Genomic DNA, 57,671 nt, shown 5'->3' with positions numbered 1-57,671 from the left:
GTACAGGAACGTGTAGAACGGATTTTCCTCGCGCTTCTCGTTTGCGTACCATTGGTCGTAAGCCGCTACGATCTGCGCTTTGCGGACCGGATCCTGTTCCTGCAATATCAATTCGTAGACCGGGAACCAACCAAGCTCCTCGTCCGAGTAGTTGATGTACTGGGTCCAATCGCCGTGCAGCGTCCCGTTGATGTTGGAATCGTCTTCGCGGTCGCCCGTGTAGCCCGGCTTCTCATACGTAACGGGATTATTGTCGTTGATGCCGTAAGCATTGTTCGCCTGACGCACTAGCCTGCGCTCTTGATAGTCCAGCGCCATGTTGATGAAGCCCTTGCCGTTGACGAACGGCTCTTCCTTGCTGTAATCGCCGTCGTACACCAGATCGTAAGCTGCCTTAAACTTGGCCTGATCCTGCGGATACGCTTCTGCGGTCACGGTAATTGCCGTCTTCAGCATGGACATGATCTCGAGCGCGTTGAGCGGACCGTCCTCGTAACCGTAGGACAACGCGTCGTCGCCGTTCTCGTCCACGCCGATGTGCTGCGTCCACAACGCCTGCTTCTCCATGACGGACAAGCTGTCGTTAAAGTACTTGGACAGCCATCTCGACCATTGGGTCGACTTGCCCGTCGCGTCTTCGATGTAGTAGTGGTCGTCCTTCAGAATCAGGTTCGTCATCCGGTCGGCCGCCTCTGCGGTCAGGCGCTTGAACTCGGCCAGTTCGGGATCGGACGTATCGTCTACCAGATATTGATAAGCGGTGAAAAAGAGCGCGTAGTGGCCGTCGACTTCATCCGAAGAAGTGTCGGCTTTGTAGACGATCTGATTCTGGTCGATATAACCGTCGCTGCCGATGGCGCTGGCCGGGAACAGATCGTTGAAGAACTTCGGAATCTTCTCATATACCGGCACGGTCAGCTGGAACAGCGGCTTGTTGGAAGCCGTCGTCGTTTTGTCCTCCGCGGCGTTTGCATTGTTCGTCTTCGCGGTGATGACAGGCAGCACCTGATAGACATTTTCAGCGACGGAGGTCTTGATGTCGATACCCAGCTTTTGTCCTGCCGGACGAGTCGCGTTGAGCGCGTCGATCGCCTCTTGGCTCAGACCGAAGCCGTTGTAATTCATGACGTCCGAGCCGCCGGAAGGGAACAGCGTGTCGCCCTTCTTGCTCTCCGCGTCCTTGGTGACCCGCACGAGGCCGTAGCCGATCGGCGTCTTGCCGGCCTGCTGCATGCTCGGAATGATGGCGTTCGGATTGACGGCGTTGTCGCCGACGATCGTATGGAACCAAAGACCGTTTTGGCTCTGGAAGCCGTAGTCGGTGCCGTCCGTCGTTTTGGCGAGCCCTTCGTCGACCAACATGTAGGAGCGAGCGGGAAATCCGTTGCCGCGGCCGGACACATAGTCCAGCAGCAGAACTGCTTTGGAGGCGCGCAGCGCATCGGCTTTTGCGGCCGCGATATCCGCCTTCTGCTGCGTCGTCGGGCTCGAGCCCGCCTCGTCCTTCAGCGTACGGTAGCGGAAAATCTCGCCGATCGCGTACATCGTCGTCCACAAGCCGTCATTGTCGCTGGTCGCAGGCGAACCCGTAAAGGTTCCGGTTGCGGAGTTGTAATCGATGCTCGTGTTAGCGCCGTCCGAGAAAGTGAACGAGGCGCCCGAAGCCATGCCGCGGCGATCGTTGACGGCCTTAACAAGCTTCTCGTAGACGGCTGTCCGCTCCAGCAGCGTCATCTTGGGCATCGTGATGTGCGTGACGCCGCTCGCGGTCTTGGCCCATACGCCGCCGTCGCTGTCGGAAGCCAGCGCCAGCACATTGTCGTCTCCGCCATACAGATAACGCGGACCCGCGAAGTACTGAACGATGTCACGCGCGTCCGATTCCGTGAAGTCAACGCGCTGCAAGCCGGTCTTGGTGCCGATCCAATAGACGTTGTTCTTGTCCTTGAACGCGGCGGTGACGTCGCCGGTCACGGCGCCGGGCAGAAACGGAATGTCGGTGTCGGTCGTCCATGCGAGATCTGCCGGGATGGAGGCGTCGCCCGTTTTGTAGTAAGCAACGTTCTTGGTCGCCGCGGCTTGGAGCTGGACCGGCGTGAACTTCGCGCCGGGAAGCGCGACGTTCGCGCTTGCGGCCGGAACGGCGATTGCGGCGGCCAGCGTCGCGGTCAGCGCGCCGGTCGCCCATTTGCTGAGTTTGTTGTTCGCCATGGGGCACCTTCCTTATTGTTGGATGTGGGATACGCCGGTCGCGGTGATTGCGTAAACGCCCGTTCTGCCGTCCGAGATCAAGAGAAGCACTTTATCGTCCTTTAGATCGCCGCTTGCCAGCGTATAAGACTTCATATCGTTGTCTGTAAGGCGGACGCGCGTTACGCCGTCGTTCGTTCCGAGCCACAGCCACGTACGCGACGCGTCCAGCACCGAAGTGTTGACGCCCCGGAGCGAGGCGAAGATCGAAGGCTTGACGTCAAAGGAAGAATTGACGTAAGTCGTCGCATTCGTCAGATCCGGCACCTTGGTCGCCGAGTTGGCTACGCTTGGCTTGTAGGTCGGGTCCTGCAGGAACGCGATATACTGCTTGACCTGCACTTCTGCCGTCGTGCTGCCCAACTTGGAGGACGCTTCCTCGTAGCTGTACAGCTTCGTGCTCAGGTCGATTACGCCGCCGCCGCTGTTATTGCCAGTGCTGACCGTGCCGCCGCTCGTTTTCGTCTCGCCGGCGACCGTAGCGCTCTTCGCGTTCAGCGTCAGCACGCCCGGCGCCTTCGACAGCTCGACGCCTTCCGCGTTGATGACCGCCGTCGCGATCTTGCCTTCGCCCGTTACTTGTACAGGGCCGTCGGCCGTGAGCGTATCCAGGTCAAAATCGGATGCCAGCGCGATCTTCGCGTTCTTCAAGCCGGAGGCTGCCGTGAACTTCGAGATGTGTCCAGCAGCGCCCTCGAACGTCAGGCCCGATGCGAATGTCAGCTCCTTCGCATCGCCCTTCCAGTGAACCGTGTCAGTAGGCTTTGCCTTGATCACGACGACGCCGACAGGCTGGGTAGAACCGTTGTCCAACTCGCCGCCCGACGCGAACTCGACGTTAGCGATGTTCGTGTCGCCCTCGAGCTTGACCCGGATCTCGCCCGATGCCTTGTCCACGACAAGGCGCGCCGCCTTCGTATTTTTCAGCACGACCGTATGCGCGCCGCCGCCGAGCACGTAAATCGTGCCGCCGACGTTCGAACTTTCGATCGTCACTTCGCCGTCGCCGACGCCCGGCGCGATATATAGGCTGCCCGTCAGGTTCAAGCCCGTCAGCGTCGAACCCGCTTTGTTGACGGTCAGATTGCCGCCATTCACGCCGTCGTGCGCGGCTCCGTCGGCGATCAGCGTCCCCATCGCCCCGTTCAGCATCTTGACCGCTTCGGCGCGCGTCAGGCTCTTCTTGGGCTGGAAATCGCCCGCAGGCGTTCCCGATATGTAGCCGGCTTCCTGCAGCGCATGCACCGCGTCCTTCGCCCAGGCGGCGATCTGTCCTTCGTCGGCGAATGCGCCGGCGGACGTTGCCGCGCTTAGGTGCAGCGCCCGGCCCAGCATGACGGCCGCTTGCTCGCGGGTCACGTTGGCCAGCGGCGTCGCGTTGCCTGCGGCATCGCCCTGCATAATGCCTGCCGCCGCAACCTTCGCGATATCGGCCGCATACCAGGCCTGCGCCGGCACGTCCGCGAACGATGCCGCGCCGCCCGCTTCATATCCGTATATGCGGTTCAGCATCGCGGCCAGTTCAGCGCGCGTTACGGCTCCGTTCGGACGGACGAGTCCGTTCTGATCGCCTTTCAGCAGCCCGAGCTCCTGCCATGTCTGAATCTCGGCCGACGCCCAGGCCGGAATCGTCTCCGCGGACGTCGCGGCATACGCGCCTTGTCCGAGCGCCATCAGCGCCGATGCCGACAGCAGCGACACTGCTCCTTGCTTCCACCTTTTGCCCATTTGAGAGCCTCCTCGGTTGATCGTTTGGACTAGTCTGATGCTTCGAACCCCTTGCATTGCTCGCTTGCCTTGCTCCCCCGCTCGCTCCGACGCCGCGCCGCCGGCCGATCAGCCCCTCTCAGGCGCCAGCGCGCCGGCAGCCTCGAGATCAAGCACGACCGTCGCGTCCGGATGCAGCTGCAGCAGCGACGCCGGACAATCCGTGCCGATCGGCCCTTCGAGCGCCCGGGCGACGATTGCCGCCTTGGCCGCGCCCGTGGCGAGCAGCACGATCGATCTGGCTTGCAGGATTCGCCCTGCGCTCATCGTCAGCGCGTATTCGGGCACCTGCTCGTCTTCGCCGAAAAATCGCGCATTGGCTTGACGGGTCGATTCGTCCAGACGTACGACGTGCGTGCCGCCCGGCGCGGAAGCGAACCCCGGCTCGTTGAAGCCGATATGGCCGTTCAGCCCGATGCCGAGCAGTTGAAGATCCGCGGGACCGTAATAGCGATACAGCGCGTCGTATAGCCTGCAGGCGTCTTCGGCATTCGCGGCGTCGCCTTCCGGCAAGTGCGTCCGGTCCGGCGACAGGTTGACCCGGTCGAACAGATGCGTTCTCATATAAGCCGCATAGCTCTGCGGATGCGACGGCGGCACGCCCGCATATTCGTCCAGGTTAAAGGTTCGCGCCCTGCCGAAGTCCGCTTCGCCCAGGCGATGCGCCGCGACCAGCGCCCGGTAGACGCCGACCGGCGTCCCTCCGGTCGCCAGCCCGAGCACGCTGTCCGGCTTGCGCCGCAGCTGCTCCGCGAACAGGCCTGCGACATGTTGCTCCGCTTCGGCCGCGGACGGCAGTACCACGACTTGCACGCCGTGCACGAGCCGTCCGGCTTCCGCATCCGCCGCGTCCATCAAGTCCGTCGCGTCCGCCGCATTCACGGCCGGCCTCAAGGCACCAGCGCCGCGAACTGCGGCAGATAAGCCGCGTTCGCCTCCAGAATGTCGGCGAGCACCGCCTTCGCCAGCGCCGCGTCGCCGACGAGCGGATGAACCGTGAGCGCTTGCAGCGCGGCATGGCGGTCGCCGTGCACGGCTGCCTCGATCGTCAGCTCCTCATACGACTTGATGAGCTGCAGCAGCCCGCGAATTTGCGGAGACAGCGGCGCCGTCAGCTGCAGCGGATGCGCGCCGTCCGCCTTGATGACGCAGTTGACCTCGATCGAGGCGTCGTCGGGCAGGCAGGAGACGATGCCGCCGTTTCTCACGTTGACGACCTGGATGTCGCCCTTGTCCGTGTAGATCGACTTCATGAGCCGCACCGCGGCCTCCGAGTAGTAGGCGCCGCCCCTCTTCTCCAGCTGCTTCGGCTTCTCCGTCACCTCGGGGCGGCGGTAGATGTCGAACAACTCGGCTTCCACCGACTTGACCTCATCGGCGCGGGTCCTGCCCGTGCGTTCGAAGTCGGACGCCAGCTCGGCCAGCATTTCGTTCTTCATATAATAGTAGCGATGATACGAGCACGGCAGCGCGCCGAGCGAGGATATGAACGCCGCGTCCCACTCCAGGTCGGGTACGTTTTTCACCGTCAGCCCTTTGCCCGAGCCGAGCGTTTTCAGGAACGCATCCGTGACGTCCTCGCCGTCCAGCAGCACGCGTGTCGTCCAGTGCAAATGGTTGATGCCCGCCATCTCGATGAACACCCGCTCCGGCTCCACGCCGTACAGCGCCGCGATCTGCATCTTGGTGTCGATCGGGAGATTGCACAGCCCGACGGTCTTAATGCGCGAATGCTTCAGCACCGCCTCCGTGACGAGCCCCGCCGGATTGGTGAAGTTGACGAGAAAAGCTTCCGGCGCCAGCTCCTCCATGTCCCGGCAGATGTCCAGGATAACCGGGACGGTCCGCAGCGCCTTGGCGAAACCGCCGGCCCCCGTCGTCTCCTGGCCGATCAGGCCGTGCGACAGCGGGATTTTCTCGTCGAGCGATCTTGCCTCGAGCATGCCGACTCTCAGCTGCGTCGTGACGAAGTCCGCCCCGGCGATCGCCTCCCGGCGGTCGAGCGTCGTGCGCAGCGCGATCTCCTTGCCGCTGCGCTCAATCATGCGGCGGGCCAGATCCGCTACGATCGCCAGCTTTTCCGCGCCGGCGGCGATGTCCGACAGCACGAGCTCCCGGACCGGGAATTCGTCGTGATACCGCAAAATGCCGTCGATCAATTCAGGTGTGTAGGAGGATCCGCCTCCGATGACGGCCACCTTCAGATGTTGTCTGGTCATACGATTACGCTCCTTCATCTTGCTGACTTGCGTGGTAAGACATGGGACCCTCGCCGCTTTATTCCTTGACGCCGCCGGCCGACAGGCCGCTCACGATATAACGGTATAGCACGAGCGAGATGATCACCGGCGGCAGCGAGGCGACGATGCCGCCTGCCGTCATGAGGCCCCAATCGATGCTGTGCTTGCCGATGAATTCCCGTACGACGATCGGCAGCGTTTTGGAAGCGACGGTCTGGGTGAATGCATTGGCGTAGATAAATTCGTCCCAGCAGTTGAGGAACGTGAAGATCGCGGTCGCCGCGATGCCGGGCATCGCGAGCGGCACGAGAATGCGCGTCATCGTGCCGAGCTTGCCGCAGCCGTCGATATACGCGGCCTCCTCGAGCTCTCTGGACACGCCCTGCAGGTAGCCCGACAGCAGCCAGGCCGCATACGGCAGGGAGAAGGACAGATTGGCGGCGATGAGCGCCGCGTTCGTATCGAGCAGCGGCTGCGTATGCCAGCCGATGCCGGTGAACGGAATGCTGAAGTCGATGCCGTCCCGCATCATGACGTACAGCGGGACGATGATGCTGATCGAGGGCAGCAGCTGCATCGCCAGAATGATGAACAGCAGCGTGACGCGCAGCGGAAACTTGAGTCTGGCCAGCGCGTAGCCGCCCAGCGTACCGACGACGATCGTCAGCACCGTCGTGAGCGCACTCACGGTGAAGCTGTTGCGAAGCGCGTGGAAAAAGTCGCTGCCGACCGGACCTGCCAGCAGATGCCGGTAGTTGATCCAGGTAGGCGCGTGCGGCAGCAAATGTCCCGACAGCAGATCGCGGGTCAGGCTGAGCGAGCTGGTCAGCAGATAGACGAAGGGTCCCAGCGTGAACAGCGTCAGCAATACGATGCCGAGCCACAGATAGAACGGCGGCATCAGATCGCCGTCGCGCGGCCTGGTGAACCAGCGCCGGACGCCGGCGCCGTGGTTAGTCGATTCCATACGTTGCTCGGCTCCTTAAAGGTGGGAATCTTGGTTGCGCTTGAGCAGCACCATGTAGACGATGACGAGGATCAGGATCAGCAGCGTGGATACCCATGCCATCGCCGACGCCTTGCCAAGATAGAAGTAACGGAAGGCATAGTTGTAAGTAAGGTACGAGGTCGAGGTTTTGGCGTCGCCCGTAAATACCGTGAGGATGTCGTACACCCGGTATGCGCCGATAATCCGCAGGATGACCGCGACGATCGCCGTAGGCAGCAGCTGCGGCACGGTAATATGCCGAAGCTTTTTCCAGAAGCCCGCCCCGTCGATCACGGCCGCTTCGTACAGCGAATGCGGAATGCTCTGCAGCCCCGCCAGCAGCAGCAGCGTCATGAACGGCGTCATCTTCCAAATGTCCGCGATGGCCGAGAACGTGACGACCTTCGTCGAGCTGGACAGCCAGAGCGGGTTGGACGATTCCGGCAGCAGATGCAGGTTGTGCAGCACGACCGTCAGCGCGCCGTAGCCCGGCTGGTAGATCCAGTTCCACAGCAGGCCGCTGACGAGCGTCAGCATCGCCCACGGGATCATGATCATGCCCCTGAACATCAACCGGCCCTTGAACGCGTGGTTCAGCAGCAGCGCGGCGAAGAAACCGATCGCAAGCTCGGCCGCGACGGAGAAAACCGTGAAGTACACGGTGTTCCCCATCGACGTCCAGAAGTCTTGCAGCTTGAAGATGTCTGCATAGTTGCCCAAGCCCACGGGCTTCGGATCAGAACCGTCCATCAGGTTGTACTTGTAGAGACTCCATACCGACGATTGAAAGATCGGTACGATAAAGATTCGGAACAGAATGTAAATGGTCGGCACCAGCAGCACATAGGCCAGCAGCGCGTCTTGTCGCATGGCGGGCGTGTATTTCGCTCGTTTTCTCTTGGGTGCCGCGTTCGGCTCAGCCACTCCTGCTCCTCCTTGCTATTTGGCCGCGCGCTGTATCGCTTGGTCGATCTTGGTAGCCGCGTCGTCCAGCGCCTGCTGCGGCGTTTTGTTTTTCACGAGCGCGCTGTAAATCTCGTTGGATTGAATGTCGGCCCACTCGACGTAGCCCGGCGCGTTCGGGCGATTGGAGCCGTATTGGAACTGCTCGACGATCTGATTCAGCGTCTTCGTCGAATCGGCTGCGATCATGTCGGGATCTTCGTACAGGCTTTTCAGCGACGGATAGATGCCCATCTCCTTGAAGTTGTCGAGCTGGAAGCCCTTTTCCCCGATCCACTTGACGAACTCCAGCGCGGCCTGCTTGTTCTTGCTGCTCTGCATGATGCCGATGCCTTCGGAGCCGGATACGGCGGTGGACACGACGCTTCCTTCGCCCGGGATCAGGCCGACGTCGGTCTGACCGACTACCTGCGACATATCCGCGTTGTTCAGGTCCGGATACATGCCTTCCCAATTGATCATCATGGCGATCTTGCCGGCGGAGAAGGCGTTCTTCACGTCGTCTTCCGTCCATTGGAGGCTGGAAGGATCGACCGTCTTGTCGACGTGCAGCAGGTCCGTCATATACGTGAGCGCCTTTACGGCTTCATCGGAATTGACGTGCAGCTTGCCTTGGTCGTCCAGCAGTTGGCCGCCGAACGCCGCGACGATCGTGTCGAAGTCGATGTTGAGCGACTCCGCCTGCTTCCATGACCAGGCCGAGCCGTAGACGCCGTTTTTGGTCAGCTTCTTGGACATCTCGCGGAATTCGTCCCAGGTCTTCGGCGGCGCGTCGTAGCCTGCATCGGCGAGCAGCTTCTTGTTCCAGTACAGATGCTTGCTGCTGGAGTAATAAGGAATGGCGAGCACGTGGCCGTTGTAGATGACCGAATCGACCGAGGACTGCGTGTAGTTCGCGAGGGTCTCCTTGGGCATGACGTTCGTCAGGTCCGCCGCGATCTTGCCTTCGTAAAACTGGCCGCCCCAGATCGTATCCATCTCGATGATGTCGATGTCGGAGGAGCTGGACAGCGAGGCCGTCGTGATCTTGCCGAAGAGCGAGTTGTAATCGACGCCCATGAAGTTCACTTCGATGCCGGTCTCTTCGGTAAACTTTTTAGCCATCTCGGCGACGCGTCCGTCGGTGTCGACCATCAGTACGGTAATTTTCTTGCCCTTCTGCGAGCCGTCTCCAAGCTTGGACCAATCCATCTCCGCCGTAGCGCCGGCGGATGCCGACGACGAAGCGGATTGCGACGCGTCCGATTTGGCCGTCGGCGTCACGCCGCAGGCCGACAGCATCGCTGCGGATAAGAGGACCGGTGCGGCCCACTTGGGCCAGGAATGTTTGTTTAGCAAAACGTACGACCTCCCTATAGGAAACTCATTGTGGATGATACCGTTTACATACCTGATTCTGGTAAACGCTTTCTTTTTCCCGTAGCTGTACTGTCCGCTGGAGCGCCCCTCCTGATCGTGCACGCTGCGGCATCCGCCAAGCGCTGCGCAAGCAAACATCGGATGTTCTTCCAACCTTTGCTCAGTCAGTTAATTCGTACCTTCGTTATCCCCTCATCCCTCAATGGTAATAATGAATTAAGTACATGTTATTATTTGTTATTACCTTTGTCAATCATCTAAAATATTTTTGTGTGCATTGGACAGTTTGAGCTGAAAGCAAGCGTTATCTTTACAATGAAATCAACAAAAAAATAGCGAAAATACACGGATGACAGGATTCGATTCACAAATATGACGAATACATTTATAATGATGAATGTTGGCAGTTGCACTTAGTGGAGGTAATTTGTAATGACAAAGAAACAACATAATCCCCTTTACGCGATGCTGAAGGAGAAGCTGCTGCTTCAAATTCAATCCGAGGAGTACAAGGTAGGGGATCGATTGCCAACAGAGTCGGAGCTGTGCGATCAGTATCAAGTGAGCCGCACGACCGTACGATACGCACTCCAGGAGCTGGAGAGGGAAGGCATTCTCGAGCGGATCCAAGGGAGCGGGACGTTCGTCAAGCGCAAGGAGCTGCAGCTGCTCGCGACGCGCAGCTTTTCCGAGGATATCAGCGCGCAGGGCAAAAAGCCCAGCAACAAGGTGCTCGAAGCCGTCGTCGTGCCTGCGGACTCTCCGCTCGCCGGCGTGCTCGGCATTCCCCTCGAATCGCCGGTGACGAAGCTCGTGCGCCTTCGCTACGCCGACAACGAGCCTTTGATCTACGAGACCTCTTACATTCCCTGGAGTCTGGCACCGGGCCTTGCGCTCAATCATGATGAAGGCTCTTTATTCTCGCTCATCCAAAGCCGCTACCACCTGCAGATCCACCGTTCCGTCGAAAAGCTGAAGCCCGTGCTCGCGGACAAGCAAGCCGCGAAGCTGCTCAACATCCCTGAAGGCTCGCCCTGCTTCGAGGTGCAGACGATCACTTATTTGACAGACAACACGCCGCTCGAATACAACTACGGCATTTTCCGCGGGGACTTCCCGAACTTCACGATCGAGCGAATTTATTGAGGGTGCCGCTTTACCATATAGAGGCGGTGCGCGGATTTTGGCGCTTCGTCTCTTGCGGCTAAGCAAGCAGCAAGGCAGTCATTTTGTTTCCGATTGAGACTTCTTGCGGCCGGCGAGGTTGCGACGGGGCTACTTTGTTTCTGGTTGAGACTTCTTGCGGCAGGCGAGGTTGTGACGAGGCTACTTTGTTTCTGGTTGAGACTTCTTGCGGCAGGCGAGGTTGCAACGGGGCTTTTTTGTTTCCGGTTGAGACTTCATGTGGCAAGCGAGGTTACGACGGGGCTTTTTTGTTTCTGGTTGAGACTTCTTGCGGCAGGCGGGACCACGGCGTAAAGTCTGGCTCCAGGGCTGCATCTGGATGGGGACCAATCATCAAAACAAAAAATCCGCCATGATGGCGGATGCGAAATTCGTTATGGAGCGGAAAACGGGATTCGAACCCGCGACCTTCTCGTTGGCAACGAGATGCTCTACCACTGAGCTATTTCCGCATATGTAGTCAAAATAAAAAGCCTTGATGGCAAGGCCGATGCTTGCAAATGGTTTTTTTGGAGCGGGTGATGGGAATCGAACCCACGCCATCAGCTTGGAAGGCTGAGGTTCTACCATTGAACTACACCCGCAAAAAAAAGTGGTCGGGACGACACGATTCGAACATGCGACCCCCTGGTCCCAAACCAGGTGCTCTACCAAGCTGAGCTACGTCCCGACAGTATGAAGAAAAGTGGCGCGCCCTGAGAGATTCGAACTCCCGGCCTTCAGATTCGTAGTCTGACGCTCTATCCAGCTGAGCTAAGGGCGCATATGATGGAGCGGAAAACGGGATTCGAACCCGCGACCTTCTCGTTGGCAACGAGATGCTCTACCACTGAGCTATTTCCGCGTATGATGGTCAGTCCTAGGGCGAATGTCGTCGTTTTCTTCGTTAATGTTTTCCCCCAAAAGCGACTTTTTTATATTAGCAAATCCCCTAGAGAATTGCAAGCGGTAATTTAAAAAAGATGAAATTACTTTTCGGAAGCGGTTCGGAGCCTGATTTGGCTGCGAGCTGTCGTGCGATCTGCCGTGCGATCTGCCGTGCGATCTGCCGTGCGATCTGCCGTACGATCTGCCGTGCGAGCTGCCGATGAACGGCCGGGAACTTCCCCGGCTCGTCCATGGCAGCGTTCGACCGTACAAGGCCTATACGGAGCCCGTATAGATCTCCGTCTCATAATCGAAGGATACGCGGCCGTCCTGCTGATAACGGTCGAAGATGTCGCGCAGCTCGCGCATCATCGGCTCGTAGTTCGGGTCGCCCGGCACTGGGGTATACGAGGAGGAGCGCAGCCGCCCGCTCAGGCCGTCGAAGTCAAACAGCTGCCGGTTGGGGAACCGCGCCTCGCGCTTCGTGCCCGGCACGAAGAAGGCGGCCAACTGCTCCGGCGTAATATTGCGATGGTTCACCGTCGCATAATCGGTACCCAGACGCAGAAGCAGCGCCTCGTACGCCTCCAGGAACGGCAAGCCGCTCGTGAGCCGCGTATTCCAGATCAGCGCCGCCTTCCCTTCGGGCCGCAGCAGCCGATGGAACTCCCGCTTCGCCGCGGCCTGGTCGAACCAGTGGAACGCCTGGGCGGAAACGATAAAGTCCGCCGAAGCGTCCGGCAGCCCCGTCTGCTCCGCCGCGCCGTTCACCGCTTTAAAGCCCGAATACCCCTGCAGCGCCCGCTCCGCTTCCTCGCGCATCGCCCGGTTGGGCTCGACGGCCGTGACCGGCGTCCCCCGCTCTAGCAGCAGCCGCGAAAAAATCCCCGTGCCCGCGCCGATGTCGGCGACCGCGGAATCGCGCCCGAGGCCGACTTCCCCGTACAAGTAATCGATGGCGGCCGCCGGATAACTCGGCCTGTACTTCACGTACGTTTCCACGCGATCGGTAAAACGCTCTTTGTTCTCCATTCCCTTTCTGCCTCCTCGCTTCTTTTACTTTTCCCCGATTTCCTCCGCGCTCTCCCCTTGCCAGAGCTTGCGGAAGCTCTCGCTCGAAGCGAGCAGCTCCGTCGCCGTGCCCTGCGCCTCGATCCGTCCGTCGCTCAGCAGCACGATCCGGTCAGCTCGCGCCAGGGCGGCCTTGCGGTGGGAGACGACAAGGCAGGTCGCGCTGCCCTTCGCCTTGAACAGGCGCTCCCATAGCTGCCTCTCCGTGTCCACGTCGAGCGCGGAGGACAAGTCGTCGAAGACGTACAGCTGCGCGTCCCGCGCGAGCATGCGCGCCGCCGCGGTACGCTGCGCCTGGCCGCCGGACAGCTTCACGCCCCGCGGCCCCACCATCGTCTCCAGCCCGTCTCTGAGCCCGGCGATGTCCTCCTCCAGCACGGCGGCATGCAGCGCGCCCGCAAGCTCCTCCGGCGTCGACGGCGCGCCGAGCAGGATGTTGTCCCGCAAGGTAGCGCTGTACAGCCTTGGTATCTGGGCGGTATAGGCGCTCTGCGGCGGCACGAAAAAGTCGGCGGGCTTCGCGACCGGCTCGCCGTTCCACCGGATCGTGCCGCTCTCTGCCGGCAGCAGTCCGAGCAGCGCGCGCAGCAGCGTCGTCTTGCCCGAGCCGACCATGCCGGTAATGACGGTAAAGGATCCTCGGGGCAGCGTCAGATCGATATCTACGATGCCCCTTCCCGTCTCCGGATACCGGTAGGTCAAGCCGGACACGGCGAGCTCGCGCAGCGGCTCGGCCCGGACGACCGGCACGAGCGTCTCATCGTCCTCATGCTGCGCCGCTTCCTTCTTCCGCCCCTTCTCGTCGTACGCGCCTCTTCGCCCTTCCTTTTTACCGAGACCGATATAAGCCTTCCGCACGAGCAGCGCAGGCGACGCGCCGCGCAGCATCTCCTTGAGCCTGCCGAAGCTGACGTCCATCTGCTTGTAATAGGTCATGAAGTTGCCGACGTTGGAGATCAGCTGGGTCACGAAGGTCAAATAATAGACGAACAGCGAGAAGTCGCCGATCGTAAATTCGCCGCCTCTCATCTTGATACCCGCCAGCAGCAAAATGATGCCGGTTCCGAGGTTCACGGAGTTGTTGAATACAGACGACAGCGTCTCGGTCAGCAGCTTGTCCCTGATCATCGACTGCCGTCTGCTCTCGCCCAGCCGCGCGAACCGGTCGACGACCCGCTTCTCCGCGCCGGCTACCTGGATGGCCAGCACGCTGCCGAACATCTCGCTGATCGCGCCCGTCACCTGGGCGGTCGACTCCCGGCTAGCCGCACGATACTTGCGGATGCGCGTCGTGGCGATCTGGGCGGCCGTGACGACGAGAATAAGCGGCACGAAGACGAGCACGGTCAGCTGCGCGTCGATTGAGAGCAAGATCCAGCTGGCCGCGACCACGAATCCGACAAGACCGAGCGTGTCGACCGACCAGCTCGTGGCCTCCTCGGCCTGCTCGACGTCGTCCCTGAAGTTGCTGATTGCTTCGCCGGGCGAGCCGGGAATCGCGCGCGCGCCGGGTGCCCGCAGGACGTGAGCCAGCAGGTTGCGCCTTAGCAGGCTGGAGATGCGATAGCGGAACGCGACGTCCGTCAGAAACCCGCAATAAATCAGCGCGATGCGCGCCAGCGCCGCGGCGACGAGAAGCGCGGCGATCGCGCCGGCACCGTAGGGAAAAGGGTGCGTGCCTTCCAGATGATCGAAGAAGGCTTTGGTCAGCAGCCCCGGCAGCAGCGGCGCCATGTGGATCAGCGTCCATGCCAGCAGGTTCAGCAGGTACAAGCCCGGCCGGTACCCGAGCATCCGCCAGAAAAATCCGCTTGTCTTCATACGAGCACCTCCTCCATGCCGACGGCCAGCATCCGGCTGAAGCGGGAATCGGAATCTCCGGCGAGCGACGCGCGCCTGCCGTATTCGACGACCCTGCCCCGCTCCAGGATTGCGATATCGTCCGCCCGCTGGATCGTCGCCAGCCGGTGCGCGATGATGATGCAGGTCCGATCTTGCAGCAGCCGGTCTACGGCCGCCTCGATCCGGCTTTCCGTCAGCGGGTCCAGCCGCGACGAAGCCTCGTCCAGGATGACGAGCCGCGGATCGGTAAGGAATACGCGCGCAAACGCGAGCAGCTGCCCCTCGCCGGCAGACAAGCCCGCGCCACCCGACGACAAGTACGTATCCAATCCGTCCGGCATGCCAGCGAACCATCCGTCCAGTCCCAGCTCGGACAGTACGTCCATAATTCGACGATCGGGGATGCGATCGTCGAATAGCGTCAGGTTGTCCCTGACCGTGCCCGCTAGTATTTCGATATTTTGCGTCACCATCGCCACGTAGCCGCGCACCTCGCCGAGCTTGAATTCGCGCAGATCCGTGCCGGACAGCGTCACGGCGCCCTGCTGCGGATCGTAGAAGCGGAGCAGCAGGCGCGCGATCGTCGTCTTGCCGCTGCCCGTACGCCCCAGCAAGCCTAGCGTGCGGCCGCGCTCGAGCTTCAGATTCACATCGTGGAGAGTAGGCTCGCCGTCTTCTTCGTAGGCGAATGTCACGCCCCGCAGCTCGACAGAGGCAGGACCGGCGGGCAGCGATGCGCCGGGACCGTCCTGAACCGCAGATTGCGTCGCGAGCAGTTCGCCGACTCGAACCATGCTGGCGTCGGCTTTTTGCAGGTCCTCAAGCTGGGTCCGAATCTTCTCGATCGGCTTCGCCAGCAGCTCCGTATAGTAGAATACGAGATACGCCGATCCGATCGTCAGCTCGCCCCGCTTCCACAATATCGCGCAGACGACGAAGGCCGCCGCGTTGCCGAGCGCAAATACGAGAATCGTCGTGCTCCACATGAGAAAGTAGCCTAAAAACGCCCTCACGCGCATGGGCAGCATCCGGCGGGTCATGTCGTAGAAGCGGCTCATCGCAAAGCCTACGGCACCGTTGGCGCGCGTATCTTCGGTGCCCTCGAGCTGCTCGCCGATAAAGCCGTAATATTCGGCGTTGGCCTGCCGCCACCGCGTCCAGACGGGGACCGCGAACGCCCGGATGCGCTGGATCGCCCAGATGCTGCCGCCGACGAAGACGGCCATCACGATGCCGATCCAGAAGTTCTCGCGGAACAGCAAAATGAGGATTCCGAGCGTCAGCAGCCCGTTGCCCGCGAGATTGATCATAAAGCTGGAGAAAAATTGCGCGAGCGCGTTGACGTCTCCGTCCACGCGTTCGATCAGCGAACCCGACGTATGCTTCTTGTGAAACGACATGTCGAGCGAAAGGCAATGCGCCGCCAGATCGACGCGCAGCTTGTTGGTCGTCTTCCAGCCGAGATTCTCGCTGAAGTAGGACGCCGCGACGGACACCCCTTGCTGCAGCAGGGAGAAACCGATGAATAGTCCTCCGGCGTAATAGAGCGGCGTCAGACTGCCTTGTCCTTGCGCCGTATCGATAAAGTATCGAATAATTTGCGGATTGACGAGCTGCAAGGCGATCGACGACAGCAGCAGCGCGCCGAGCCCGATCAGCGCCCGCCATTCGGGCAGCAAATAGCCGCGCAGCATGACCCGGTATTTTCCGCCCGGCTTGTCGCCGGATATTTTGTTGCTCACTGCCTGACTCACCCTCCTTGAACCGCATGCCGTCTATTATACACGCCTTGGCGCGGGCACGGCAGACCGGCAAGCCAAGAAGAATAATCAGGGAAGTTTGAAGATATCGTCCCGACGGTCGGCATCTCGATTCGCGCATAACGCATAACGGTCGCTGATCCGCTAATTTGCGCGCAAGCGGCCAACGATGGCTCATCCGACTGCCGTTCTCGCAACTCGCCTACCGCCGGCTTATCCCACTACCGTTCCGGTAGGTTGGTTCCATCCCGGCCCTCGTCCTTCCTTCGCGGAAAAGCCTGCAAATATACATCTTTTTTTGCCCATATCGACCCCTTGAGCGTAAAAGATGCGAAAACGCAGGTATTTTTCGCCATCGGCCGGTTTTCCGGCGTGCGCTTCGAAAATGCCTGCACATTTGCAGGTATTTCATCAAGTGTAGCTGGGCGGTAGAGAATACATGTATATATGCAGGCTTTTCAACCCGCCAAGCTTTCAATAGACTCCGCTGCACCAAACGCGCGCCTGCCTGTCCGCAAATCGCTGCCTCCCGAGCCGGTATGGATAGCCAGGCCGTTTTTTAGAAACAGGCCGCACATGCATACTTTTTTAAGTGCCAAAAAAACCCGCAGCCCCAAAGGGCGTCGGACTTTGCCGGCCACTAGATTTATTCGTTAAGCGCCCGAACGTTAAGCGCCCGAACGTTAAGCATACCTAAACGTTAAGCATACCTAAACGTTAACCGCCTGAACGTTAAACCTAGCCGACGCCTACAGCTTGATCGCGGTCGACAGCAGACCCTGCACGTAATAGCGGTTCGTAAACGTGAACAGCAGGATGAGCGGCACCGACGCGACCAGATAGCCGCCGAACGTCACCGGCATGTTGGACGAGTACTGTCCGGTGAAGCTGATGAGCAGGCCTGCCGCGATCGTGAGCTTCTCGTGGTCGGCGATCGTGATCATCGGCCATAGATACTCGTTCCAGGCGCCGACGATCTGCATGATCGCAAGCGTTCCCATAATCGGGATGCAGAGCGGCAGCGCGATGCGGTAGTAAAGCTTGAAGTCGTGCGCGCCGTCCATCTGGGCCGCCTCGAAGTAATCCTTCGGAATGCTCTCGAAAAATGATCGCAGCAGGAAAATACCGAAGATCGGACCGCCCGTGACAAGCGGCAGAATGAGCGCCCAGTAGGAGTTGAGCAGGCCAAACGTCTTGTAGAGCATGTAGCCCGGCACGAGCGTAAGCGCCCCCGGTATCATCATGAGGGCCAGGACGAGCATATACAGCCATTCCTTGCCGAAAAACTTCATGCGCGCAAACGTAAAAGCCGACAGCGATGCAATCAGCAGCATGCCCGCCGTACCCACACCCGCTACGAACACCGTGTTGAGCAAATAGCGCCAGATGCTGCCGAACGCGCTGGACACGTTGCCGACGCGAAGCGGCAGCGTCGGATACCACCGGGTCGCGGTGAACGCCACGTCCGACTTGAACGCGCCCCACAGCGTGAAGCCGAGCGGATACAGCAGCATGGCTAGCAGCGCGACGAGCGCGGCGTTCAAGAACCATTGCGGCAGCCGTCTGTATTGAGTCATGCCTCTTCTCCCCGTTCCATTAATTCGTCTCCGTCTTCATGCCGCGGTACGCGACCAAGCTCAGGAGGAAGATCCCGGCGAACATGACCGTGCCGATCGTCGTCGCGTAGCCCATCCGGCCGGCGGTAAAGGCTTCGATGTACATGTAGTAGGCGGGGACATAGGTGCTGTAGCCCGGCCCGCCCGACGTCAGGACGATCTGAATGCCGAAGTCCTGCAAGCCTCCGATGATGCCGAAGATCAGAAAGAAGCGGACCTGGCCCATCAGATGCGGCAGATCGATATGCCAGATGCGCCGCAGCAGCCCCGCGCCGTCCAGCTCCGAGGACTCGATCACTTCGCTGGAGATGTTCATCAGACCGGCCATGTAGATCAGCACGCTGGTCCCCCCGATCCAGGGAAAGCCCATGAAGATGATGCTCGGAATGATCAGATCGGCGCTGCCGAGCCAGTCGATCACCCGGTCCGGCGCGATCAGCCCCGTTCCGCGCAGCAGCGAGACGAGCAGGCCGTTCGTCGGATCGTATATGTTTTTCCAGATCAGCAGTCCGACGACGCCCGGCGCCACGATCGGCAGCAGCACAAGCACCCGGTACGCCGACTGCAATCTTTTTTGTCTCACGTTAAAGATCATCTCGGCTGCGATCAGCGGCACGACGATGCCGATGATGAGACGCGGCACGAGAATGAGAAACGCCGTCGGGATCGAATCGAGGAACACGCGGTCCTTGAACAGCTCCCTGTAGTTGTCCAAACCAACGTAGACGGCCTTGCCCACGCTGTCCCAGTCGAAAAAGGAGTGGTAAATGCCGCTGACCGGCGGGTAATAGCAGAACAGAATCAACCCCAGAAACAGCGGGGACAAAAACAGATAAGCTTTGCGGCTGCTCCAGATTCTCGCCCAAAGCGTAGGGCCTGTTGCCATCGCGTGTCATTCCTTTCCTGCTTGAAGCTTGTCGGTCACTCGCCGAAAATGTCGTCCAGACTGTGATTGCTCTTGGCCGACCGTTCCGGCTGCACGAGCGGCACGGTCACGGTCGTCTTGGCGTTGATCTCGATAAAAACCGAGTTCGACTCGTCGATGACCTTGATCTGCACGTCTTTGGCCGGCTGCAAATCGGAAGCTTTGTACGGATAGTAGGTGTAAGTCGCCTCGCCCGCATCGTCGGTCACGACGCGGCTGGCGGACAGGATGCCTCCGCCCCTCGGCAGCGCGTAGAGCGAATGTCCCTTCATGGGCCGGCCGTCGCCGTCCGTGACCTTAAAGCGCAGCGCGACGGGCGATTGGCCGTCCGCCGGCGCCTGCTGCGGGTCCATCGAGAGCAGCGCGATGCGGTACTGCGTGGCGCGGTATCCATCATAACCGGCGAGCAGGGCGACGATAGCCGCTACAATCGCCGCGATAGTCCATTTTCTTCTCATGCCGCTCTCCATTCCACGCCGGCAGGGGGCCCGGGACGGTACGCGGGAGGGCAAGCCGATCGCCTGCCGCCCCGACTCCCGTCGCTTACCAGCCGGTCGTATCGATGTTCATTTTTTTGATATAGTCGTCCGCGCTCTTCTGCTGGATCTCGTTGCTCTTCGCGAAAAACTTGGCGTCGTCCGTCTCGCCTTTCACCCACATCTCGAACTGCTTGTTGAGCGCGATGCCCTGCTCGTCGGTGAAGGCGTTCGGCCAGCTGGCCTTCGGCATGATCGGGAACGCGTTGTTCATCCAGTCGTCGAGCAGCGGCGGAATCTCCGAGCCCTTGACCGCGCCGAGCGAGGCGCCTTGCTCCAATACCATCATCGAGATGTTCTCTGGGACGGTCAAATATTTGAGGAAGGCGACCGCCGCTTCCTTCAGATCCGGATTGTTCTTGACGATCGGCTTCAGGATGTTGAGCGACAGGTCCGGATCGGGCTGGTACGGTCCCTTCTCGGTGTATTGCACGTCGGCGACGTCCGGCGAAGTCGACTTCGTAATGGGCGGCGCGGGAATGACGCCGTAGTTGAACTTGCGCTGCTTGTTGCCGTTCTCCGCCTGGAGCGCCCACAGCCCTTCCTCGCGCATGGCGACCTTGCCGTCGTTCCAGGGCTGCGAGAAATCCGTGTTCTGCCAGCCTGCGGGCAGCAGTTCCGTGTACATACGCTTCAGTTGCCGGTACATCTCCTGTGCGTAATCGTGCTCCGCCGCATTGAACAATCCCGCCTTCGTCGCGCGCAGCGTCTCGAGCGTGTCGACCTGGCCGTCCTTGTCGTAGTCGGTCTTGTCCATGAGCGCCGCCGCAAAAAACGGACCGACGCTGAATTGCTGGTTCCACTGGCCGAGCTCGATCTGCTTGAAGTTGCCCCACTGGGCGAACGGCACATAGCCTTTTTCCTTCAGAATCTTGGCGTCCGCGAACATCTCCTCCCAGTCCTTGGGGGGACTGATGCCGAGCGACTCGAACAGATCCTTGTTATAGTAGTAGCCTGTAGCCGGTCCCGAGTACAGAACGATCGGTACGGCGACCGGCTGCTTGCTGTTATCGACAAGCGAACGGTGCTTCATCAGATAGTCGGGGAACAGGTCGCTCCACTTCGCGTTGCCCGCCACGTATTCGTCCGGCGTGGACAGCGCGTCGCCGAGCGGCTCGTACCAGTCGCGGTCCAGATAGTTGTTGCCCCATGTAAAGGTGATCGCCGGCGCGGTGCCCGCGGAGATCTGGGTCGTCAGCCATTCCGCGATCTCGTTTTGCAGCTTGCCGACCGGCTTCGTGCGCGCCCAGGCGATCTTCACGTTCGGGTGGAGCTTCATGAACGCGTCGGCGATCTTTTGCGTCGAAAGGAATACCGTCGGGTTTTCCGCCGTCGGCTCCGTATTGACCGTAGGCATCCAACCATGCAGGTCGACGGTCAATGTTACGGGACGCCCGCCTGCGATCTCCTTTGGACCTGCGTCCGTCCCTTCGGGCGAAGCGGTCGCCGAGCCGGTCGCCGTCTGCGATGCGGACGCGGTCTGCGATGCCGTCGCCGTCGCCTCGGAATTGCCCGCTCCGCCGGAGCACCCGCTCGCAACGAGCGCAGCCGCCGCCAGCATGAGTGTATGGGACTGCCATTTAAACTTAAGCAATGCCGTCACGCTCCTCTATCGGGGTAAAAGCCAATATTCGTTCCATGTACAGATCCATAAAAGCCTGTTGCTCGACGCCCGTGCTTACCCGCACATGCGAATCCGCGGCCGGCCGGTGCCAGTTCATGCCGGACAAGCTGATGCTCATCCCCCTCGTATAGGCGCCGCCGGTCTCGATGTCGACCACCCGCCGCTCCGTCCGGACGAGATCCTCCCGATATACGGCAGCCACCGCGAGCGGATCGTGCAGGTAAATGTGCGGCGAAGCCCAATGCTCCCGCATCCGCATGACAAGCTTGGCGGCGGGATCTGCGCTATCGCGGATCGCCGCCGTTTGCCGTTCGGACAAGAGGCACTTGAAGGTGACGTCGAGTCCGACGGCGACGATCGGGACGCCAGCGCCCAGCACGATCTGCGCCGCCTCCGGATCGCAAGAGAAATTGTATTCGGACACGTTCATGTCGTAGGCGCCGCCCATGACGACGATCTTGCCGATGCGGTCCGCGATCTCCGGCTTGACGCGCAGCGCCAGCGCGACGTTGGTCAGCGCGCCGAGCGTGACGAGCGCGATCGGCCGCTCGGCCTCGAGCGCGGTCCGAACGATAAATTCGGCTGCCGTCCAACGTGTGTCGACCGGCTCGCTCCGCATCTCCTCCAGATACTGGACCGGCGCCTCCTCGGGATCGACCGGCTTGCCGTAGATCTGTCTGCTGATCAGCGGCAGCGAGGCGCCGGGCACGACCGGAATATCGGATCTTCCGGTCGCCCGCAGCAGCGCGGATACCATTTGCGCGCGCTTTTGTGTTTGCTTATATACGGTTGTGATGCCGGCGATGTCGAGCTCCGGCGATTTGACGGCCAGCCATATCGCCAGCGCGTCGTCGATGTCGTCCCCGATATCGGTGTCGATAATGACGCGCTGCGCGCTCCCTGCTATCGTAGACAAAATGAATGCAACCTCCTTTAATTCACCGAACGCCGATTCTGGAAGCGCTTCACCATAATCGCGCGGTCGGCCTTTCCCGGGTCATGCCGACGCCCTTGCTACCGTCGCTGTTTCGGACGCAGCCTCCCCTTTTTGTAGCGCAGCCTCGCGAGAGCTGTTTTCCTTTCCTACCTGAATGTAACACAGCACTTCACGACCATCTATCCGGAAGTGGTTGAACATTATCGAAAAATGGTGATCATCCCGCGGACGGTGCAGACAAAAATGCCTTTTGCCACTATACTGTTGGTGAGATTGGCTTGCGGCAATCATTCATATATGGGGATGTCAGGAGGACGAGCATGTTCGCCGATCAGCTTGAATTCGCCTTCACCTACCACCACAAGGCGCACACCGAGATTACGGCTCACCATCACAACTGTTACGAGCTCGTGTACTACACGTCCGGCACCGGCTCCACGACGATCGGCGGCACGGAATACCGATACGCGCCCAACACCTTCAGCCTGATCAGGCCCCGCACCGCGCACAACGAAGTGCATGACGAGACGACAGAACTGTTGTGTATCGGCTTTTCGTTAAATGAGAGCGCTTCCATACAATTCGAAAACGGCGTCTATCCGGACCGCTCCTCGCTCCTCATGCAGATCGTCAACAAGCTCAAGCACGAGCTCTCGACCCAGCGGCTGCATTACCAGCACAAGCTGGAGCTACTGCTGAACGAGTTCATCATCGAGATCGAGCGGACACGGTCGTCCCGTTCGTTCGCCGATTTGCTGGAGTATATCGAGAACTATATCAACGAGAACTTCCACCAGGAAATCGACCTGCCGTCGCTCGCTAAAATCACCGGTTACAGCTACGATCATTTCCGCCACGTATTCAAGGACAAGACGGGAGAGTCGCCGCTCAGCTTTATCATCAACAAGCGCGTCGAGCACGCCAAGAAGCTGATGCTGTCTACCGACATGACGATGTGCGCCATCTCCCTCGATTGCGGCTTCTCCAACAGCTCGCAGTTCGCCAGCACGTTCCGCAAGCTTACCGGGCAGACGCCGAGCGCCTTCAAGCGCAATCACTTCATCCGGTCCGCGGCGGAATAAAAGGGATGACGGCCGATCGCCGCCATCCCTTTTTTCTTGCGTCCAAGCTCCTTTTTCCTCTTGTTGCCTATCATTCAAGCGCTTGATTTTCGAATTGATCTTCGAGCTTCATTCATAAACTTCATTTTCAAACTTCATTTTCAAACGTCACGACCAGCGCCTGCCGCTCTCCAATGGCAAGCTCTGCCTTCGCGTAGCCGTCGCTGGTCATTGACACGGCCAGCGGCTTCACCTCGCCGCCGTCGGGGTCCCACAGCCGTGCGCGCGAGCCTGCTGTACGGAACTGCACGGAGAGCGTCTTCGCTTCGTCCGCCGTATTGACGAGCAGATACGTCATGCCACCCTCGCCCCTACGCATGGCGCTCAACAGATCGGGATCCGCCCGCTCCAGCTTCAGATCGGGCGCAATCAGCGTCTTGAGCTTCGCGTCCAGCTCCTTCGCCGAACCGACGCGCTGCACGCCCGGTAACTTGGCCAGCCGTTCGTACAGACCGTCTGCCTCTTTCAGGCCGCTGTCGGTCCGGATATATTCCGGTCCGGCTCCGATTAGTACGAGCTTCACGCCCGCAGTCGCGAGCTCGGTCAGCTTGGCGGCGAGCGCTTCGTCGACGACGGTCGTCTCCGGCACGATCAGCGCCTTGTAACTTAGCCCGCCCCGCGCCGACAATGCGCCGTCTTCTGCGCGGCTGTCGGCGATGCCGTCCGCGTCGATATAATTATAGTCGAGCTGATGCTCCGTAAGCCGCAGCGCGGTCTGCTTGAAGCTGTCGCTGACCTTCACGGCGCGAGCGGCATAATCCGCCGGATTGAGCGACATCGGCGGCAGCGTCTCCGCCCATACGCTCTCAATGGGGTAGTACACCGCGACCTGCGGCGCCGTCTTGCCGGCGTCCATCATATAGCCGATACGCCCGATATAGTCGGCGAAGCGCTTGTTCTCCTCTTCGCTCATCCGGTCGTATTCATAGTAAGAGTTGAACCGATCGACGCCGAAGGCGAACTGAACGGCGACCGCCGCAAGACGCCCCTTGAAGTCGGCCTTGTCGCCATCGAACGCATCGGAAATCTCGCTCATCACATGCGGCTTGCCGTCTTCCTGCGCCGCGGAGCTGGCGAGCTTGGCCGTCGTCGCCGCCCATTCCTTGGCCAGCTTCGGATGCGCCGTGAGCAGATCGATGCCCGGCAGCTGCATATGCCGATAGATGTTCATCAGGTTACCCTCGTAGATGGCCTGGTGGTACATCTCCTCTTCCAGCAGCAGATGACCGGAACACGCGACACCGGTATTCCCGCAATACGCCTCGAGCGGCTCAAAGTAGCTCTCCAGGACGAGCTCGGACAACGTCCGGTAGTATTCACCGCGCACGCGCTTCGCTTCCTTGCCCTCGCCCGCTATCAGATATGGCAGGACGGGCAGCAGTTCGTAGCCGCGCCGCTTTTGGAACTCATCGGCCAGCTTGTTGCCCCAGTTCAAAGTCTTCAGCAGCGGCACCGCCGGATCCGGCGCGTCGAGGACGCTCGGCTGCCGGGGCGGCGTGCCGATATACGTCCCGGTCAATGCCGGTTCGTCGGTGAAGAAGGCTTCGATCCCTTTGCCGAAATAAGCCCCGAGCCGTTCGTAATACTGCTTATGCGTGACGTCGATAAAGGCTTCGGTCGCATCTTTCTCCAGCAGATTGATGTAGCGGCGCTGCTCGAACCAGTTGTTGACGGCATGCGTCCCTTCGTAAAACGGCTTTTGGACGAAGTAGAAGACGACCCAGCGGTCCGACGCCGGCGCTTGCCAATTCAAATTTCCTTGTCCGTCGACGGCAGAATGCAGATCGACTGCCGAGGCAGCATCGAAGCTCAGCTCCGTGCCCCGGTAAGCGGCCGCGTACCGGACTTCTCCATGTCCATAGGGATGCTCGATGACGACTTTCTCGCCGGCAGCGGCCTCCTTGACGACGACGGCCAGCCCTTGCGCCTCCAGCTCGGGATGCTCGCTCAGCACTTGACCGCCCGCCGTGCCGCTCGGATACCCTTTTTCGTCGTAGATCCATACGCGCAGCCCAAGCTTGTCGATTGCATAGGCGACGTTTTGCTTCAGAATCTCCCAGAACTCCTCGTTTTTCAAATAACCGCTGTAGTCGACGTTGGTCACCATGCCGCCATAGCCCAGGTCGCTCAGCTTCTTGATAATGCCAGTGTGCAGATGATCGTGAATCATGAGCAGCGGGCGATACCGGACGTCCGGATCGGCAAACTGCGCTTCGTCGAAGGCGGCCGGCTTCGGCCCTCCCCCGAATGCGGCCCCCGTATCGGCTCCCTCCTCAATGCCCCCGGAACCCTCTGAAGCCGTCTCTTCTCCTCCCGTCGCCGCCGGGGATGCCGATGCCTCCTCCTTTTGATCACGCCCCTGCGCCTGCTCCTTCCCTTGCACGGTCTCCACCCTCGTATCGCTTCCTTTCTCTTGTTCCGTGAAAAAAAGGAAGCAGCCCAGCGCCGCTGCTCCGATCAAAGTCGCTGCGGCTGCATTCCTGATGCGTTTGTTCAATTTTCTCTCTCCCTCTGCGAGCCTCTTCTTGTTCGTCCCCTTGTACGCTATTGCACGGCGACGCCATCGACGAACGCCGTATTGTCCCCCGTCGTCGCTCCTTTGAACTTGATGACGTGCGTACCCGCTGTCGAATAGAAGGCGCGTGTCTCAAAGGCAGCGAAGGTGCCTGTGGATAGAGAGAACGTGCCGATTTTTCTGTTGTCGAAAAAGACATCGAACGTCTGCCGCCCTCCGAAGTTCGTCCGCATCGCCGCTTTGAAGCCGACGGTGTGCATGCCCGCATTCAAAGAGACGCTTTGCTCGAATGCCGCATCATGCTGGATAAACGCCGTCTGCAAGCCATCCGGCGCAGCTTGCGCGCCGAAGTCGGAGCCGTTGCGCTGCACGCCCGTATAGTTCGCGAACGTCCAGCCGCTTGTAATCGGCCCATACGTGTAATTCGCGGTGACCGGCGCTTCGAATCCGGCATTCGTCACCGTGATGCCGCCAGACGTATTGGTAAGCGAGATCCGGTCGATATTCATCGTGCCGGTATTGGCGAACGGATCCAGGCGCAGCTGCTTGATCGTCCCGCTCCAGCCGCTGACGGTACCCAGATCGACCACGTAGTCCGCATAGCCTGTCATGTTGGGCGCGATCGCGAATGTCTTGGATTTCGCCGCCGTGAAGACGGTGTCGGCATTCGTCTTGAAGAACACCTCTGCTTGCGTGGCGCTGGTATTGTTTTTCAGACGAATCTTGAAGTAGCGGTTGGAGGAAGACAAGCCTAAGCCTTCGGCCGAGATCATGTAAGGATCTCCGCCCGTCGAGGTCAGCGTCAGGATGCCGCCGGATACGTTGCCCGCCAGTTCGCTGGCCATGACCCATTGCTGGTAGTCGGCCGTCGAGGACGCGACGCCAAAGTCCCAATCCTGCGCGCCGTAAGTGGCGTTGCCCGTATACGTAAGCGTGGCCGGCTGCGCATTAAACGTGCCCGCGGACGGCTTGAAGTTGACAAACTGGTTGTTTTGCACCGTTCCCGTCGAATTGCCCAGGATACGAACCGCGTAGTTCTCGTCTGCGACGGCCGGATTTTTGGCGTAGTTCGCGATCGTATTGTTTTCCATCGTCATATTGGTGTTGACGCCCGCATTGTTGAAAATAAATACGCCTTCGGCGTCGGTGTCGTGAATGTAATAGTTTTTGAGCGTAATATGATCGTTGGCGCCTTCATAGTCGAAGCCCACGCCGTCGTAGGCGGCCGTGTTCCTGCGGATGTCGGCCAGCTCCCCGCCGTCGAAGGTCAGGTTTCGGCACACCTGAACGACGATGCCGCCGACGCCGAACGGATTGTACGCCGTCCCTAACCTGTTTACGCGCAGATTCGACATCGTCCCGCCGTCGATCCAATGGAAATCGAAGCCCCACATGCCGCCGTTTTCCGTATACAGATTCGACATGACGACGTTTTTGATGGCCGGCGCGTTCACCTCGTGCATGTAGCCGATGCCGACCCGCCCGAAGAAGTTGGCCGTATCGCAGTCGTAAAAGCTGGAGTTGGTCAGCGAAAAGCCGTCCAGCGCCGTGCGTTTCATGCTAAAATCCGTCGCATCTCCCGGCACGCCGCCCGGCCAGGGCTGCAGGCCGCGCACGTCCACGCCGGCGGAGACGTGATTGTAGGTTTCAGGCGCGCTATTGTACGTATGGTTCATATGCCGGAAGATCATGTTGTCGATGGCGATATGGCTCTTGTCGTACACGCCGTTGTACGTCAGCATAATGCCCGTCATCGCGTTTTGCAGCTCCAGACCTGAGATATTCCAGCCGCCGAGACCGTTCAGCGAAATGCAGATCGCATCGACGATACCCGGCGCTATCACCGGCTTGGCTCCCGTCCCGTAGGCGGACAGGGTGATCGGCGAGGCGGCTGTGCCTTCCCCATGCAGCGTCAGCGTTTGTCCGGTCCACGTATCTCCCGTCTTCAGCAGGATTTGGTCCCCCGGACTGAACGTTGCGGCGGACACCTTGGCGAGCGTCTTCCAAGGCGCCGCCGAACTCGTGCCGCTGTTCGCATCGCTCCCTGCGGAATCGCTTACATAATACGTCGCGGCTGCCGCTTCGCCGCTGCGTACGGCGAACAGCAACAGCAGCACGAAGGCGGCACAGCCCAGCAGGTAGACCGTTTTCTTTCCCATCATCCCAGCTCCTCTTGTCATAGAATGGTTGCAAATGGGTCGATCGACTTTAAAAATAGCATGGTATCTCGGCTGCTTCTATCCGGATGTGGTCGAATGCTATTCACTTTTGGGCGGGAAGACGGCGTGGCCGGGCGGGCTGCAGGCGTTATATAGGCATGAAAATAAAAAACGCCGCATCCGCGGGCAGCGGAGCGGCGTCAAGCATGCTTACACGTCTTTATGCGTCAACGCCCAGAGCGAGGGCTCGCTGACGGACAGGGAGGTCGCTCCCGCGTTCAGCGCCGCGGCAGCCTCGGCGGCATTGTCGATCAAACCGCTCGCGACGACGGGAATGTCGGGGAGCGCGTCCGCGAAGGCGCCGATTATTTTGGGGATCGCGCCGGGCATGATCTCGACCGCATCGGGCCGAAGCGATTCCGCCAGCGACAAGCCGGCGGACAGCGCGCGCGAATCGATGACGAACAAGTGCAGTATCGCGTACAATCCGATTCGCTTCGCCTCTTTAATGAGGTGGGCCTTAGGAGTGACGACGCCGTCCGCGCCGATCCAGTCGCGCAGAAGGATCAAGCTTTCCTTGTCGGTGCTCGACAGTCCCCGCACGAGGTCCAGATGGACGAACACGCCTTTGCCCCGCGATCTCGCAGCCTTGGCAAGACGCACCGCCGCGTCTACGGTACCGTCCATGACGAACAGGTTGGCGGCACCGCTTGCCAACGCCTGCTCGCCGGCTTCCTCGGAGCGGACTGCGGCGATCGCCGGACTTTGCGCCAACCGGTGCAGCAGCGTCATTCGTTACGCCGCCTTTCCTTCGGATCGTCCGACTCGCTCGCAGGCAGCAGCCGAATGACCCGATATCCACCGTCGAAGCCCGCGGCCGTCACGTACTGACGCGAACCTTGGCCGAAGGCGTCTTCGTGCGCGAAGTGAACATGACCGCAGAAGATGCCGATCAGATTTGCTTCCGGATTGTTCAGCAGCAGCTCGTAAAAGGCGAGCGTCGCCTCTCCAGGCGGTTCGACCTGCCATTGCCTCCTTAGATCGGCATCCCATCCCTGCGCAGCCATCATGATGGGGGATCCCCAGACGCGAACGACGTCGGGCAGCAGCGAAGGCACATAAATGGGGATATGCATGAACAGAAGTGTCGGCATCCCCCGCGACAGCGCTAGTTCAAAGGCGGCCAACTGCGCTTCCGAGATTTGATAAGTGCTGTTGTCGACAGCGGCCAGCAGAATGCCGCCGATCTCCATCGTACGGAAGGCCGGGTCTCCCTCCGTGAACCTGGCAAACTTGGCGTATTGTTTGGCGCGAGTCGCCTCTCCCCAAGGCAAACCCGGATATTCCCAATCGTGATTGCCTGGCGTGTACAGATAGGGCGCTTGCAGACCAGACAGTCGCTTTTCCAAAAAAGCCAAGTTCCCTGCGGTCGCTCCGTTCACGATATCCCCCGTCAGAACGACGCCGTCGGCCTGCAGGTCCTTCGCATAAGCGAGCGCCCTGTCGAATCGGTTCTGCGTATCCAAAGCGTCGAAGTTGTAAAGCCGAATCGACTCCGCCAACGTCTCTACGCCTTCCGTCAGATCGGATGCGTTCATATGGCTATCTGTCACGTGCAGCAGGGTGATCGGCGCCGGCAATCCCTCTATTCGAATAATCGTTTGCCTGTCGCTGTTCGTACGTATGTGCTCATACCTCATGTATTTCCCCTCCATGCCGCAGCTCTTTTTCAATTTCAGCCAAGCTTCGTATGACCTTATCCGCCAAAGGACGTCCTTCCGCTGGTATTTCTGCCTTTTCTGTATCCGCAGAATTTGGAGTTAACCATACGGTGTACAATCCAGCCCGTTTGCCGCCCGTGATATCGGTATCGTAGTTGTCGCCGACCATCACTGCACGATCGCCCTCTCCACCGCAAAGCTGTAGCGCATAACGGAATAAATACGGCTCGGGCTTACCTACGTACGCAGCCTTCTTTTTTGAAGCTGACTCGACCGCTGCCGCGAGCGCACCCGTTTCCGGAACCGGATAGCCTCCTTCTCCCGGATGACAGGCGTCCGCATTTGCGGCGATGAGCATGGCCCCCGCAGAGACTGACTGCGCGAGCCATTCCAGCTTTTCATAGGTGAATGCCGGATCGAGCCCGATGACCGCCGCGTCCACCGCACCCCTTTCGCCCGAGTCCAGCACATGGTGCCCGGCTTCCCGAAGCGCCGCCACGAACGCATCGCTCCCCGCCGCCGCCAGCTTCAGACAGCCATGCAGCTCCCTGATGAAGCGTCCCGTATACTCGGTCGCCGTCACGATGTCGCGGGACGAAGCCTGAATGCCCATACCGTTCAGCTTGCGGGCGATTTCCTCTGCCGTATGTCTCGAATTGTTGGTTACAAACTGAATCGGTTTGCCTGCGGATCTGAGCGTATTCATCACTTCCCGCGCGCCCGGCATCGGTTCCCTGCCGCGGTAGAGCGTCCCGTCCAGATCGAACAACCAGGTATGCATGTCGAATAGCGCTCTCGTTTCTATTCCGCCTGGCATGCGCGTTTCCCTCCTCCGGTTTTTCGGCAACAAAAAAACTCCACACGGCAAACGAAGCGGATTCGCACCGCTATCGTCTGCCGTCTGGAGTTATCGCTTGTCCTTGGCCCCAAATCGACGAGGACAGTATATCACGCTGCGCGGATCGTCGGCAATAGTGTCTGCCAGCGTTTTCATTTGCCGTTGTTCCTACTACGAATTGGAGGTAAACTTTGACTATGAGCTTAGATAACGAGAGGAGCATGACATTGGCCCCGCACTATTCGATCGCCTATCACACCGGCAATATCGATGAGAAAGATTGGACGGACGTTCAACCTGCTCATATAAGCAACTATTTGTGGGAAACGGATGGGGACGCGCCTTACCGTCCGGAGACGAATGCACAGCTCTGCTGGACGGAGGATGCGCTTCACGGGAGATTCGTATGCTACGAGGAATCCCCCGTCATCCGCCACTCCGGCGCCAATGCGCCGGTTTACCGCGACAGCTGCGTCGAGTTTTTCCTGCAGCCGGCGCCCGAGACGGACGCGCGATATTTGAATTTCGAATTCAACGCAGCAGGCACGCTGCTGCTTGGCCTTGGCGTAGATCGTGAAGATCGGGACATGTCGCATGGATTAGAACCCGAACGCTTCTCCATCGTCGCCGAACGCGGACTCGCGGACGATGCAGGGCGCATCTATTGGACGCTATCCTTCCGCATTCCGTTTGATTGGTTGACTGAGGTGTTCCCCGGATTTTCCCCAGCAACGGGCAATACGTTTAAGGGCAACTTCTACAAATGCGGAGACGAGACGCCGGTCCCGCATTTTATAGCCTGGTCTCCGGTCGGCGTTCCGACGCCGGACTTTCATCTTAGCGAATATTTCGGCACGCTTGTCTTCAACGGCGCTAACGTTTGACGGCGGCAACGATTTCGGATAATGACAATAAAGATCAATCTTGTTAAAGACGTCATCCCATGCCACGCTCGCCCGCCGGAATCGAATTCCGCGCGGGCTCTTCCGGTTTCCGTACGCAGGCTTATATTTAATAGAAAAAAGCGGAAGGAAACGGGCCGTCTCGAACGTTACGGGCTGAACGGGCAGGCGGCGCAAGCCGTTGTATGCCGATTGCGTTGCATGTACACTAGGAGTCAGCGAACCGAGCAGTCGCCGCGACGCTTGCCGCGGAAGGCGACGGCGGGTTTTCATGCGTCTCGCGGCATGAGGCGCGGCGCTTCAACGATGGGTCGAGGGAGGAATAGACGATGCGCGATTGGAAACGGCATGCCGCGGCGCTCGGCGTCCTGCTGCTGCTGGCCGGATGCCGGGAATCGGGAAATTCGGCCGGCGGCGGCCTACCTGCCTCCGCTGCCGCTACCGAAGAATTCGCTGCCAACAACGCTGCCGCCGGCCTGCGCTCGGACCCTTCCGGCGCCGAGCCGGCAAGGACGGTCTACGACCCGCCGATCGTCGTGACGGTCGTGCGCGATCTCGGCGGGGAGACGACCTTCGCGCAGGGCGAGTCGATCAACGACAATGCCTGGACCCGCTTCATCCGCGAACGGCTCGGCATCGTCGTCCATACCGCGTGGACGGCCGGCTCCGAGCAGACGATCCGCCGGCTCAACGTCGCCGTCGCCTCGAACCAGCTGCCGGACTACTTCTCCGCGACTGCCGCGCAGCTGCGGCAATTGGCCGCCGCCGGCCAGCTCGCCGAGCTCGGCGAGCTGGTGGAGCGCTACGGCTCCGAGCGGACGAAGGCCCGCATCGCCGGCATGGAAGGCGGCGTACAGGCGGCCACGTTCGACGGTCGCCTGCTCGCCGTGCCTGCCGGCTTGTCCGTACGCGACTATGCCCCCGTGCTCTGGATCCGGGACGATTGGCTTCGCCGGCTGGGGCTGCAGGCGCCCGCGACGATGAACGACGTGCTGGCGATCGCGGCGGCATTCGCCGACAAGGACCCCGACGGCAACGGAAAAGACGATACGTACGGACTCGGCCTGCACAAGGGGCTGTTCGGCGCGAACGAGGGCTACGGCTTCGCTACGATCGAAGGCTTTTTCAACGGATTCGGCGCCTATCCTTTCTCCTGGGTGGCTGGCGACAACGGACGTCTGGCCTACGGCGGCACGCAGCCGGCGACGAGAGAAGCGCTGCTCGCGCTGCAGCGTCTGTATCGCGAGGGGCGGATCGATCCCGACTTCGCGATCAAGGACGAGGCGGGCGTTGCCGACCTGGCGGACGAGGGCCGGCTGGGCATGGCCTACGGCGCGATGTGGAGCGCCCTGAATCCGCTCTATCGCAGCCGCGTGGCGGAGCCGGCCGCGGACTGGCAGGCGTACCCGATCGCGGGTGCCGCCGGTCCCGCGGACGCGCAGACGCCGGCCACCGCCGTCACCAACTATTATGTAGCCAGCCGGAACGCCGATCATCCGGAAGCGCTCATCCGGATGCTGAACCTGTATGCGGAGCTCGACGATCCCGCGATGCCTCAACCCTTATACGACAGCCTCAGCAATCAGGGCGTGCGCGAGATATGGAAGTACTTTCCTTTCAACGGCTTCGTCGATCCCGACAAAAACCTGCTCACGCGCCGCAGCGTCGCGGCTGCGCTGTCAGGCGGCTCCACCGACGGAATGACACGGGAGCAGCTGGCGACCTACGCGCATGTGCTCGCCGATCGGCAGGGCGGCACGGCCGCCGATTGGGCGTATTCGCGCATCTTCGGTGAAGGCGGATCGATGGCGATCATCGACGGCTACATCGGCGCGGACAAGCTGCGGCCGAGCTTGCACGGCGATTTTCGGAGCGCCGAAGACGTCGAGCTATTCGGCCTGCTGCAGCGGATGGAAGTCGAGACCTACACCCGTATTGTGCAGGGAGAATCCATTCTTCTGTACGACGACTGGCTCGAACGCTGGCGGACGATGGGCGGCGAGCGGCTGACCGCCGCGGCCGAAGCCTCCCGTCAGCAGCAGTCCTCCGTTCCGCGCTGAATCGCGTCGCTGACGTGATCGGGATCATGAAGCGCCTGCATCGCAATCAAGCGCAATCAAGCGCAATCAATCGAAACCTATTCGAATGAACACAATCGGCATTCATCCAACATCAATCGCCCTGGACGGGCATAGGAGGCGCATTCGCATGCGTATCGTCGTTATCGGAGGCAGCGGTCATGTAGGGAGCTATATGATTCCGCAGCTGGTTCGTCTCGGCCATGAAGTCGTCAACGTCAGCAGAGGCATGCGCGAACCTTACCGGGCAGATCCGGCGTGGCGGGAGGTCGAGGGCATCGCGGCGGATCGCAGCGCCGAGGAGGCCGCCGGCAGCTTCGGCCGGCGAATTCGGGACCTTCGGCCGGACGCGGTCGTCGACATGATCTGCTACACGGCGGAGAGCGGCCGGCAGATCGTCGAGGCGCTCGCGGGCGAGGTGCAGCATTATTTATCGTGCGGCACGCTGTGGGTGCATGGCCACAGCACGGTCGTGCCCGCGACCGAGGAGCTGCCCCGCAGGCCGTTCGGCGAGTACGGCATCCGCAAGGCGGAGCTGGAGCGCTACTTGCTGGACGTATCCGGGCGGACGGGATTTCCCGCGACTATCCTGCATCCCGGCCATATCGTCGGCCCGGGCTGGGAGCCGCTCAATCCGGCGGGACATTTCCATCTTCGCGTCTTCGAAGCGCTGGCATCGGGCGGCGAGGTGCTCCTCCCGAATCTCGGGATGGAGACGGTGCATCACGTACACGCGGAGGATGTCGCCCAGTCGTTCGTGAAGGCGCTGCAGCGCAGAAGCGAATCGGTGGGCAACAGCTTCCACGTCGTCTCGGGCGCGGCGCTCACGCTGCGCGGCTATGCGGAGGCGGTCGCTTCCTGGTTCGGCTGCGAGCCCGTGCTGCGCTTCGTGCCGTTCGAAGCGCTGCGGGCGTCGCTCTCGACGGACGAGGCGCGCGCCGTATGGGACCATATCGCGCATAGCCCCAACGCGAGCATCGGCAAGGCGCGGCGCCTGCTCGGCTACGAGCCTCGGTATACGTCGCTGGAGGCGGTGCGCGAGTCGCTCGATTGGCTCATCGCGCGCGACCGCGTCGCCTTGCCTTCGTCGGCGAACTAAGCGAATGATCTCGCTCAGTTCCGGCATGCGGCGCGGCACGGCAGCCCGCATGCCCATCCGCCTGCGTCCCGTCCGGACGGGTATGCGGCCGGCGGGAGCGCCCGCCTGATGCGCGCGGAGAAGACCGCCTCCCTCCGTCTGCTGCCCCGTCTGCTGCTCGTATTCCTGCTCGTGCTCAGTCCGCTGTATATCATCGGCGTGCAGATCAACCGGAGCGGCTCGACGAACATGGAGCGGGAGATCGCCAAGTCCCTCACATCGCGCGCCGAGTTGTACATGGAGATGCTTGACGGCGACTTCGAGAGCATCCAGATGTCGCTCCAGGACTTCGTCAACGCCGAGGATGCCATCCAGCTCGCCCTGGCTTCGGACATGCTGTCCGCCAGCGACCGGACCGCATCCATCCAGCGAATCAAAGAACGGCTCGACGTCCTTCTGCGGGCGAACGGCATCGCCGAGGAAGCGACGCTCTCGATACCCGACCTGCGCCACACGATCTCCTCCAATCGCGGGGGCGTCGCGCCGCTGGACGAAGACATGCTGCAGGCGCTCGCAGCGGCGGACGCCTCGCCGCTCGCCGTGCGCGACGGGCGCCTATACCTGACGCTGCGATATCCGGCGGCTGCAAGCGGCGCCCGCCCGCTGTTCGTGGCGGCGGCGGAGATCTCGCGCGATCGTCTGGCCGAGCTGCTCGCCCGCTTCGCCGGCGGCAGCGGCGCGGCGCTGCTGACAGCCCGGCGAAGCGATTGGTCCGTCTCGGCCTCGGGCGGCTCGTCCGGACCTGCCGTCTCCGACCCCGCCGCGCTGCTGGCGGCGGTGCCGGAAGCGGGCATCGCCGACGCGAAGATCGGCGGCGAGCGCTACATGGCCGTCCGCCAGGAGTCCCGCTTGTTCGACATCAGCCTCGCCATGCTCGCGCCGGAGCGGGACGTCAATCCCGCGCTTCGCACGCACAAGCGCTGGCTGGCCGTCCTGTCTGCGGCGTCCGTGCTCGTCGTGCTGGCCTTCGCCTACAGCTTGTACAGGATGATACACCGCCCGCTTCTGTCGCTGCTGACCTCGTTTCGCAGAATGGAGCAGGGCGCGCTGGAGCAGAACGTCGTCTATCGGCGCAGGGACGAATTCGGCTACTTGTACGAACAGTTCAACGCCATGTCCAAGCGACTGAACGTGCTCGTGCACGAGGTGTACGAGCAGCAGTACCGGCTGCAGCTGTCCGAGCTTCGGCACCTGCAATCGCAGATCAACCCTCATTTTTTGTACAACACTTACTTCATTCTCTACCGGATGGCCGAGCTGGAGGAGCACGACAACGTGATGAGACTCACCCGCCATCTCGGAGATTACTTCCAATACATCACCCGCGACGGCTCCGACGAGGTCGAGCTGGGCAGGGAAGCCGCCCATGCCCGCACCTACGCGGACATTCAGAGCATGCGCTTCGGCAGCCGGATATCCGTCCGCTTCGACGACACGCCGCCGGATATCGAGCGGATGCCGTTGCCCCGCCTCCTGCTGCAGCCGATCATCGAGAACGCCTACAAGTACGCGCTTGAGCCGCGGATGCGGGACGGCAGGCTGCATGTCGCTTTCCTATCGGACGCGTACGGGGTGACGATTGCCGTCGACGACAACGGCGAAGGTCTGGACGAGGAAGACCTCGTACGGCTGCAGGCCCGACTGGGATCGCCGGATGCGACGGAGAGCACCGGTATGATCAACGTGCACCGCCGATTGCAAATCAAGTACGGGACGGATGCCGGTCTGCGGCTGCGAAGGAGCTCGCTCGGAGGCCTGCGGGTGGAGATCGTCGTACCAAAGCTTGACCGAGGAGATGAGCCCCATGATATCACTGCTGATCGTGGACGATGAACCGTATACGGCCGACGGGCTGCGCGGCATGCTCGCCGAGCGCGAAGAACTGGGCCTGGAGCTGTACGTCGCCTACTCCGCCGAGGAAGCCCTGCAGCGTCTTCGGCGCATGCGGGTGGACATCGTGCTGAGCGATATCCGGATGCCCGGCATGAGCGGGCTCGAGCTGCACGAGTGGCTCCGGTCCCGCTGGCCGCGCAGCAAGGTGATCTTCTTGACCGGCTACGGCGATATAGCCAACGTACAGCAGGCGCTGCGCGGCGGCAGCGTCGACTACATCCTGAAGACCGAGGGCGACGAAGCGATCGTCGCAGCAGTACGGGGCGCGATCGCGAGGCTCGAGGAGGAGCTCCGCGGCGAGCGGATCATGATGCGCGCCCAGGCGCAGATGCGGGAGGAGCTCGCGCTGCTGCGCCGCGAATGGTTCGCGCGGACGGCCGAGGCGGGCGGTCCCCTGACGGCCCGGGACCGGGCGCGTTTCACCGAGCTGGAGCTGCCATTGTCGCCGGACGCGCCGGTCCAGCTTGTCCTGGGACGCGTGGACCGTTGGGACGAAGCCGCCGGACCGTCGGATCGGCGGCTGATGATTAACGCGATCCAAAATATCGCCGGCGAATACTTAAGCCCGGTCTCGCTGCTGGCCTTGCCGATCGGGGACTCCCGATTCGTCTGGCTGATCCAGCCGGGAACCGGCGCTTGGGCGGAGACGCTGATCTTCGTCAACGGCATGCTCGACCGGGTGCAGCAGACGATCGGCCAGCTGCTCAAGCTGCCGGTCTCACTCGTCACGACGGGTACCGCATGCGGCTGGGAGCGGCTGCCCGACGACTACCGTACGGTCAAGCAGATGATGCTGATGGGCTACGGCGACGAGCAGGAAATGCTGATGACCGGCTGCGGCGACAAGCATCCCGCCGCCTCCGAGGGGCGCAGCGACGGACTGTCGCCGGCGCTGGCCGCCGAGCTCGAGCTGGCCCTCGATTCCGGCTTGGCCGACGACTTCGCCGCCCGGCTGGACGAGATTTTCGCCGTGCTGCCGGCCCGGTACGCCCTGTTCGCCCAGGCGTACTACGCGGCGGCGATACTGCTGCTCGGCCAGATCGACAGGCTGGGCGAAGAGGGCGCCGGGTTCGACGACGTTGCGGAGCGCCTGACGGAGCTCGGCCGGCACGCCTCCAGGGAGGAGGCGGTCCAATGCCTCAAGGACACCGCCCGCCTGCTCGCCGCCAGACGGACGGCGCTGCTCGGGGAGCGGACGCATCGCGTCATCCGTATGCTGAACCAGCATATCGCGGAGCATCTGGACAGCGACCTGTCGCTGGAGGCGCTGGCGGGCGTCGTCTATCTGAATCCCTCCTATCTGTCGACGCTCTACAAGCAGAGCACCGGCAATAACTTGTCCGACTATATCGCCGAGATGCGCATGGACAAGGCGCGGGCGCTGCTCGCCCAGCCCCAGCTGCGGATTCACGAGATCGCCCCGCGCGTGGGCTTCGGCGCCGCCGCCTACTTCACCCGCTTTTTCAAAAAGCATGCGGGTCTGACGCCGCAGGAATATCGCAGCCAGCTGCCTCAGGAGTGATCGCGGACAGGATTTGTAGAAGAAAGACAAGGAATCTAGAAGAAGTGAAATATACGACAAAACCGGCGCCGGGGTATACTCGATGTGCCAAGACGGACGGGGATGGACGACGAGAAGTCGGCCGTCCTTTTTTTGCATCGACCGTCAATATCGGAGCAACGGAGGTTCGCATCTATGCGCGCAGAACAAGCACCCCACTCTCGGACATCGGCTGCCCAGCAGCGATTGAAAATCAGCGATAACGGACGGTACCTCGTCCATGAGGACGGCACGCCGTTTTTCTGGCTGGCGGATACGGCCTGGGAGCTTTTCCACAAGCTCGACCGTGAAGAGGCCACCCATTACTTGGAGACGCGCGCGGCCCAGGGGTTCAACGTCGTGCAGGCGGTCGCGCTAGCCGAATTCGAGGGCGCGACGTCGGACAACCGCTACGGGCGGCGCCCGCTTCACGCCAACGAGGAGGGCCGCGTCGATCCGACGCGGCCGGACACCGACGGCGACTATTCATACTGGGATCATGTCGACGCCGTCATCGCCGAAGCCGCCCGGCTGGGCATCTACGTCGCGCTGCTGCCGACCTGGGGGGATAAGATCAACCTGGGCTGGGGCAAAGGACCGGAGATGTTCGATCCGGACAACGCGCGCGTATACGGCCGCTGGCTGGGCGAGCGCTACAGACGGACGCCGAACATCGTCTGGGTGCTCGGCGGCGACCGCAATCTCGACACGCGCCGCCACTTCCAGACGGTGCTCGCGCTGGCCGAGGGCGTGCGCGAAGGCGACGGCGGCAGCCATCTGGCCACCTATCACCCGACCGCGCCGTTCTCCTCGAGCCGCCAGCTCCACGACGAAGCCTGGCTTGACTTCAACATGATTCAGTCGGGCCATTTCAAAATCAACGGAGACAACTGGCAGCTCGTGCGGGACGACTATGCCCGCCTGCCGGTCAAGCCGACGCTCGACGGCGAGCCCTGCTACGAGGATCTGCCGGTCAACTTCGATCCGGCCAACGGCTATTTCGACGAAGCCGACGTGCGCAGAGCCGCCTATTATGCCGTGCTGTCCGGCGCCTTCGGCCATACGTACGGCCATCATTCGGTCTGGTCGATGTGCGACGGCTGCTATGCGTCCACCTCGTTCGACGAGCCCGGCGCCTTTTACATCATGCATTGGCGCGCGGCGCTCGAGCGCCCGGGCGCCCGCCAGATGCGGCATCTGAAGGACCTGATCGAGTCCCGGCCTTATCTCTCGCTCGCGCCCGCCCAGGAGCTGCTGGCGTCCAACCTGACCGGCGCGAGCTACCGCGTCGCGGCGATGGGCGACGGCTACGCTTATATCTACTGTCCGAGCGGCCTCTATGTCGAAGCGGACGGAGACGCGATCCCCGCCGCGCGCGTCGAGGCTTCGTGGTACGATCCCCGCACCGGCGCGCGGACGTCCGCAGGCATTCGTGACGCATCGGGCAAGCTGCGCTACGACGCGCCGAGCAGCGGCAGAGGCTGCGACTGGGTGCTGACGCTGGAGTGGGCCGACTGACGACGGGAGGCTGACGCGATGCATACGATACTGGTCGTCGACGACGAGATGATCGTCTGCCAGGGCATCAAGGACTACCTGGAGCGCCATCAGCCCGGCATCGGGCAGGTGCTCACGGCGCTGAACGGATACGAGGCGCTCGATTATCTGCGAATGGAGAGCGTCGATCTCGTCCTCACCGACATTCAGATGGACGGCATGAACGGTATCGAGCTGATGGAGTCGATCCTGTCCGAGCAGCCCGATATTCCCGTCGTCGTCATCTCCGCCCACGACGAGTTCGAATACGCCCAGCGGTGCATTCGGCTCGGCGCGCGCGATTACCTGATCAAGCCGGTCAAGCTGGACTTACTGACGGAAATCGTGACGCGGGAGCTCGGCGAGCGCCATACCCGGTACAAGCGGCTGCTCGAGGACTCGCTCAAGCTGCGGTTCTCGCTTGCCGGCATGGCGCTGCTGCGGACGTACATGCTGAACGAGCTGCTCGGCGGCGACGCGGGACATTCCGACGACGCCCCGTTCGTCATGGATCAGATCGGCGTCGAGCTGGTCGGACCCGCGTTCGCCGTCATGGCGGTCGACCTGCGCTGGAGCCGCGGCGGACCCGGCGGACGGGCGCCCGTCACGCTGCGCGACCGCAATCTGCTGAAGTACGCGGCCGTCAACATCGCGGAGGAGACGCTGTCGGACTGGCGCGCCATCGCCTTCTACGGACAGGGCGGCCGGATCATGGCGATTCTGCAGCTGGAGGAGACGGGACCTGACCGGCGCGCCGATACGGCTTCCCGTCTTAACATGATCGGTCACGCGCTCGCCGCCAATCTCGGCGACTATCTCCAGCTTGACTGCGCCATCGGCATCAGCGCGCCGCGCCGCGGGCTCGACAGCCTCGCGGCGTGCGGCGACGAGGCGCTGAGCGCGCTCAAGTGGCATGGCCTTTACGAGCGCCAGCGCGTTTTTTACGCGGAGGACTTCTCCGTAAAGGACGCGCAGCTGAAGGTGAACTGGCAGGCGCGGTCCGACGAGCTGCTCGAGTGGATGAAGGTGGGCCAGCGCAGCGAGGAAGCCGAGCTGCGTGCGGCGGCGTTCGTCGACGAGATCGCGGCCGTATTCGAACGCGAAGACGCCACGGCGGGCATTCCGCTTAGTATCGCCTACCGCGTTTACTCGACGCTGCTTGAGATGAAGGATACGGTCGGAGACCGCTATACGACGCTCAATCCGCTCGTTTATTTTCAGTTTCCGATGCCCGCTCCCGAGCTGCGGCGGCGTCTGGCCGACTTCCTGACGGAGGCGGCGGACCTGATCAAGCACTCGATGAGCGATCACGACGACGCGGTCGTCCGCGGTGCGCAAGCCTTTATCCGCTCTCATTATCGGAGCAAGGGGCTTAAGATTCAGGATATTGCCGGACACGTGCATCTGAGCGCCAACTATTTGAGCCATCTGTTCAAGCAGATTACTGGCGAGACCGTGTGGGAGTTCGTCACCCGGCTGCGCATGGAGGAAGCGCGGCATCTGCTGCTGAACACGGCAAAAAAGCGCTACGACATCGCCGATTCGGTCGGCTACGAATCGCCCGAGCACTTCAGCAGAGTGTTCAAGCGCTACTACGGCGAGAGTCCGAATGCCCTAAGAGCGTGACGCCCGGCGCCTGTCCGAATGCGAAACACGCGAAGAGACGATACGCCACGATGAGGAGGAATACGGCATGATTCGTCTGCGCAAGCCGCAGCGGCTGATGAGCAAGGCGATCTTGTTCGTGGCGGCGCTCATGGTGCTCCCGATGCTGCTCATCTCCTGGTACGCGAACGAGCGCGCGTCGCTTGCGATTCAGCAGCAGACCGGCAAGGCATTTCTCGAGCTGAACCGGCAAAACCTCGCCACGATGGACCGGCTGATGGATGCCGTCGATCAGAATCTCGTCGCCATGCTCCGCACCAGTCTGATCCAGAGCTGGGACGGCCGCGCGAAGCGAACCTCCGGCGAACGGGTGGGACAGTACGTCGAGACGGAAAAGCTGCTGGAAAATTACTCCGGCGAGGTGCAGTATTCCTTTTTTGCGTTGACCCAAAATCCGGACGATTACGACTTTGCCCCCTATACGGACCTTTCGGACTCCGGCGTGTTTCTGCCGGAAGGACAGCGGACGCTGCCCTGGCTGCAGCAGACGCTGGACAAGCGCGGCGGGTCCGCCATGCAGATTATCGACCGCTTCGGCTATGCGCAGCTCCCCTCCCTCACGCTCTCCTATTCGCGCGGCGTCTCCGATCTGACCGGCGGCGGACGCCTCATCGGCGTGCTCGTCGCGACCGACATCGACGGCGCGCTCGTCAAGCAGATGAACGCCTTCGCGCTGCCCCAGGGCGCCAACTCGACGCTGACGGATGCCGAAGGGCGCGTGCTGAGCGGGCGGACGGCTGCGACAGGCACCCAGTACCGGCTCCCAGACGACGGGCAGGAGCTGCTGCCGCGCGTACGCATCGCCGGCGACAGCATGTACGTGTACCAGGACAGCGACGCGTACGGCTATCGGTTGATCTACGACATCCCGCTGGCGTCGCTTGTCGGCAGCCATCAGGCGGTGCAATCGATCATTCTCGTCTCGGCCGCCTGCTACGTGCTTATCGTCCTGCTCGTGCTCTTCTACTTCGTCCGCTCGGTGCTGCGGCCGATGTCGCAGCTCGCGCGGCTGGCCCGCTCCTTCGAGCCGGGCCGCCCGATCGCGGACGAGTTCGCGGAGCAGGCGCGCAGCGACGAGATCGGCCTGCTGTACCGCTCGTTCCATGCGATGACCGGACGCATCAACCAGCTGATCGAGGAGCGGTACGGCATGGAGCTCAAGCAAAAGGAATCCGAGCTGATGCTCATGCACTCCCAGATTACCCCCCATCTGCTCTACAACACCCTGGACTCCATCTATTGGTACGGCATTCAGGGCGGGGTGCCCGAGGTCGCCGAGATGGTGCGCGATCTGTCGACCGTGCTTCGGATCGGGCTGAGCCGGGGCAAGGAAATGATCACGGTCCGCGAGGAGCTAAGTCACGCAGTCGCCTACCTGCAGCTGCAGGACAAGCGATACCGACACTCCTTTCAATACGCGATCCGCGCGGACGACGAAACGATGGATTGCATGCTGCCGAAGGTAATCATCCAGCCGCTCGTGGAAAATGCGATTTTGCACGGCGTAGGCAAGATGGAAGGCGAGGGCGAAGTCGAAGTGCTCGTCCGGCTGGACGGCGGAGATCTGCTGATCGCCGTTCAGGACAACGGCTTCCGGCCGGTCGATCTGCCCAAGATCGAAGCGCTGCTCGCGGGCACGGCCGGCGCGGACGGCGGCTTCGGCATCCGCAGCGTCCACCGGCGCGTCACGCTGCGCTTCGGATCGGATTACGGCCTGCGCTACGAAGCGCGCGAATCCGGCGGCACGAGAGCCGAACTCCGCCTGCCGCGGCTGCTCAAGAACGGAGACGGACAGCCGGGCGGCCACGGCGCGAACCGATAGCGGCGATCGTATAGACGGACGAACGCGCGGACGCTGGCGGCAGCGCCCCGATCCCGGCGGGCGCGATCACGAATTGTGGAGGATCCGTCATCACATTCGGAGAAGCCGTCATGGGCGTGCGTCCCGGCCGAACGTACAATGAAAAGATACGATAGCCAGTCTGTTCATCGGGAGGAATCACGCACAAATGACTTACAACCGTCTCGCCAAGCGGTTCCGGGACCACTTCTGGGGGATCGCGTTCCTGCTGCCCGCCGTCGCCGTCTTCTGCCTGTTCCTATGGACGCCGATCGCCAAGGGGATCTTATACAGCTTCATGCAGATCGATTTCGTGAAGGGCAACCATTTCGTCGGATTGGACAATTACAAAGCCGTGCTCGACAACAGCGTCGTCGGCATCGCCGTGCGCAATACGATCTTCTACATGCTGCTCGGCGTCGTCATCGGCTTTTGGGTGCCCAGTATCGTCTCGATCGCCGTATCCGAGCTCAGGTGGTGCCAGGGCTTCATGCGCCTGATCGTCTATTTGCCCAACATCGTGCCGGCCGTCGTCCTATACGGCATGTGGCAGTATTTGTACGACCCGCTCGGCCCCTTGAATCAAATTCTGGGTTGGTTCGGCGCCCACCAAGTGATGTGGCTGACCGACAAGAGCGTCGCGATGCTCTCCATCGTATTGGCCGAAACCTGGCAGGGCTTCGGCAGCGCCGCGCTGATCTATCTGGCAGGCATCGTCAGCATCCCGAAGGATCTGTACGAAGCGGCGGAGATCGACGGCGCGGGCATTTTGCAGCGTATTCGCTACATTACGATTCCCGGCATTCGCCATCTGTACGTCCTGCTGTTCATCCTGCAGCTTATCGGCACGTCCCAGGGCTTCCAGACGCATGTCGCGCTGACGGGCGGGGGTCCGAACAATACGACGCTGACCTATATGTACCAGATCACCAACGAGGCGTTTATCCGCTTCGACTTTGGCCGGGCCGCTGCCATGGGCGTGCTGATGTTCGTCGCGTTGACCGCGTTGTCCGTCCTTCTTTACTCGTTCCAGGGAAGGAGCAAAGCAGTATGAGCAAAGCGGCGCACGAACGTACCATTCTATCCTCCTATGACCTGAGGAAGCCGTCCGTCAAGATCGGATACGGACTGATGCTTCTGGCGCTGGCGGCGATCGCCTTTACGATGCTGTATCCGTTCGGAACGACGATCTTCTCGTCGCTGAAGACGAGGCAGGAGATCTTCGTCTTTCCGCCGACCTTCCTGCCGAAGCACTGGACGTTCGCCAACTATTCGGAAGGCTTCCAGTACGTCGATCTTGGCAGATCGTTTTTGAACACGCTCGTGATCTATGTCGGCATGGCGACGATCCCGCTGCTGATTATGGGTTTGGCGGCCTTCAGCCTGTCCCAGATGAAGATCCCGCTCCGCAAGACGACGACCCTGTTTTTCATGAGCACGCTGATGATTCCCTCCGCGACGTATTTGATCCCGAGCTTTCTGAATTTGCAGAGCCTCGGCCTGATCGATTCGTACTGGGCGCTGTGGCTGCCCGCGGCCGCCAATGCCTTTAACATCGTGCTGCTCAAAAGCTTTTTCGACGGCATTCACAAAGAGCTGTTCGAAGCGGCGCGCATCGACGGCGCATCGGAGATTCGCGTCTTCCTGCGGCTGGCCGTGCCGATGTCGCTGCCCGTTTTCTCGACGCTGCTGATCTTCGCCTTCACCCAGACGTGGAACGACTGGTATTGGCCTTCGCTCATCATCACGACGCCGGAGAAGCTGCCGATCGCGCCGGTCGTTTACCGCAACATTACCCAATCGGTCAACATCCCGCTGAACGTCAAGTTCAGCGTGCTGACCGTCGTGATGATTCCGCCGCTCGTGTTCTTTCTGATCTTCCAAAAGAACATCATGCACGGTCTCAATTTGTCCGGCGTCAAAGGCTGAGCGCCTTCCGGAGATCCGGTGGATCCGTCATCATCCCCCGTGGATTCGTCATCGTATGCGGATTCCCGGATCGCTATGCTTAAGGAGCCAAGACAATTTCCATCCAGGGGAAGGGGTTAGCGTCACTATGAAAAAAAATCAAAAAGCAAACGCCGCCACCGGGCTGCTGCTCGGACTGGCACTGGTTGCAACCGCTTGCGGAGGCAACGGCAACAATAATGAGGCATCGCCGAGCGCGAGCGACTCGGCAGGCGCTTCGCCTTCCGCATCCGCTTCCTCGTCCGCAAGCGCTTCCGCGGCACCGACCCAGGCGCCGGACGTGACGTTGACCGTGCAGTATCCGACGGCCGACAATCCGGTGTGGGTAAGCGTAGCGGACGATCAGATCAAGCGCTTCAGCGAGAAGTTCCCGAACGTGACGATTAAAAAGAATACGTGGCAGTACAACCCGAACGAGATCGGCGTCAAGATGGCCGCCCACCAGGCGCCTTCCTTCTTCCAGACGGCCGCGACCGAAGGCAGAACGCTGGTCGAGCATAGCTGGGCCGCCGATCTGACCCCTTACCTGGAAGGCTACGCGCAGTTGGACCAGATCAACAAGTCCCTGCTCGAGCCGTTCACGTTCGACGGCAAGATCTATGCGCTGCCTTCGGACGCCTACATGATGACCGTCACGCTGAACAAGAAGCTGTTCGAGGCAAAAAACGTGGCGATTCCATCGCCCGACTGGACCTGGAACGAATTTTACGAGGCGGCCAAGGCGACTGCCGATCCGGCCAAGGGCATCGCAGGTTTCGCCATCATGGCCAAGGGCAACGAAGGCGGCTGGCAATGGACGAACCTGTTGTATCAAGCGGGCGGCGAAGCGCAAAAGGTCGAGGGCGGCAAGGTCGTGTCGACCTTCAACTCGGATGCCGGCGTCAAGGCGATGGACTTCCTGAAAAAGCTGCGCTGGGAAGCGAATGCGCTGCCGCAGAACTGGGCGCTTAACTACGGCGACACGTACAACCTGTTTAAGCAAGGACGCGCGGCCATCGTGCTCGGCAATGCCGTCGAGGACGCTGTCAACAACGGCGGTATGAACAAAGACGATCTGGTCGTTCTGCCGATGCCTGCAGCCGAAGCCGGCGGCGAGCATGTCGGCATCATGGGCGGCAACTTCTTCATCGTCAATCCGCAGGAAACGCCGGACGTGCAGAAGGCCGCATTCGATTACATCACGAACGATTACTTCACGGACAGCGGCGTCGAATCGCTCCGCATGGACCTGGAGAGCCGCAAATCCAAAAATCAGATTCGGGTGCCAAACGTCGCCAACTATTACACGCAGGATTCCGAATACGGCAAAAAGATGCAGGCGGTATACGACGCTTATCCGGAGACGGTTTATAAATACGACGACCGTGTCTACGAGCTGGCGAAAGGCAAGACGGAGCCGTCCTACAACGGCCAGGATTACTACGCGGCGCTCACGAACGTCATGCAAGAAGTGCTGACCGACAAAAACGCCGACGTCAAAAAGCTGCTCGACGCAGCCGCAACGAAGTTCGACAGCGACTTCCTCTCCAAGATTACGCTCGAATAGAAAATGGCAAGTCAGCGGCCGCGTTCCCGATCGGGAGCGCGGCCGTCTTGCTGCGCGCTGAAGCGGCAAGGCTTTGCTTTGTCCTGCTCTGTTCTTCCTTTTAAATTGTATCCATAAGCTACCTTGGCGACGCCATTCGTCATAGGCGCCCCTGTCTCGCGAGATCGTCATTCAATCTCCTCTATTCCTGTCTCGCACGATCGTCCGTTTCAGCGTTCCTCGCTTCCCGTCTCGCGCGATTACCGGTCAGTTTCCTCGCTTATGGACTTTAAGACTACTCGGTCCTTGCCTTCGCCACTGCGGATCGGCCCCGCTTCCTTCGCCTTCACCCTCGTCTCCCCTATGCACAGCCTCCTGCTGGCCGCCGCTCGGACGGCTCCATTCATTCGGATCAACTCCGATCCATGCTGCTTATTCCGGTTTGATCGGGCTTCCCATGATAAAAAGCCGAGCGTCGCCTTTCGGGTCGACGTTCGGCTTTTCGCTTGCAGGTGGGATTAACTCATGGCCTTCAGAATTTGATAGATGAATTGTGCCGCCTCTTGTCGGCTCAGGTTGGATTTGGGATTCATCAGATACTTGCCGTTGACCGGCGTTCCCTGCAGCAATCCTTGCTCGCGCAGCGCCTCCACGCTTGGCGCAGCATAGCTTGCGATAGCGCTGCTGTCCGCAAAATACCCTGAATCGCCGGCGGACGACGTCTGAAGGCGTCCGGCAGCCTCGAGCGCCCGTGCTGCGATCACGGCAGCGTCTTCGCGAGTGATTGCAGCTTGCGGACGGAAGGAATCGCCGTTCGTTCCCTTCACAATTCCCAGCGCATGCGCAGCGCCTACCGCCTCATAATAGTAGCTTGCGGAGGATACGTCTTTAAAGCCGCCATTCCCCTCCGCCTGAAGCTCCAGCGCGTGCATGATCATTTTGACAAAATCGGCTCTGGTTACGTTCGCCGTCGGTGTGAACGCATCCGTCGACGTGCCGTCCACGATTCCCTTGGCCGCAAGCACTTCGACGGCATGCCTTGCCCAGGAATTGGCCATATCCTTAAAGGTCCTGTCGACGTAAGCGACCGCGTAAACGCTAAAGTGCGTCGTGCGGAAGATCAAAGTCCCGGTTGCCGCATCGTAGCGTGCGCTCGGCATCAGCGTTGCGTTGCCTGCCGCATCCACATAGACGGCGGCCAGCTTCTCCACCGACGCAGATTCCGCGGATGTCGGAACATACGGCAACGATACGGTTACGGGTCTGCCGGTATCCTTCCATTCGAACGGCTGACCGTCGGCCGTTGCGTGAAGCTCGATAATCGGGCGATCTCCCACGATTGCGCGCGCGCTTGGACTAAGCGCGTCCGCATTGATCGCTCCGAGCACGAGCCCATAGCTGCCCGCTTTTGCATGGTCTGCGCGCGCGAACAGGTCCCCGGGCAGTTGGATGGTGCCGGCCGGCGTTTTAATCTCGATCACCGTACGGCTGTCGAGCGCATTCATCACTTCCGGCGGCAATTCCACGCCGTAACGGGAGCTGCCCTCGATCTTTTGCAGCTCGATCGTCGTCTTGATCGTACCGTCCGCTTGCTTGACGGCCCCCTTCAAAGCCGCTTGCAGCTCGGCCGTGCCCACCCGGGCCGTTGCCGTGCCGCTCGCAGTATCCAGAACCGGCTGCTTGGCCAGCTTGCCTCCCTCAACTGCCGGCGTCGGCGTCGGGGTCGTTACGACAGGCCCCGGCGACGTAGACGGTTGCGGCGAGGTGGACGGCTCCGGCGACGTGGACGGTTCCGGCGTTGTCGACGGTGCGGGCGCCAGCACCAGGTCGCCGAAGTAGCTCGGATCCTTGGCGCCGCCGATCCCGCTCATGTATTCGATCCACCCGCGGCGTCCCGCGCCGTCGTCATCGTTAATCAATAGCGAGAAGCCGAAGCGCGCTCCTGTCTCGATGCTCGTGCCGTCCTGCACCAGCTCGCTCCACGGAATCGCGAGCTCGTAGACGGTATGCTTCGTATCATCGTTGCGCGCCGCCTTCGAGACAATCCCGGTCAGATTGCCGGTCGTCTTGCCGGCGGGCGCCGTCCAGCGCCAGGCCTGCGTGGATCCGTCGGCCAGCAGAGCGACGCCGATCTCGTGGTACCCGATACTACCGATGCCCGCAGCTCTCGCCGGGTCGAATGCGAATTGGATGCTGTCGCCGGCCCAGATGCCGTCCGCGGTTCGAGTTTGGCTATGGATGTTGTCCGTACCGTCGACGGCCAGGTACAGATGCTCGTCATCCCACTTGAGATACGCTTTGCCGCTCAGATCCGACAAGCCGCCCCAATCGTTTATCGCTTGAACCTGTTCAGCTTGATCCAGCCCGATCTCCATCGCGCCGTCCCACTCGCCGTTCGTCAATACGCCGTCGACGGTCGGCGCAGTCTCGACTTTCTCCGCCGCCAGAAAGCTGATCGGAAAGACCGACTCGCTCGTATATCCGCCGGAGAGCTCGACTTTCACTTTGACTTGGTTAAGCTTCGCGTTCACCGATAGGACCGGAATCGTTTCCGTCCCCGTCTCGCCCGGCGCGATGCCATTGAAGCTGACGGAACCCGCCAGTTCGGCCGGCTCCAGGACGGTCAGCGTGCCCTCCAGCTCCGTCGCGCTTGTGTGATTCGAGACCTGCGCCTGCAGCGACCACTTCGTCCAATCGCCTGCCTTTAGCGGTTTTGGCTCGAGCTTCAAGGAGACCGGTCCGACGACCGTCGGCGTCACTTGAATCTGCCCTACCGTACTGCCGCCCGACTGCACCTGGATTCGAACGGCAAAACTCTGCTCTCGTTCGTTGGCAGGCACGTTCACCTTCAGCGAGATCGGATCGGTACCGGTTCCGAAGGACGTGGCGCCTTCCAGCTTCCATCCGAGCGGCAGCTGCGCCTGCAGCTCGCCGGATAGCGAAGCGGTCGATGCCGAACGGTTCAGCGCGATCGTCAGCGTCTCGCCCGCGGCGACGACAGGTGCCGGCTGCTTCGCGGAAAAGCCCGGTGTCGCAGACAACAAGCTCGTTACGACGCCCTCGATGAAGATCGGCGAATCCGATACGGTCGTCGTGAGGACGCCGCCGGTCACCTGATAGTCTACGCTGTTGCCCATCATGTCCGTCACCTTGAACGGACCCGCGCCAAGCTGCAAGCCGACCGTCCGCGGGCTGAATTGATTCCAGGCCACGACGACGTCCTTGCCGTCGCTATCCCGGCGGAATTGATAGAAGCCGAGCGTCGCATCCGGCTTTGCCGACTTTACGAACCGTGCTTTGGTCAGCTTGTTGGTCATGGTGTTGTATGCGACATAGCCGACCTTCGCTCCGTAGGGATTGTTCGGGTCGTTTTTATTTTTGACCAGACCGAAGTTATGCTCCGGCTCGTTCTTGTCGAGTCCGTCATTGTGGAAATCGTACCAGAAGTATTTCTCTATGCCGCCCTCCTCCATCAGCAGCACGTTGGTCCGGATCGCATAGGCGGCCGCGGTCTCCTCGGTGACGGAGCGCGGGCCTTCATGCGTCGGCCAGCCAATTTCCGTAATCCAAATCGGCTTGACGTCCCCATACTCCGCCATGAGGTCTTTGAGCGCTTGGATCTGACCGATCATGTTGCCGGCCTCGGGACTGAGCGGATACGTGTAAGGATGCACGGAGATCGCGTCCATATACTTCGTACCGTTTCCGTCCGCGTCCATCATGTTTCGCAGCCACTTCAGATCAATGCCGCCGAGGCCGGTGCCCATGACTTTAATATCAGGGTCTACCGCTTTCAGCGCCTCGTAAGCCACCTTCAGCACCCGCGCATAGTCGGCTTCCGACCGGTTAGTCGGGTTAAAAGACGCGATATTCGGCTCGTTCCACACTTCGTACTCGCTTACGCGGCCCTTTAAGTGCGTGGCGACGAACGTGACATAGCGGCGGAAGCCTTCAAGCCCCTCTTCCGTGTACGGGAGCCCGCCTCCGTCGTAATAAGGATTGCCGTAAGCCAGCAAGAACAAAGGCTTAAGCCCTTTCTCCAACGCGCTGTCGATCGTCTCGTCCCATTTGGGCAAGAAGTTCAGTTGGCCTTTGACCAGTTCGGCCTGTCCCCAGCCGCCCCCGTCCCGAATGTACTGGAAGCCGCCCAGCTCCAGCAGCTCCAGATTTTCATTGAGACTCCAGGTCTGATCGAAGTGCGTATTCGCGGCAAAAATATCGTCGTTTCCTCTCGATGCATCGACAGGATAGACGCGACTGAACGATGTCTTCTTTTCGATATGAATCGAACCGTCCGAATTGGATGCGGATACGGTCAGGTCATAAATGCCATGTGCCGATGACGGGATGACGAACGGTCCTGCTTCGAGCGTCCCCTTGGCCGCAAGCTGCAAGCCGCTCACGCTGTTCTCGTACACGGTAGCGCCAACGCTGTTTTTCGCCAGTACGTCCACGCGGAAGCTTTGCTCCGCATTCGTAAAGTCGGAGAGCTTGAGCGTAAATGCCGCTTCCTCGCCGTCAGGGAAGACGTTGCCCACCCGCATGCTGGAGAGCTCCGCCTTGACGAGCTCCGTCGGCGGCTTCGGCGGCACCTTGCCGCCCATGGTGACGATAAACGCATCAATGTCCGCAGTGGCGTAGTCATCGCTGTTGAGCTGAACCCGGATCTTATTGTCCGTCCCTGCCTGCAAATTGACGACAACGGGCTCCGTCTCCGCGAAATTGTCCCAACCGCCCGTGACCGGGAAGTAGATCTTCTGCGGCTGCTTGACGCCGTTGACATATAGACTTAGAAACTTCTGATCCGAGAAGCCGTTGGCATACCGGATGACGACTGTCGCGTCGCCGCCGTCGCCCCCGTCGGCCGTTACTTCGCTATAGGCGCCGACATCGATCAGCGAGCCCACCACTTTGCCGCCGGAAGCGTGTCCGGCGTCCTGAATCCGTCCGAGACCGCCATACGTTCCGTTTTCAGCCTCATAAGTTGCCGCGGGATACAGCGTCACCGTGTAGGCATCGATGTCCGCCGTAGGGTAGTCGGTGCTGTCCAGCTGAAGCTTGATCGTATTGTTGTTCCCTGCGTTCAGAGAGACGATGACCGGATCCGTCTCCGCGAAGTTCGCCCAGCTGCCGGTAGGCGGAAAATAGACCTGCTGCTGCTTAACGCCGTTCACGTACAAGCTGACAAACTTCGTGTCTTCAAAGCCGTTGGCATACCGGATGACGACGCCGGCCGTGCCCCCTTCGCCTCCTTCCACCTGAACGGACGTATACGCGCCGACTTGGACGAGCGCGCCGATGACTTTTCCGCCAGATGCCTGATCCGCGCTTTGCAGGGCGCCGCCTCCGCCGTAGCTGCCGTTTTCCGCTTCATAGACGACCGCGTTTCCGACTTGCTCCGCGCGTGCGATTGCCGCCGCGCCAAAAGCTCCCTGAATGATCGCGGCCGCAAACAACACGATTGCGAGTAAGCCGCTGATCCCTTTTTTCCATTGCATGCGTCAGACCTCCGATAGCTGCATTTTAAAATATCGACCATCTGAAAAGAATCAATCATTTTGAAGCGCTTTCAGTATTGCTCAAAACCATTTGCCGTCTCGGCGCTTTGGCCGGGATGCCTGTTCCAAAAAGCAATTCCTCCTTACTTGGCTTCTAACGGCTTTCCTAATTATAAAAAGAGACGCCCTTTGCTCCCATGACCGTTCCTCCTCAGATGATGACGGATCCAATCCTGCTTGCGCGAGACCCGTTCGATCCCAACGATGAATTTTCCAAAAACAAAAAGCCCCCGTTCTCAGATCGCGCCGAGAAGGAGACTCCGAATCGAAAAGCTATCCATTCGTTAAAAATATATGGCGTTAAAAATAAAAAAATTCCCGACGTCATCGGGAATGCGTTACTTAATAAGTTGGTGCGCGTAGAGGGACTTGAACCCCCACGGTTGCCCGCCAGATCCTAAGTCTGGGTAGTGCCCATATATAATAGTATATGTTTTTTCTCTAGGCCCGTCAAAACGGGCTTTTTCTTTTTTCAATCCCTTCTATTATATATAGTTTTATGTACTGAAATATGGTGTTTTCTCCCGTTTCGCTCCCACGCCGCTCCCACAAAAGTAAGGCACCGAAATGTCCGGAGCCTTCATTATAATTCTTCGCTGTTTTTCTTACTTCCATCATGCCCACTCTTCAAAATGTTTTTAATTTTAGAGATGTAAGTGCCAAACTTTACGCTGATTTCCGCACGCATGACTTCACGTACAATACCGAAGCGCTCTTCGTATCCCCGACACACATATCGGTGGTAGATGACCAAGTCTACTTGCTCCTCGGACAGGATCCGGATGCGTCGTTGGCTGAGCTCGCGACGTAGAGCATATAGGTCTTTGCTAATCATGTCCATGATCGCCTGGGTCGCAGCGATATGCAGCTGACTCATAAAATTCCCAGACAGTTTGCTATCGTCGATACTTTTTTGGGCCATCGTCAGCATGTGCGGGAGTAAGATGACGTCCCGGATCATGACCATCTCTTCCGTAGTGGGATGCCCGGCCGCCCGCGCTGGCTCGCCTATAGCCGTCGGCCCCGACCTCTCGGCGTCGTATTGTTCCTGGTGCTCGGTGAGCAACATTTTGGAGCCCCAACGTTCGTTGCCGTCGAGTTTGCTCATTTATAATGCCCCCCGATCTGCTCGGCCCGCTCGCGGGCGACACCGCTCTCCAGCATAGACGATGCGCGCATGACAGCCGCAGGGCCGTAGCGATCCTTGAGCCGATCGGTCGTGCGCTCGATGCTCGTCACCTTGGTGCGATCCTCGAATAACGTCAGCTGATCGACCGAGTCGTCGGCGAGGCCGCCAAGCGTTATGGACAGCCTGGCGACCGGCATGCCGGACCAATATTCTCGGAGCAGCTTCAGCGCAGCGGCCGCCACCTCATGCGTGAGTGCCGTCGGTTGCTGCAGCTTGACCTGCCGCCCAAAATATGACGATCGTGTACCGTCCGTCTCGGAGACACCGACATGTACCGTATCGCCCATCACGCCGTGCCGTCGGGCACGCCGGCATACCTCGATCACGAGCTCGAGCAGCACGACCTCAATATCCTCCAGCTTGCGGTAGAGATTGGCGCGCAGCGCTTTGCCGTGGCCGACAGACTTCAACTTCTTCCGGATACCGGCCACCACGGGACTTGGATCGATGCCGCGCGCGGTCTGCCAGTAATATTCAGCCTGAATGTCGCTCTGCTTGCCCATCTCCCGTCGCATCTTCCGCTTAAAGTCGCCGAGCTCAAGACGGGCGACGTCGCCGATGGTGTTGAGACCCATACGGACAAAGTGTCTTGTCATTCTAGAGCCCACCATAAACATTTGATGAACTGGCAGCGGCCAGAGATCCCGCTCAATGTTTTCTTGGTTAAGCGTGAAGACGCCTTCTGGACGCTTCTTGGCAAAATTGTCCGTGGCCGTCTTAGCCAGGATCTTGGTCGGACCGATGCCCACCCGCGACCAAACGCCTGTTGAAAGCTGAATCTGCTGCTGTATACTGCGGGCCACCTCGGCGGGCGGGCCGAAATTAGAAAGCGAACCGGTCACGTCCAAGAATTGCTCGTCGATCGAATAGGGCTCGACCTGGTCGGTATACATCTCATAAATCCGGGTCATGAGCAGCGAAATCTGGATGTACGTCCCCATTCGCGGACGAACGACGACGAGGTCCGGACACTTGGCCAGTGCTTCGCCGACGCGCTCGGCCGTCGTCACGCCCTTCCCCTTGGCGATCGGACAGGCGGCCAAGATAATACCGTTACGGCGGGCTGGGTCACCTACTGCCACCGGTTTATCGCGAAGTTCTGGTCGCGCCGCCTTCTCGATCGATGCGTAGAACGACTGCCCATCGATAAGGAAAATCGTACGCTCAGACATGGCGTCGCACCGGCTCAGCAGCCAGAACGCGATCGGTCTTCAACGACCGTTGCTCCCCTATGCCGTGATCAAATACAAATACATTGTCTCCCCGAAGCGAGCGGATCGTGACTTGTCGTTGGGTAATATTATGGTTACGGTCCTCGTAAATCATTTCAACAGCCCGGCCGATATGCTTATTTAGATTCATGGCGATCACCACGCTTGACGAGATGTATGGTACGCGACCTATTGGGCGACCAACTGACAATTCCGCATTTCCGCAGCCGATCCAAGTGACCGTGCGCAACGCTCACTGAGAGGAAAGAAGCGTCAGCGATCTCCCGCACTGTAGGTGGATAGCCAAGCTTGTCAGTCAGCGCTTTGATAGCCAGTACCACATTATCCTTAGTCTCCAAAATGACCGCCTCCAAAACGAACGTTTGTTCGCAATAATCATAATACGAACTAGCGTTCGCAATCAAGGGCAAAAATATACCCCATCTGTTATTCACTGGGGTGTTCTATGACATATTGGATTAGCTCAGCAATCCATGGTAATGGTAAGGGTAAGAGATGGACTACGTCCCCCTATTTGCTGTTGAGCGGCACTTCTTCAATTAAAGATGCACCAGTATTTTTAACGGATCCGACGTTCTTTGATACAGGGTATCTCCGCATCTTGTCTGCATCGTAAGGCACGAGCAGTTCCTGTAGCTTTTCGGCATCGTCCTCTTCCGGATCGAGCCAAACGTTTAGGGCTTTCGAGGGCAGAATCACCGGCATACGGTCGTGCACGTCCTCAACGAGCTTGTTAGGTTTCGTGGTGATGATCGTGCAGCTGCGCAAGGGGCCATCAGGGCCGTCCCATTCGTCCCATAACCCTGCAAACCCAAACGAATCCCCACTTTTCATTACGAAACGATAAGGTTGCTTACCGTCTTCAGTTGCCATCCATTCATAAAAACCGTCTGCAGGTATGACCGCTCGCCGGCGTTTGATTAAACCTTTGTACGCCGGCTTGGAGGCGACCGTCTCAGCACGCGCATTGATCATCTTAAAACCGATTTTCTTGTTCTTTGCCCAGAAGGGAATGAGACCCCAATGAAACTGAGCGAGCAGCCGCTCGCCCCCCTCATTAATGATGGCCGGTACCGAATGCGTCGGAGCAACGTTGTAATTCGGCGTGAGGTGGATGTCGCCGACGCGATCCAGATCAAACATTGTCATAAGTTCTTCGATCGTCGTTTGTATAGTGTAGCGTCCGCACATTCTCTCTCAGCCCCTTGTATCGGTATACTGAGATATTACACTAACAAATAGGAAACGAGCATTCCCACTTGTTGGATAAGTAAACAAACCGCCCAGCCGAAGCCAGACGGTGAATTGTTATTGAGCCGGTTCGTATTCGTCCACATCGAAGTTAACGATCTTCCCGTAAACGATATACTCTGCGCGGGCCTTGAACGGACCTTTGTTCCAGGTCTTCACGAACTTGTATCGAGAAGATTGCGTAGCCGAGTCGGTCCAATCAAGGAAGTTTTCCAGTTCAGCAGCTGACAGGTCGTACTCCTTCTCAGCGCCACCAACTAAGTGGATTGTGAGTAGTGCACGAGATCCGCCTTCTGAGCCTGATCCGTTTCCGGCCGTTGGTGTAGCACTCGCCTCGTTGGAATTTCCACTTTCACCACCTGTGTTAGTTGCGGTGACTACGTAATAATATTTTGTACCGTTCGTTAGGCCAATATCGGTGTAAGTTGTACCAGTAACTGAAGTCGCGATTGTTGTGTAAGGGCCACCTTCTGTTGTGGATCTCTTGATGTTGTAGCTGGTAGCATTAGTCACTGCGTTCCATTCTAAAGAAACTGAGGCGTTAAGTGGTGTGGCAGAAAGATTATTTACTGTTGATGGTCCGGTATATACTGGCGTATATTCTTGAACAGTTGTTGTGGCATCGACAGAAGTGCTATCTCTTCCTCCAACTGCATATACTTTCCCATTTACAACCCCCATTGCAAATACTATCTTACCCTCAACCATTGGTGAACGATTTACCCATGTATTTGCCTCGGGGTCATACTCTTCCACGGAATTCGAGAAACTAGTTGTTGATGTTGACAAAGATCCACCCGCTACCAATATGTGGTTATTTATTACAACAGCGGAATGAGATTGACGAGCATTAAGAATATTTGCTTTGTTGGTCCACTGTTTTGTTTCAATATTATATTCTTGAACAGCGGAATAAAGAGTTGACCACTTATCGTTCCCCCCTATTACATAAAGCTTGTTTCCGAGGGTAACGAAGGCAGAATTTGATAGCGGATTAGGGACAGTTGTTTCGGATCCCCAATTGTCAGTGTCTTCGTTATAAACATAAATTTCTGAGCCGTTAGTAATATATATTTTCCCGTTTGCTAATCCAGCGAAATTTCTTCCAGACAATCCTGGAGGACTTGCAATTGTTGACCAAATGTCGGTAACTGGATCATACACATTTCCTGTAGCACCACAAGCACTGGTGCATGCCCCACCCAAAACGTAAATTTTATTTTTGAATGCTACCGTGGCAATATCTCTACGTGCAGAGGGCATACTACTTTTTTGCACCCATTGATTTGTTGTAGGGTTAAATACATACAATGTGTTTGACAATGTCGTGGCACCTGAAACTCCCCCGACCGCATAAAGATATCCATTTAGTCCAACAACTCCATTGAAATAACTCTTTGGTGCGGGTAGATTCGCCTTCAATGTCCAGCTATTCTCTTCAGCACTAGCGCTTAAAGAAAAGCTAAAAACCGCGGATAAAATAAAAGATATTATTGCGAACAACTTGAACTTCTTCAATCCAGTCACTCCCCAATATGTAATGCCACAATCATACTAGGGAAATAAAGGAACTATAAGTCTGTTTGTCGACAAATTTTTACATTACGATTAAGGGTTGCAATACTTATCGGGATATACTCTGTCTGGTATTGCTACAATCGAAGGAACATCCAAGAAAAGCGGCCGGCTGTATGTTCCTCCCTCCTATGCTGCTTCAGAAGCGCGAAGAACCATTCGACGATCCCCGTTATCTTTTCGAACCGAAGATTGACAAGAATAGGCTTGTCATATCAGTGAAGGACGGCCGTCCGACGCCCTATACATGGCATGAGACGCCATGCTCGCCTCAATACCCGGAACTGCACGACGTCCCACTTGAAGATGTCTCTGACGCGATTCTTGACGGCGAGGTCGCCCGCATTGACCCTGTGACCGGCGCCGTTGATTTTGAATCGCTCATGGAGCGATTTCAGCTCCGCCAAGAACGGAAAATACAAGAGGCCGCGGCATCCTGGCCGGTTCATTACTTTGTTTTTGATATCCTGCGATACAAAGGAAAGGATATGCGTTCA

40 protein-coding genes and 5 tRNA genes (2 of these 45 running past the window's edge) are annotated in these 57,671 nt (G+C 59.9%); 14 read left to right on the top strand and 31 right to left on the bottom strand.

Annotated elements, in window-relative coordinates:
* The 7 genes from ACFOTD_RS26135 to ACFOTD_RS26105 all read right to left on the bottom strand — a co-directional run.
* On the bottom strand, window positions 1–2,211 hold the 5' portion of the coding sequence (locus ACFOTD_RS26135; protein WP_378122882.1) for a hypothetical protein. It extends 345 nt beyond the left edge of the window; the window shows 2,211 of its 2,556 coding nt (coding positions 1–2,211); its start codon is at window positions 2,209–2,211; the stop codon falls past the left edge of the window.
* 12 nt (window positions 2,212–2,223) lie between these two features.
* A complete protein-coding gene (locus ACFOTD_RS26130; protein WP_378122881.1) occupies window positions 2,224–3,978 on the bottom strand; it encodes an S-layer homology domain-containing protein in 1,755 nt (584 codons plus the stop codon).
* Window positions 3,979–4,086: 108 nt separating this feature from the next.
* A complete protein-coding gene (nagB, locus tag ACFOTD_RS26125; protein WP_378122888.1) occupies window positions 4,087–4,830 on the bottom strand; it encodes a glucosamine-6-phosphate deaminase in 744 nt (247 codons plus the stop codon).
* Between the two features lie 77 nt (window positions 4,831–4,907).
* Window positions 4,908–6,236: a 6-phospho-beta-glucosidase gene (locus ACFOTD_RS26120; RefSeq protein ID WP_378122880.1), complete on the bottom strand. Its 1,329-nt coding sequence runs from the start codon at window positions 6,234–6,236 to the stop codon at window positions 4,908–4,910.
* Window positions 6,237–6,294: 58 nt separating this feature from the next.
* Entirely contained in the window at window positions 6,295–7,224 is a 930-nt protein-coding gene (locus ACFOTD_RS26115; protein ID WP_378122879.1) for a carbohydrate ABC transporter permease, read from the bottom strand.
* A 15-nt stretch (window positions 7,225–7,239) separates the two neighbouring features.
* Window positions 7,240–8,169: a carbohydrate ABC transporter permease gene (locus ACFOTD_RS26110; RefSeq protein WP_378122878.1), complete on the bottom strand. Its 930-nt coding sequence runs from the start codon at window positions 8,167–8,169 to the stop codon at window positions 7,240–7,242.
* Window positions 8,170–8,184: 15 nt separating this feature from the next.
* Window positions 8,185–9,546 (bottom strand): ABC transporter substrate-binding protein, encoded by a 1,362-nt coding sequence (locus ACFOTD_RS26105; protein ID WP_378122877.1) that lies wholly within the window; start codon window positions 9,544–9,546, stop codon window positions 8,185–8,187.
* Between the two features lie 453 nt (window positions 9,547–9,999).
* Between ACFOTD_RS26105 and ACFOTD_RS26100 the strand changes: the two genes are divergently transcribed.
* Window positions 10,000–10,713: a GntR family transcriptional regulator gene (locus tag ACFOTD_RS26100; protein ID WP_378122876.1), complete on the top strand. Its 714-nt coding sequence runs from the start codon at window positions 10,000–10,002 to the stop codon at window positions 10,711–10,713.
* 416 nt (window positions 10,714–11,129) lie between these two features.
* Here ACFOTD_RS26100 and ACFOTD_RS26095 read toward each other — a convergent pair.
* The 13 genes from ACFOTD_RS26095 to ACFOTD_RS26035 all read right to left on the bottom strand — a co-directional run bounded on the left by ACFOTD_RS26095 (window position 11,130) and on the right by ACFOTD_RS26035 (window position 21,909).
* Window positions 11,130–11,204: transfer RNA gene (locus tag ACFOTD_RS26095), tRNA-Gly, on the bottom strand.
* 58 nt (window positions 11,205–11,262) lie between these two features.
* Window positions 11,263–11,336 (bottom strand) — tRNA-Gly (locus ACFOTD_RS26090).
* Window positions 11,337–11,345: 9 nt separating this feature from the next.
* Window positions 11,346–11,422, bottom strand: a tRNA-Pro gene (locus ACFOTD_RS26085).
* 16 nt (window positions 11,423–11,438) lie between these two features.
* A tRNA-Arg gene (locus ACFOTD_RS26080) sits at window positions 11,439–11,515 on the bottom strand.
* Between the two features lie 6 nt (window positions 11,516–11,521).
* Window positions 11,522–11,596, bottom strand: a tRNA-Gly gene (locus ACFOTD_RS26075).
* A gap of 299 nt (window positions 11,597–11,895) precedes the next feature.
* On the bottom strand, window positions 11,896–12,651 hold the full coding sequence (locus ACFOTD_RS26070) for a class I SAM-dependent methyltransferase (protein ID WP_378122875.1): 756 nt from the start codon (window positions 12,649–12,651) through the stop codon (window positions 11,896–11,898).
* 24 nt (window positions 12,652–12,675) lie between these two features.
* On the bottom strand, window positions 12,676–14,511 hold the full coding sequence (locus tag ACFOTD_RS26065) for an ABC transporter ATP-binding protein (protein ID WP_378122874.1): 1,836 nt from the start codon (window positions 14,509–14,511) through the stop codon (window positions 12,676–12,678).
* Window positions 14,508–16,226 carry an ABC transporter ATP-binding protein gene (locus tag ACFOTD_RS26060; RefSeq protein WP_378122887.1) on the bottom strand — a complete coding sequence of 573 codons (1,719 nt, stop codon included), beginning with the start codon at window positions 16,224–16,226 and terminating at the stop codon, window positions 14,508–14,510. The genes ACFOTD_RS26065 and ACFOTD_RS26060 overlap by 4 nt, the downstream gene beginning before the upstream one ends.
* An 815-nt stretch (window positions 16,227–17,041) precedes the next feature.
* Window positions 17,042–17,869 carry a carbohydrate ABC transporter permease gene (locus ACFOTD_RS26055; RefSeq protein WP_277538267.1) on the bottom strand — a complete coding sequence of 276 codons (828 nt, stop codon included), beginning with the start codon at window positions 17,867–17,869 and terminating at the stop codon, window positions 17,042–17,044.
* A gap of 19 nt (window positions 17,870–17,888) precedes the next feature.
* Entirely contained in the window at window positions 17,889–18,794 is a 906-nt protein-coding gene (locus tag ACFOTD_RS26050) for a carbohydrate ABC transporter permease (RefSeq protein WP_378122873.1), read from the bottom strand.
* 35 nt (window positions 18,795–18,829) lie between these two features.
* Window positions 18,830–19,291 (bottom strand): Ig-like domain-containing protein, encoded by a 462-nt coding sequence (locus ACFOTD_RS26045; protein ID WP_378122872.1) that lies wholly within the window; start codon window positions 19,289–19,291, stop codon window positions 18,830–18,832.
* 85 nt (window positions 19,292–19,376) lie between these two features.
* Entirely contained in the window at window positions 19,377–20,963 is a 1,587-nt protein-coding gene (locus ACFOTD_RS26040; protein WP_378122871.1) for an ABC transporter substrate-binding protein, read from the bottom strand.
* Window positions 20,956–21,909, bottom strand: coding sequence for a nucleoside hydrolase (locus ACFOTD_RS26035; protein WP_378122870.1), 954 nt, complete (start codon window positions 21,907–21,909; stop codon window positions 20,956–20,958). The genes ACFOTD_RS26040 and ACFOTD_RS26035 overlap by 8 nt, the downstream gene beginning before the upstream one ends.
* 341 nt (window positions 21,910–22,250) lie before the next feature.
* Between ACFOTD_RS26035 and ACFOTD_RS26030 the strand changes: the two genes are divergently transcribed.
* Entirely contained in the window at window positions 22,251–23,012 is a 762-nt protein-coding gene (locus ACFOTD_RS26030; RefSeq protein ID WP_378122869.1) for a helix-turn-helix transcriptional regulator, read from the top strand.
* A 127-nt stretch (window positions 23,013–23,139) separates the two neighbouring features.
* On the opposite strand, the gene ACFOTD_RS26025 is transcribed toward ACFOTD_RS26030, so the two are convergent.
* The 5 genes from ACFOTD_RS26025 to ACFOTD_RS26005 all read right to left on the bottom strand — a co-directional run bounded on the left by ACFOTD_RS26025 (window position 23,140) and on the right by ACFOTD_RS26005 (window position 30,263).
* Entirely contained in the window at window positions 23,140–25,548 is a 2,409-nt protein-coding gene (locus ACFOTD_RS26025; protein WP_378122868.1) for a glycosyl hydrolase, read from the bottom strand.
* Window positions 25,549–25,595: 47 nt separating this feature from the next.
* Window positions 25,596–27,728 (bottom strand): hypothetical protein, encoded by a 2,133-nt coding sequence (locus tag ACFOTD_RS26020; RefSeq protein WP_378122866.1) that lies wholly within the window; start codon window positions 27,726–27,728, stop codon window positions 25,596–25,598.
* 207 nt (window positions 27,729–27,935) lie between these two features.
* Window positions 27,936–28,517: a glycerol-3-phosphate responsive antiterminator gene (locus tag ACFOTD_RS26015; protein ID WP_378122865.1), complete on the bottom strand. Its 582-nt coding sequence runs from the start codon at window positions 28,515–28,517 to the stop codon at window positions 27,936–27,938.
* Window positions 28,514–29,425 carry a metallophosphoesterase family protein gene (locus tag ACFOTD_RS26010; RefSeq protein WP_378122864.1) on the bottom strand — a complete coding sequence of 304 codons (912 nt, stop codon included), beginning with the start codon at window positions 29,423–29,425 and terminating at the stop codon, window positions 28,514–28,516. The genes ACFOTD_RS26015 and ACFOTD_RS26010 overlap by 4 nt, the downstream gene beginning before the upstream one ends.
* Window positions 29,415–30,263 (bottom strand): HAD-IIA family hydrolase, encoded by an 849-nt coding sequence (locus tag ACFOTD_RS26005; RefSeq protein ID WP_378122863.1) that lies wholly within the window; start codon window positions 30,261–30,263, stop codon window positions 29,415–29,417. Before ACFOTD_RS26005 ends, ACFOTD_RS26010 begins: the two co-directional genes overlap by 11 nt.
* A gap of 218 nt (window positions 30,264–30,481) precedes the next feature.
* Here ACFOTD_RS26005 and ACFOTD_RS26000 point away from each other — a divergent pair, with 218 nt between their 5' ends.
* The 11 genes from ACFOTD_RS26000 to ACFOTD_RS25950 all read left to right on the top strand — a co-directional run bounded on the left by ACFOTD_RS26000 (window position 30,482) and on the right by ACFOTD_RS25950 (window position 46,390).
* On the top strand, window positions 30,482–31,168 hold the full coding sequence (locus ACFOTD_RS26000) for a carbohydrate-binding family 9-like protein (protein ID WP_378122862.1): 687 nt from the start codon (window positions 30,482–30,484) through the stop codon (window positions 31,166–31,168).
* A 347-nt stretch (window positions 31,169–31,515) separates the two neighbouring features.
* On the top strand, window positions 31,516–33,246 hold the full coding sequence (locus tag ACFOTD_RS25995; protein WP_378122861.1) for an extracellular solute-binding protein: 1,731 nt from the start codon (window positions 31,516–31,518) through the stop codon (window positions 33,244–33,246).
* Window positions 33,247–33,394: 148 nt separating this feature from the next.
* Window positions 33,395–34,363 (top strand): NAD-dependent epimerase/dehydratase family protein, encoded by a 969-nt coding sequence (locus tag ACFOTD_RS25990; RefSeq protein ID WP_378122860.1) that lies wholly within the window; start codon window positions 33,395–33,397, stop codon window positions 34,361–34,363.
* A gap of 108 nt (window positions 34,364–34,471) precedes the next feature.
* Complete coding sequence (locus ACFOTD_RS25985) at window positions 34,472–36,235, top strand: sensor histidine kinase (RefSeq protein WP_378122859.1); 1,764 nt, start codon at window positions 34,472–34,474, stop codon at window positions 36,233–36,235.
* Window positions 36,207–37,817 (top strand): response regulator transcription factor, encoded by a 1,611-nt coding sequence (locus tag ACFOTD_RS25980; RefSeq protein WP_378122858.1) that lies wholly within the window; start codon window positions 36,207–36,209, stop codon window positions 37,815–37,817. The genes ACFOTD_RS25985 and ACFOTD_RS25980 overlap by 29 nt, the downstream gene beginning before the upstream one ends.
* A 174-nt stretch (window positions 37,818–37,991) precedes the next feature.
* Window positions 37,992–39,353 carry a glycoside hydrolase family 140 protein gene (locus tag ACFOTD_RS25975; RefSeq protein ID WP_378122857.1) on the top strand — a complete coding sequence of 454 codons (1,362 nt, stop codon included), beginning with the start codon at window positions 37,992–37,994 and terminating at the stop codon, window positions 39,351–39,353.
* A gap of 18 nt (window positions 39,354–39,371) precedes the next feature.
* Complete coding sequence (locus ACFOTD_RS25970) at window positions 39,372–40,997, top strand: response regulator transcription factor (protein ID WP_378122856.1); 1,626 nt, start codon at window positions 39,372–39,374, stop codon at window positions 40,995–40,997.
* 67 nt (window positions 40,998–41,064) lie between these two features.
* A complete protein-coding gene (locus tag ACFOTD_RS25965; protein ID WP_378122855.1) occupies window positions 41,065–42,858 on the top strand; it encodes a sensor histidine kinase in 1,794 nt (597 codons plus the stop codon).
* A gap of 187 nt (window positions 42,859–43,045) precedes the next feature.
* Window positions 43,046–43,930, top strand: coding sequence for a carbohydrate ABC transporter permease (locus tag ACFOTD_RS25960; RefSeq protein WP_378122854.1), 885 nt, complete (start codon window positions 43,046–43,048; stop codon window positions 43,928–43,930).
* Window positions 43,927–44,805, top strand: coding sequence for a carbohydrate ABC transporter permease (locus tag ACFOTD_RS25955; RefSeq protein WP_378122853.1), 879 nt, complete (start codon window positions 43,927–43,929; stop codon window positions 44,803–44,805). The genes ACFOTD_RS25960 and ACFOTD_RS25955 overlap by 4 nt, the downstream gene beginning before the upstream one ends.
* Window positions 44,806–44,932: 127 nt before the next feature.
* Window positions 44,933–46,390 carry an extracellular solute-binding protein gene (locus ACFOTD_RS25950; RefSeq protein ID WP_378122852.1) on the top strand — a complete coding sequence of 486 codons (1,458 nt, stop codon included), beginning with the start codon at window positions 44,933–44,935 and terminating at the stop codon, window positions 46,388–46,390.
* Between the two features lie 497 nt (window positions 46,391–46,887).
* Here ACFOTD_RS25950 and ACFOTD_RS25945 read toward each other — a convergent pair whose 3' ends face one another.
* The 6 genes from ACFOTD_RS25945 to ACFOTD_RS25920 form a co-directional block, all read right to left on the bottom strand.
* Window positions 46,888–51,867: an S-layer homology domain-containing protein gene (locus ACFOTD_RS25945; RefSeq protein ID WP_378122851.1), complete on the bottom strand. Its 4,980-nt coding sequence runs from the start codon at window positions 51,865–51,867 to the stop codon at window positions 46,888–46,890.
* 643 nt (window positions 51,868–52,510) lie between these two features.
* The gene (locus tag ACFOTD_RS25940; RefSeq protein ID WP_378122850.1) at window positions 52,511–53,035 is read right to left on the bottom strand and encodes a YhjD family protein; all 525 of its coding nucleotides are present in this window, start codon (window positions 53,033–53,035) and stop codon (window positions 52,511–52,513) included.
* The gene (locus tag ACFOTD_RS25935) at window positions 53,032–54,288 is read right to left on the bottom strand and encodes a DNA polymerase IV (protein ID WP_378122848.1); all 1,257 of its coding nucleotides are present in this window, start codon (window positions 54,286–54,288) and stop codon (window positions 53,032–53,034) included. The genes ACFOTD_RS25940 and ACFOTD_RS25935 overlap by 4 nt, the downstream gene beginning before the upstream one ends.
* 176 nt (window positions 54,289–54,464) lie before the next feature.
* Window positions 54,465–54,668: a LexA family protein gene (locus ACFOTD_RS25930; RefSeq protein WP_378122886.1), complete on the bottom strand. Its 204-nt coding sequence runs from the start codon at window positions 54,666–54,668 to the stop codon at window positions 54,465–54,467.
* Window positions 54,669–54,858: 190 nt separating this feature from the next.
* Window positions 54,859–55,539, bottom strand: a complete 681-nt coding sequence (locus ACFOTD_RS25925) for an SOS response-associated peptidase (RefSeq protein WP_378122847.1) — start codon at window positions 55,537–55,539, stop codon at window positions 54,859–54,861.
* Between the two features lie 117 nt (window positions 55,540–55,656).
* Window positions 55,657–57,117: a Kelch repeat-containing protein gene (locus tag ACFOTD_RS25920; protein ID WP_378122846.1), complete on the bottom strand. Its 1,461-nt coding sequence runs from the start codon at window positions 57,115–57,117 to the stop codon at window positions 55,657–55,659.
* 188 nt (window positions 57,118–57,305) lie between these two features.
* Between ACFOTD_RS25920 and ACFOTD_RS25915 the strand changes: the two genes are divergently transcribed.
* Window positions 57,306–57,671, top strand: partial view of an ATP-dependent DNA ligase gene (locus tag ACFOTD_RS25915; protein ID WP_378122845.1) — the beginning only. Its footprint extends 468 nt past the window's final position; 366 of the gene's 834 nt are visible here — the first part of the coding sequence; the start codon lies at window positions 57,306–57,308; the stop codon falls past the right edge of the window.

Origin of the sequence: Cohnella sp. GCM10012308 (genome assembly GCF_042649185.1) — a bacterium.
Classification (GTDB): domain Bacteria; phylum Bacillota; class Bacilli; order Paenibacillales; family Paenibacillaceae; genus Cohnella.
The sequence above is the reverse complement of the archived record's forward strand: the minus strand, read 5'-3'. Positions and strand labels throughout refer to the sequence as shown.

What these genes read in the sequence shown, in the direction of transcription:
- ACFOTD_RS26130 (WP_378122881.1), bottom strand. Translation starts at nt 3,978, where the DNA reads ATGGGCAAAAGGTGGAAGCAAGGAGCAGTGTCGCTGCTGTCGGCATCG.
- ACFOTD_RS26120 (WP_378122880.1), bottom strand. Translation starts at nt 6,236, where the DNA reads ATGACCAGACAACATCTGAAGGTGGCCGTCATCGGAGGCGGATCCTCC.
- ACFOTD_RS26115 (WP_378122879.1), bottom strand. Translation starts at nt 7,224, where the DNA reads ATGGAATCGACTAACCACGGCGCCGGCGTCCGGCGCTGGTTCACCAGG.
- ACFOTD_RS26100 (WP_378122876.1), top strand. Translation starts at nt 10,000, where the DNA reads ATGACAAAGAAACAACATAATCCCCTTTACGCGATGCTGAAGGAGAAG.
- ACFOTD_RS26070 (WP_378122875.1), bottom strand. Translation starts at nt 12,651, where the DNA reads ATGGAGAACAAAGAGCGTTTTACCGATCGCGTGGAAACGTACGTGAAG.
- ACFOTD_RS26065 (WP_378122874.1), bottom strand. Translation starts at nt 14,511, where the DNA reads ATGAAGACAAGCGGATTTTTCTGGCGGATGCTCGGGTACCGGCCGGGC.
- ACFOTD_RS26060 (WP_378122887.1), bottom strand. Translation starts at nt 16,226, where the DNA reads ATGCTGCGCGGCTATTTGCTGCCCGAATGGCGGGCGCTGATCGGGCTC.
- ACFOTD_RS26055 (WP_277538267.1), bottom strand. Translation starts at nt 17,869, where the DNA reads ATGACTCAATACAGACGGCTGCCGCAATGGTTCTTGAACGCCGCGCTC.
- ACFOTD_RS26050 (WP_378122873.1), bottom strand. Translation starts at nt 18,794, where the DNA reads ATGGCAACAGGCCCTACGCTTTGGGCGAGAATCTGGAGCAGCCGCAAA.
- ACFOTD_RS26045 (WP_378122872.1), bottom strand. Translation starts at nt 19,291, where the DNA reads ATGAGAAGAAAATGGACTATCGCGGCGATTGTAGCGGCTATCGTCGCC.
- ACFOTD_RS26030 (WP_378122869.1), top strand. Translation starts at nt 22,251, where the DNA reads ATGTTCGCCGATCAGCTTGAATTCGCCTTCACCTACCACCACAAGGCG.
- ACFOTD_RS26020 (WP_378122866.1), bottom strand. Translation starts at nt 27,728, where the DNA reads ATGATGGGAAAGAAAACGGTCTACCTGCTGGGCTGTGCCGCCTTCGTG.
- ACFOTD_RS26015 (WP_378122865.1), bottom strand. Translation starts at nt 28,517, where the DNA reads ATGACGCTGCTGCACCGGTTGGCGCAAAGTCCGGCGATCGCCGCAGTC.
- ACFOTD_RS26010 (WP_378122864.1), bottom strand. Translation starts at nt 29,425, where the DNA reads ATGAGGTATGAGCACATACGTACGAACAGCGACAGGCAAACGATTATT.
- ACFOTD_RS26005 (WP_378122863.1), bottom strand. Translation starts at nt 30,263, where the DNA reads ATGCCAGGCGGAATAGAAACGAGAGCGCTATTCGACATGCATACCTGG.
- ACFOTD_RS26000 (WP_378122862.1), top strand. Translation starts at nt 30,482, where the DNA reads ATGAGCTTAGATAACGAGAGGAGCATGACATTGGCCCCGCACTATTCG.
- ACFOTD_RS25995 (WP_378122861.1), top strand. Translation starts at nt 31,516, where the DNA reads ATGCGCGATTGGAAACGGCATGCCGCGGCGCTCGGCGTCCTGCTGCTG.
- ACFOTD_RS25990 (WP_378122860.1), top strand. Translation starts at nt 33,395, where the DNA reads ATGCGTATCGTCGTTATCGGAGGCAGCGGTCATGTAGGGAGCTATATG.
- ACFOTD_RS25985 (WP_378122859.1), top strand. Translation starts at nt 34,472, where the DNA reads ATGCGCGCGGAGAAGACCGCCTCCCTCCGTCTGCTGCCCCGTCTGCTG.
- ACFOTD_RS25980 (WP_378122858.1), top strand. Translation starts at nt 36,207, where the DNA reads ATGATATCACTGCTGATCGTGGACGATGAACCGTATACGGCCGACGGG.
- ACFOTD_RS25975 (WP_378122857.1), top strand. Translation starts at nt 37,992, where the DNA reads ATGCGCGCAGAACAAGCACCCCACTCTCGGACATCGGCTGCCCAGCAG.
- ACFOTD_RS25970 (WP_378122856.1), top strand. Translation starts at nt 39,372, where the DNA reads ATGCATACGATACTGGTCGTCGACGACGAGATGATCGTCTGCCAGGGC.
- ACFOTD_RS25965 (WP_378122855.1), top strand. Translation starts at nt 41,065, where the DNA reads ATGATTCGTCTGCGCAAGCCGCAGCGGCTGATGAGCAAGGCGATCTTG.
- ACFOTD_RS25960 (WP_378122854.1), top strand. Translation starts at nt 43,046, where the DNA reads ATGACTTACAACCGTCTCGCCAAGCGGTTCCGGGACCACTTCTGGGGG.
- ACFOTD_RS25955 (WP_378122853.1), top strand. Translation starts at nt 43,927, where the DNA reads ATGAGCAAAGCGGCGCACGAACGTACCATTCTATCCTCCTATGACCTG.
- ACFOTD_RS25950 (WP_378122852.1), top strand. Translation starts at nt 44,933, where the DNA reads ATGAAAAAAAATCAAAAAGCAAACGCCGCCACCGGGCTGCTGCTCGGA.
- ACFOTD_RS25945 (WP_378122851.1), bottom strand. Translation starts at nt 51,867, where the DNA reads ATGCAATGGAAAAAAGGGATCAGCGGCTTACTCGCAATCGTGTTGTTT.
- ACFOTD_RS25940 (WP_378122850.1), bottom strand. Translation starts at nt 53,035, where the DNA reads ATGAGCAAACTCGACGGCAACGAACGTTGGGGCTCCAAAATGTTGCTC.
- ACFOTD_RS25935 (WP_378122848.1), bottom strand. Translation starts at nt 54,288, where the DNA reads ATGTCTGAGCGTACGATTTTCCTTATCGATGGGCAGTCGTTCTACGCA.
- ACFOTD_RS25925 (WP_378122847.1), bottom strand. Translation starts at nt 55,539, where the DNA reads ATGTGCGGACGCTACACTATACAAACGACGATCGAAGAACTTATGACA.